Here is a 57671-nt window from a genome sequence, read left to right on the forward strand (position 1 = left end):
CTGCACGGCCAGCAGCCCTGCATAGAGGTAGTTCACCAGATAGTTGGGGTCGTCATACATCAGGCGCTTGCCGATCCAGCCGTTGCACAGCTGCGGATAGCGCTCCGGGTCCTGACCGAAGCGCGCCAGCACCCGGCCGGTCAACGCGTCCAGGTCATCGGCGGTACCCAGCGTGTTGTCCGCCACGCCCTCGTAGATCGACTGCTCCAGCTGCGCCTCTTCGGAAGACGTGAACAGCTGCAGCACCATATCGTCCAGCAGTGACTTCAGGTAATAGGCCTTGGCCCGCGGGTCCCCTGCCTGCTGGTACAGCTGGTCGCGGAAGCGCAGTTCGTTGTAGATGGCAAAGGCCTCGGTCAGCCACTGGCTGCCATTGCGCTGCAGCGGCGAGGCATGGCCGCGCTGCATCCACTCACCGTGCATGGCATGACCGGCTTCATGGGCGATCTCGACATCGCTTTCCAGATCACCACGGCGCACGCCAACGAACAGCATTGCCGGCACGCCGGGAGCGCTTACCGAGAACGCGTCCTGGCTGCGGTCACCACGTTCGGTGGCCAGATCCATGCGCCGGTTGGCCGGATCGAGCAGCGCACGCAGCTCACTGACGTATGCCGGCCCCAGGTGCTGCATGGCATCGGCGGCATTGTCGCGCAGCTGCGCCAGCGTCAGTACCGGCGGCATATAGCCGGCATCGGGCAACGTGGTATCCCAGAGCTGCGGCGCATCGATGCCTGAACGCGCGGCGTGGCGCAGCAGCATGTCCTGGTAGGCGCGACGGTCCCGTGCATGGCGTCCGATCGCCTGCAGCGTAGCATCCACCGCCGATGCATCCAGGCCCATGCGCTGGTAGCCCCGCGCCGGTGCAGAACCATCGCCCTGCAGGCGCGCGGCGGCATCGTTCACCTGCACCAGGCCCAGCAGCACCGAGGCCATCGGCTCGCGGCGCGAGTGCAGGCCCTGCCAGTAACCCTTCCAGCCCGCTTCCCGCAACGCGCGGTCCTGCTGCTGGGCCAGTGCCTGCTTGTCGTGCCCGGTGTCCCAGTGCCGACCATCACGCTCGATCTGCGGGTACTCGGCACTGCGCAGGATCTGCCCACGCAGCCGTGCGAAACTGTCCAGCGCCGGATCGGCCAGGGCCTCCACGGCCTCATCCAGTGCGGTACTGGCCGGTGCTGCAGCGTCCTTCAGCGCACGCGCGCGCAGGAAGGCATACGGTGCTGCCCACGCCGCGTCTGCGGGCGCTTCGCGCAGCGCCGCGCGGCCGGTGTGGGCGATGCGGCTGCACAGCCCCATCACCTGGTCCAGCGCCTGCGTCGGGCGATGGTCACGGGCGTTGCGTGCGGCCTGCAGATGCAGATAGCTGTGATGGCGCAGGCACTGCGCCTGCAGTGCCTCGGCCTGATGGAAGCGTTGCGCAGGGGCAAGCGCGGAAGCCTGCTGCAGGGCCTCGACACGCTTGCCCAGCTCGCCGCGCGCGGCCTGTTCGGCTGCCGCACTGGCGAAGTAGGCGCTATCGTCGGCCGGCAGCGACTGCGCCTGGACGCCGGTGAAGAGTGCCATCGCCAGCATGACAGTCATGGTGGCGGTGATGGTGCACATCCTGCGAGCCTGCATCGGCGTCTCCCTGCCTGGATCAGGCTCCGAGCCTAGCAGCCCCCGCCCGGCCGCGCCTGTGCCGGGACAGGCATCAGATCGACTCATCCTCGCGCTTGACCAGCGTCCAGCAGGGCGACTGCGCGAAGGTGTAGGTCTGCTGGTCGCTGCTGTCCGGCGTGCGGATCTGTACCTGTCGTTGCCCATCGGCCAGCGTGCTGACCTGCATCTCGCGGCCCTGCCCGGCCAACGCGGCGGGATCGGGCATGACCGGCCACTCGACATCGGCCAGCGCCAGGCGGCTTTCCACCTTGCGCGGTTCCGGCTCGGCCTCGGCATCGATGTAGCTGTCCAGCAGCGGATCGGCGGTGGCTTTTTCCTGCAGCGCGATCTCGTTGCCGAAGTGCTTCAGGAACGCATCGAACTGCGAGTAGGGGCATTCACCGCTGGCAGGCACCGGTGCGGGCTGGACCGCTGCCGCCGTGGACGACGGCGCGGGATGTGCAGGCGCCACTTCCGTGGGCGTCACCTGGGGCTCGGGCGTGCAGGCAACCAGGGCCACGCCACAGGCAAGCATCAGCACGGCAGCGGAACGGTTTCGACGCATGGGCTCATCCTGAATCCGGTTGGGTCGTCCCATGCTACCGCGCGCCCTACAATTCCGGCACTCCGCCTGTCCGAGACTCTCCATGCGTCGCCTCCTGCTCATGATCGGCCTGCTGTTGCCCGCCCTGTGGCCAGCGCTGGCGATGGCCGTCGATGTCCACGAAGGCGATCTGCTGTTCGTCACCGCCGGCCGCAGCGGCCTCAGTGCGGCCATCGACGATGCCACCGGCAAGCAGGGCGCGCCCAGCTTCGATCATGTGGCCCTGGTCGCTGTGGCGCCAAACGGCTGGGAGGTACTGCATGCGGACGAGAAGGGATCGCGCCGGCAATCGCTGGTCGAGTTCCGCCAGGACGCCCGGGCCAAGCAGCGGCAGATCGTGGTCTATCGCCTGCGGGCACCGCAGCAGGCGGCGATCAAGGATGCGGTCGCCACCGCGCGCATGATGCTGGGCAAGCCGTACAACACGTCGTATGTGTTGAACGAGGACAGCTACTACTGTTCCGACTTCATCGAGCGTGCGTTCCGTGCGCACCATGTGTTCGCGCTGCAGCCGATGAACTTCCGCAATCCGCAGACCGGGCAGATCGCACAGCATTGGGTCGATCTGTACCGCGGCATGGGCATGGAGGTGCCGCAGGATCAGCCCGGCACCAATCCCAATGACATGTCGGCCGCGCCGGTGCTGCAACGCATCGGCGTGCTGGAATAAGCGAAGCCCCGCGCGCGGCGGGGCTTCGGGGGTTGCCCAGGGTGGGTACCGACGTCACTCTTCCTCGTCCTGCCCACCTTGCTGCTGATTGCGCTGGTTGCGCTGCTGCTGTTCCTGCTGCTGTTGCTGCTGCTGGTCGCGGCCACGGCCCTGCTGCTGATCCTGCTGGTTCTGCTGGCCCTGCTGCTTCTGGTTCGGGTTCTGGTTCTGCTGTGCCATGTCCGATCTCCAAAGCCACGCGCGGAATGCGGTGGACGGGGCCATCGTCTGCAGCGAAGAGTTAATCGCGCGTTGGCGGACGGCTACACCTGTGTGTACGCGCGTGAATGAACACGCGAAAGTCCTTGCGGCACAAGCCGCTGAAGGATTCATGCGGGTTCGGCATGTCCTCATGCCATCCCCAGCGTTGCTCGTATTCATGGCGCTCGCAGCCGGAAACACGCGCTGAACGAGGCTGGTTTCCCGGCGCATGCAGGGAAGCCAGCTCTGCATTCATGGCATCACCGGTGGCACATACGCCAGGGTCATGCCCAGCAGCCACAACAGGCCCAGCACCAGCGGGATGTGCACCAGCAATTGGATGAAGGTGAAGCCCACGATGTCGCGTGCCTTCAGGCCCAGCACGCCCAGCAGCGGCAGCATCCAGAACGGGTTGATCAGGTTGGGCAGGGCTTCGGCCGCGTTGTAGACCTGCACCGCCCAGCCCAGGTGCGCCTTCAGTTCGTTGGCGGCCTGCATCACGTACGGCGCCTCGATGATCCACTTGCCGCCACCGGACGGCACGAAGAAGCCCAGCACGGCCGAATAGACGCCCATCACCAGCGCGAACGAATCGGTGCTGGCCACGTGCACGAACAGGCTCGACAGCCGGTGCGCCAGGGTCTGCCCGTCACCACCAGCGGCGTGGGTGAGGATCATCGCGATGCCGCCGTACAGCGGGAACTGGATCAGCACGCCGGTGGTACTCGGCACCGCCTTGGCCACCGCGTTGAGGAAGCTGCGCGGGCGCCAGTGCAGCAGCAGGCCCAACGAGATGAACAGGAAGTTGTAGGTATTGAGGTTGGCGATGGCGGTGATCACCGGCTTGTTGGCGAACTCGTTGAACAGCCAGCCGAACGCCAGCAGCGAGAGCAGCACGGTCAGCAGCGGGCTGTATTCCAGCCATTCGCCCGGGCGCGTGCGTCGCTGCAGCGGTTCCGGCTCGGCCTGTGCAGCACCGGGGAACGCCTCGGCGGTACGCGCACTACCCGCCGCGGGTGCCGTCAGCCAGGCGATCAGCAGCGAGACCAGGATCAGCACCGAGGTCAGCGCGATCGACTGCCACAGGAAGATGGTTTCGGTGAACGGCAGCACGCCGGTGATCTCCACCAGCCCCGGCGGCATGCTGGCCGGGTTGGCCTGCAGCTGTGCGGCCGAGGAACTGAGCCCCATTGCCCACACCGCACCCAGGCCGAGGTACGCCGAAGCACCGGCGGCGCGGTAGTCCATGCGCAGTTCGGTACGACGGGCCAGCGCACGCACCAGCAGGCCACCGAACACCAGCGAGAACCCCCAGCTGAGCAGCGAGGCGAGCATGCTGACCAGGCCCACGTACACCACCGCACCGCGGCCGGTACGCGGCACCCGGGCCAGGAAGTCGATGAAGCGCGCGACCACCGGCGCGGTGGCCACGGCGTAGCCACCGATGACCACGAAGGCCATCTGCATGGTGAAGGGAATCAGGCTCCAGAAGCCGTCCCCGAAGGCGCTCGCGGTGGCCTGCGGGGTCGAGCCGAAGCCCATCGCGGCCAGCGCGACGATGACCACGCCCAGCACCGCGAACACATACGCATCGGGGAACCACTTTTCCGCCCAGGCGGCCGAACGCAGCGCTGCGCGCGCCATCCAGCCGTCCTGTACTGCTGCCGTCGAGGCCATCGCCTACCCTCCCAGGTTCGATGGATCGATTCTGGGCGGTGGGGTGCAGGCTGTCAGCCACCTATTGGTCGTAGGTGGCGGGGTCGGATCCCTCTCCACAGGAGAGGGCTCTGACCCCGAGCCGGGTATCGGCGCGGCAGAAGGGTCAGAGCCCTTTCCCACAGGAAAAGGGATCCGACCCCGGGCAATCAACGCAGCGCCAGGTCCGCGGCGATGCCGGCAAACAGCGCGGCACCCACCCAGTTGTTGTGCAGGAACGCCTTGAAGCACGGGCCGCGTTCGCGGTTGCGGCAGATCCAGAACTCGTACACCACCAGCGCGGTGGCCACGGCCACGCCGGCCAGGTAGTACCCGCCCAGCCCGCCGCGCACGCCGACCAGCGCCATCGTGGCCAGGAACAGTGCGTACAGCACGCCCTGGATGACCAGGTCGAGATCACCGAACAGGATCGCGGTGGAGTGCGAGCCCATCTTCAGGTCGTCCTCGCGGTCGACCATGGCGTACCAGGTGTCGTAGGCGGTGGACCACAGGATGTTGCCGGCATACAGCAGCCAGCCCAGCATAGGTACCTCGCCCTGCACGGCGGCGAACGCCATCGGGATGCCCCAGCCGAACGACATGCCCAGGTAGACCTGCGGCAGATGGGTGTAGCGCTTCAGGTACGGATAGCTGGCAGCCAGGAACACGCCGATGAAGCTCAGGCCGATGGTCAGCCCGTTCAGGGTCAGCACCAGGCCGAACGCCACCAGCATCAGTACGGCGAACAGCGCCAGCGCGGCGCGGCCGCTGATCGCACCGGTGGCCAGCGGGCGCGCCTTGGTGCGCTCCACATGCGGGTCGAGCCAGCGGTCGGCGTAGTCGTTGATGACGCAACCGGCCGAGCGGGTCAGCCACACGCCGGCGGTGAACACGAACAGCGTCCACAGCGGCGGCAGGCCGCCCGCGGCCAGCCACAACGCCCACCAGGTGGGCCACAGCAGCAGCAGCGTGCCGATCGGGCGATCAGCGCGCATCAGACTCCAGTAATGCCGCCAACGCGGCGTCGCCGGCGACTGCGGCGAAGTGAGGGGGGTATCAGCCATGGCGATAGGATACTCCTGCCCCTCTGGCAGGGCTTTGCCCGTGGGGGGAGATTTGTTCGGCGAAACTGGATAGAATGCCGGTCCCGCACCGCTTCATGGCGCTGCGATGCCCGCCCCGGCACCGGCCGACGGCGCGGCGGTTCTACAACGCGCCCGTAGCTCAGCCGGATAGAGTAGTGGCTTCCGAAGCCATTGGTCGGGGGTTCGAATCCCTCCGGGCGCGCCATCTTCCCCTGTGTTGCCTGCACGCCGCCAGCCCGCGCTGGACGTTGCCACGTGCTTCATCAACACTGCGCGCATGACGCCACCGGATCTGCTGAAGCTGGCCGCGGGTGCTGCGATTCTCGGCCTGGCCACCTTGTCCACCGGCGTGAGCGTCGGTCGCACATCGCGTGGGAACCCGCTGCTCACCGCATTCCTCGCCTGTTTCGCCGCCGCCAATCTGTTCGGATTGGTGCTGCTGGGTGGCCAGGCCTGGCTCTCGCCCGACGCCGTGCGCTGGCTGCGGGTCATCGAAGTGCCTCTGGTCTATCTGCTCGGTCCACTGCTGTATGGCCATGCGCGTGCGCTGCTGACACCCGCGCAGGCCGCTGCAACACCCTTGCCGCTCGCGCATCTGCTGCCGGCTGGCCTCGCGTTCGCCATTTCCCTGTTGAACGCACTCGCGCCTTTCGAGGCCTCACCGCTGGGCGATGTGCTGTTCCAGCTCAGTTTCCACGGCTGGCTGCTGCAAGGGTGCTCCCTACCTGCTGGCCGCGCTGTGGCTCTCGCTGCGTGCGCCGCCCGCCCCGCCCGGAGCCGCCATCCAACGCAGCGGACTGCGCGGGCTGGCGATCGTGATGGCGGGATGCTGGCTTGCCAGCGCAATGAACCGGTGGCCGCCGGACGCTGCTCCACTGCTGGCCAGCATCGGGCTCAGCCTGCTGACCACCATGGGCATGTACCTGCTGGCGTGCCGGGTCGTACGCCAGCAGCTGCGCGTACGTGCGGGCACTGCGGCACCCATCATGGTGGACATGACCGCGTCCGCCGAGGATACGACCCACGCACGCTACGAGCGCTCGGGCATCGACGCAGCACAATGCGCGGCCATCGCCAGCGCGCTGACCGCATTGATGCAGGACGAACGCCTGCATGAAGCGCCCGGGCTGGATCTTCAGACCCTCAGCCAGCGCAGCGGCTGGTCACCCAACCAGGTCTCGCAGGCGCTCAACCAAGGGGTGGGCCAGAGCTTCTCCGAGTTCGTGAACAGCTTCCGCGTCGCTGCCGCGAGGGCGTGCCTGTCCGATCCGTCCGACCTCCGCAGCGTGCTGGACATCGGCCTTGCCGCCGGCTTCGGCAGCAAGTCGACCTTCAACAGCGCGTTCAAGCGCGCCACCGGACAGACGCCGAGCGAGTACCGCCGCCTCACCGCGTCCAACTGAACGTCCAATCCTTCACGCCCGGTCGAATATCCCCGGTCCGGGCGCTGCCATCACCTCCTGACCCAACGAAGGAGGTGAGGCGATGCGTTTGCGATGGATGCTAGGTGGCCTGCTGTGGATGCTGGCGGTTCCGGCACACGCCGCGGGGGTGGATGCTGCCGATGTGCTGGCCAAGGCCCGCGTAGCCAGTGGTGGCGAGCAGTGGCTGTCGGTACAGCGTCTGCAGGCGGTGGGCGAGCAGTCGGTGGGCGGCCTGCACGGGCGCTGGCAGCTCAACCAGGACCTGCGTGCCGGGCGCTATGCCGAACAGGCGCAACTGGGAGACTTCACCGTCGCGCAGGGCTTTGATGGGCAACTGTCCTGGCGGCGCGACTATGGCGGCGAGGTCGGCCTGCTGGATGGCACCGTGCCACGTCGGACCGCGCGCACGCAGTCGTGGCTGGCGACCCGTGCCTATTGGTCCAACGCCTATCCGACCACGCACTTTGCCGCGCCCCGCACCGAGGCTCTGGATGGCCGGCGCTATACCGTCCTGGCCACGAAGCCGGAGGGCGCCGACCCGATCGAGCTCTGGTTCGATAGGGGCAGCGGCCTGCTCGGCCGCGTGGTCATTGCATCCGCTCGCACACCCACCGCCACCGCACTGGAGGACTACCGGGCGGTCGAAGGCCTGTTGCTGCCCCATCGCATCATCACCGACACCCTCGATGCCCGGGGCCGTGCTGATCCGCGACTGCGCAGCGATGTACAGGTGCAGCGCTACCAGGTGGATGGCCCGGTAACAGACACCGTGTATGCACCGCCAATGATGGCCCATGACAGCTATATCGAGGATGCCAGCGGCACCACCCGCATTCCGTTCGACCTGATCAACAACCATGTCTACATCGAGGCCGAAGTGGACGGACAGCCGGCGCGATTCCTGGTGGATACGGGCGCCATCAATCTGCTGACACCGACCGCCGCCAAGCGCCTGGGGCTGACCACCACGGGCCGCCTGAGCGTGCATGGTGCCGGCGACAACGCCAGCGACCTGGGCCTGGCACAGGCCCGCCACCTGCGCATCGGTGGCGCGCACCTTGCAAACCCGGTGTTCCACATCATCGACCTCGGCCAGCAGATCAACTAGATGGGCGTGCCGCATGATGGCTTCATCGGCTACGAGACCTTCCTGCGCTTCGTCACCACCTTCGACTATGGCGCGCGCGTGCTCAGCTTCACCCTGCCGGGCCACTACCAGCCGCCTGCCAACGCGGTGGTGCTGCCGTTCGAACAGGATGACCGCGCGCCGGTACTGAATGGCGAGCTTGACGGCATCCTGCTTCGCCTGTGGCTGGACACCGGCTCACGCAACTCGCTGAGCCTGAGCAGTCCGTTCGTGCGTACCCATGGTCTGTTGGAGAAATACCACGCCAGTGAGGAGGCGGTGCTTGGATGGGGCCTGGGTGGCGCGGGGCGGGCGCGACCTGCCCGGCTCGGTGTGCTGCGCATGGGCGATATCAAGGTCACTGGTCTGGTCGGTGATCTGTCCAGCACTGACAAGGGCGCGCTGGCCCTGGCCGACTACGGCGCGATCCTGGGTGGCGGCGTGCTGCGGCGCTTCTCGATGGGCATCGACTACGGTGCCAAGCGCCTCTATCTGGTACCCAATACCGAAAGCACGCAGGCCGATGCCTTCGATCGCAGCGGGCTGTGGCTGCAGGCTGAACACGATGCACTGCGTGTGGCCGATGTGGCGCCGTCCAGCGCCGGGGCACGCGCTGGGCTGCGCAGGGATGATCGCATTGTCATGGTTTCAGGCGAGCCGATTGCCACGCGGATGCTGGCGAACTGGCGTGCGCTGTTGCGTGAGCGTCCGGTTGGGACGCGCGTGGGCATCCGTTATCTGCGCGATGGCCGGCAGGTGGATACCGATCTGGTACTGGCGGACCGGGTGGCTGCGGGATGGCGTGCCGATTGAGTCAGAACTGGCGCTATCCCTGCGGAGCACCCGCCACTCACGTGGCGGATGCTCACGCACCACAAAGGCAGTTCCAACTATTTGTCTCTTAAGAAGTTCCTCGGCCGAGCACCAAGTCTGATGATTTTTCGCGCTGCACCAAGGTAGAAGTCACTGAATACAAATGAGAAGGCGGCAGCTGTATAGAAGACAAGTAGTGCCCCAGGAATGGGAATCGCGCGAACGAAGCTATCGCATTCGAGGTTGCGGGCGACCAGCAACCCAATCATGAACATCTCGGCCAGGAAAGCCATAGCGAATGCGAATCGCACTCGCCCAACCTCAACCGACAGAATTCCCCTCCCCGCCAGTTCGAACTTGGAATACACAAGCAGCACCAGCAATGCGAAAAAAAGAGCAAACATGACTGCTGGAGAGTACCCAACGACTGGACAGCCCATATTCATCATGGACGCAATCAGCGCGCAGCAGATCGCCAACGCTCCAACTGCAGCTGCGCCCTTCATGCACCTTATGAAAATCAGTTCGCGGGACATTGGCATTTGCTGTAGTTTGACCTCAGATACCGAGCTGGTGCTGGCGGGCCGCGTGGCTGCGGGATGGCGTGCCGATTGAGATCGCGCAGACCGCTGTGGGGCACCCGCTGCGCATGCAGTGGGTGCCGCTGAGCGGGGGTGACCGAGAATCTCGCACAGCGGCGGCAACGTCAGGGAATGAATGACGCGGTGCGATGTTCGCAACCGGCTGCATCCCGTACCACGATGGAGTACTCCGTGTCCGCACTGGATTGGCCGGGCAGGAACACGCCATCACCATCGAACAAAACGCTCTGCTGTTCACCCTGCCCGATCGACAGCCCGATCGCTCCCGGTGTGATTTCCTCAAGGATCACGTTGTAAGGTCGCCAGGCATCCTCGCCTTTACGCCTCATCTCTGCGCGAGCGGTCCTTGAGTTCAACCTGCGTCTCTCATCCACCCACAGCTGAAGCGGCTGATCAGCGTTGTGGGTGATCTGGAAGCGCCCGTAGGTCAGTCCGTCGACTCTCTCGGTGCCGACGTAGGTGAAATGGGCCGGTGGACACTTCGTGGTGCGGTTCGGATGCGCCGCACAGGATGTCAGTGCAACCACGAGGCAAAAGGCAGTCAGGCGCTTCATGGGTTCGAGGCCTGATGTGGGTTGTTGTCGCGGCGGCATGCGACGGTGAGGGCAACCAGCACTACGCCCCAGAGCGGCGTGAGCAGCACGACGCTCATCACCATCAGCGAAACCGCTACCTGCCAGAGCAGCGATGGCCTGAATCCGCTGAATCTATAGGCTTCCAGTACAAGCACCACGACCTGGGCCAGAAGGCCCGCAAGCAGCCCCAAGCCAGCCCCCTTGGCAAGCCGCCTGATCGTCAGGCGGCCAGCGGCGGGAACCCGTGCGCCAATTCCCAGCAACAGAAGGCTGACGGCCCATACAGCCAGAAGAAAACCTGATGTGAGTCGAAGGCGTAAAGCGCCCTGCCCACAAAGTGCAGGAACAGCCAGAGTGCTCCACACGACACCGCGTAGGCCAGCCCGTACCGAAGAATCTGCCTGGCTTTCATCTTGTACCTCTCCGAGGGCGTGCAGGCCGATCGCGTTCTTTGGTGGAGGAGCGCGGGAGCTCATGCACCTTGCATCCCGCTTGGCGCCCTACTCGCGCAACGCATCGCGCAGCGCTCGAGAGTACCTGCCTACCTCCAGCGTTCGCAGCTGGGCCAGTGGAATCCGATACCTCCTGAACAGTGCGGCCAGTTCTCTTGCAAGCCCCTGGAGCGGAGCGCGTCGAACAATATTGATGAGACCTTTTCCAAGGTATCCAAATTCATCTTCATACTAGACGCCGAATTCGAGTTTCTTAAGGCCAGGCTGGCACTGAGAAGAAGATTGCGACTGCCGGCCCACAGCGGGCATCTGCGCCCCCCAACAGTGGAGGTCATACGGAGAATATCTGAAAATCACTATCTGCATATTTCCCGCGCCCTGCCGAGAACTGCCGCGCTTGCCCGTCCGACTTCGAGCTTTCGTATCAATCCAGCACATTCAGGCCGATCCCCAGTTTTCGCTCCATAGATCACGGGCTCACCCTTCCTATCTACTCCGTCCAAATAGAGCACTGCGCAATCACCAGCGATCGTACCAATGCGCACCGCACGAACCTTCTCGATACTGGCGTCTGGACCGGCTGCACCCTCGCACATCCCACCGTAATACGCACTACTCAGTTCCGCGTAGATGGGTTTCAGCTGCAGCTCCCCTAAGCGGTCATTCTCGCATGCGCTCAGGGCGAGCACACAGACGGACGCGACAGACAAAGCGCGCAGGAAGAAGCCTTTGGCATCGAGAGAACTCTTGAGCAACCCCGATTTCCTTTGACTGTTTTCCATTACCTCCCCAGAACGATCTGCTCGAACGCATTGGTCGCGCTGCGCCGATCTCCCTTGCGGTTGCCGAGCGCGCCATTGGTCGCACACCTGGCGTCATCCGCCAGGCAGTAGGCGGAGCTCGGCGCTTCAGCGCACTATAGCGCCGCCGAGCATCGACCGAATACATTGGCGGGCTTCTCCCGAAGGCTCACGGCAACCACCCGTTGCTTCTGCTCACCGCAGCCCCCCATCACCCCATACATGATGAGAAGTCCCTTGTCGTTGACGTAGCCGATGAACTTGCCCCTACTTTCATCCGAAGCGGCCCTGACGAAGTAGACGCTCTCCCCGGGCGCTGGCTTCAGGTCACTCAACGGCATTGGACCGATCTTCCCTTTAACCTCTGATGCCGATACCACGGCCAGCGAATGCTTCAACATCCACTCCGCAATGGCTGCTTCACTATCAGGATCAAGCGTGGAAATGCGGTCAAGCGGCAGAGTCGTTGAATTGCCAGGGAAAATCGCATCGGACGAAACATCTACCCAGTCCGACTTCCATTCCGTATGTTGAAACTGGTGAATGCTGCAGCCCCCTAGCATTGGCAAGAGCAGCACCGCTGCACGCAAGATACCAGCCTTCGGCATAGACATGAAAGCCCCAGAAAGGGCCGGCCAAATGCTAATTATCATCTGCAACCCGTTCTGCAAAATGATCTATGATTTGTACCTCGTGCCCAAGATGGCATGTCATTTCTTGACTTCCCTATCATGGGCTGGCGCTTGGCGTGTCGCTACTCTGCCCCGGGTTTGCGGCAGCGTGCGTAGTCGAAACACCCGGCCTGCGCGCATAACTGTAATCGGGATCCCGGCAAGCGCGCACGATCGGACTTCGTGCGTGCCTGATCGCGCCGGGGAACCAGCACAGCACCAGCACCACCGCACAGATCATTCCCAGCCGCGCCCATTCACCCGCGACACTGGCCCCGATCAGCGGCAATGCTGCCACCAGGATGATGACCTGTGTGTACAGAAGATAGAGCGTGTACGTGCCCAACCGCGGGTCTGAACGAAGCTCGACGCGACACCCCCGGCAGGACGTCTTCGCTTGACGCTTTCCAGCAAATCGCAGGGGGAAGCTCTGTCCGCTAGCGCCACAAAGTGGGCAGATGAAGGTCATCAGGCGCATCGGTAGAACCTCTTTTCGGAAGTTTCCATCACCAGGCTCCATCTGCGGCGTCGACCATACGCACCACATCATCAAACCTTGGGTCCTGGCACATCATCTCCAGTGGTGTCCGATCAAGCTCATTTTCGGCGTGTGGGTCTGCACCGCACCAGAGGAGATAGGCTGCTGCCGCAACGCTGCCATGTGCCACCGCGCTTGCCAGCGGCGTCAGATCAAGATCACCACGCACATCGATGTTGGTCACGAAGGGCATCAATGCGCTGAGGAGGGCCACATCGTTGTAATAGGCCACCACATGCAGGGACGTGTCCTCATAGGCCCCTTGGGTCTCCGGACAAGTCAGCACCGTATCGCCGAAGTCAGTGTCGACACTGAGCCGGGAAAGCAGTTCGCTGAGTACAGGATCGATGATGTTCATCGGGCTGCACGCACGGTAGAGCCCATTGCGTTGGCCCGATGGTGATCCGTCCTGTAATCCATCCCTCCGTCAGCTCCGTGTCGACCTAGATGCCCCGCAGCCCGCACCCACTCAAGCCAGGCGGAGCGTGCGTCGTGGAGCGATACCCTCAACAGATCACTCCGCACCCACGATGGATTCGCGTGGAAATGAAAATTCCGTCCCCATCCGGCGTATCCGTCTGCTGTTGCCCCCGGTGATCGATAGCTCGATCGCCCCGGGAAGCTCTGCTCAGGAATCATGATTTGACAGGAATCAACCGGCCTTCCCAAGTGCCCTCTACTAGAAGTGCAATCTCTGCGCCGACAGAGGCCTCAATGAAGACCAAGGTGTCACCATCGACAATTTCCCGGGCAGCCACTGGGTCTAGACCAAGGAGGAAGCAACACCGCTGGAATTCAAAGGAATCATCCTTTCGATTGAAGACCTTAAGATCGAGCACGACATTCTGGCTAGAGAAACCATCAATGCTCGCCTTCCTGACTCGACCAAAGACCAAATCATAGGATCCCTGCACAGAGTCATCGAACAGAGAAACAGTCACTCCGGACACCGGATCAAGACGAATTCCAGCTAACTGGAGATCATGAATATCAATACTCACAAGTTCCTTCTCTTTGGCCAATGCTACAAGCTGGCTCAACAGCTGCAATCTCTGCCCCGCCCGCAAGCACACCAACAGAACGCTCGCAAATGAAATTCCCACTTCCCTATTCCCGCCTCAGACCCACTCACTTAAGAATCTTCAAAGCGCTCCTGAGCACCCTCCGAAGACCTTGGCAGGCCTCTTATTCAGGCTCACAGCAACCACTTCGATGCACTTGCTCCCCACAACGTCCCATTACCCCGTACAAGATGAGAATTCCATTGTCATTCCCATCTATTGACATACGACCGGTAGCCGAAAGCCCACGCCCATCCTCTGCGCACCATGTGAGCCTGGGGACTTAGTGCGTAGCTGGACGTTGTTAGCCCTCAATCGGCAAGTGACCTCTCTCTCCCTATCGTTTACTACCGCATCGTTGAGCTGCTATGCGGGCCGCTTGCTCAAGTTCAGAGTCCGCGCCTCTCACCCCCTTCAACGCGGCACTCTTGAGCCATGCGTATGCCTCACTTGATGACGCGCAGTCCTTCTTGTCCTTCAACATGAAGAACACGTTGTACTGTGCAATCGGGTGCCCCAGTGCTGCGGCATAGACAAGCCACATGTGGGAGCTGCCAGCCGTGCCTCTGCCCTCAAAGTGGCGTGAGATTCGAAACGCTGCCTCAGCGTCGCCCGCGTCTGCGCGGCCAGTCAACGCAAGTAGCTGCTTATCATCAAGCTCAGCGCCACTATCCGTCGCGATCGAGCCGTCAAGCTCAACCACCGGCCTTTCCGGCTGAGGGGGCACCTGTGCATTTACATACCCTGCACCCACCAGATACAGGAGAAGACCAGTCTTCTTGAACATGCTCATTTGACCCCACCCTCCTTCATGAAATTCACCCACTCTCCAGGATTGCTTTTATCTTTCTTCCCTTCAGGTGTTTTTCCATAGTTTCCTTGATCCGGATACAAAGGATCGTTCTTTGCCCAGGTGTACTCGGTAGGCGCCTGAATCGTCATATTCAGCGCCTTAGATAGCTGCTGAGCTGGGATCGGCCCACCATTTACCGACTTACCTGTTCGACAGGAATAGAGCCTGATATACAGATACTTTGAAAGATCTGCATCGCGTCGAATTGACTGCGCCAGCGATTCAACAGACATGCTTCTACCATCCGGCCCTATGAAGTTATTTCCGTTGTGGTGAATGCTAATGGTAAGCATATTCGGGGGCGACGGAATCATTTTATTGCCCAGATAAGAATCAGGATTGTCGTGGGGTGGAATATAGTTTAGGTCGGTGAGCCCGTGAGGGTCGACCCGCCTTGCCGGGGAAGCGCTAGCGTACCCATAGGTCGAGATCCCCCCCATCAACCCAATCGGATCACTCTGCGAATACCGCCCCACCGCCGGGTCGTATTCCCGCTGATAGTTGTAGAACAACCCACTCGCATCCGTGGCCTGCTGGCCTGGGAAGCGCAGCGCCAGCTCGAACGCCACACCATCCCCGTCCGGGTCTGCACTCGGAATCTGGTTGCCGAACACCTCGCTCTTGTTGCTCCACTCCCAGATCGAGACATTCCGTACCGGATCGATCACCACGCGCGGCGTGCCCAGATGATCCGGCTGCACGTAGGCCAGCTCCGGCACGCCGGTAGCCGGCGTGTTGATCAGTGCCACCGGGTAGTTGTCCAGCCAGATGGCCTGCTGCTGCGCCTGCCCCGTGGCCGAGTAGTTGCCCAGCCACTGCCCCGCCTCGTCGTACAAGGTGATCTGAGCCGCGCCGGCGGCCGCGGAGCGCAACACGCGCTCGCCGCGATGGTTGTAACCGTAGCTTTCCAGCACCGCATTGCCCTGCTTCACCGCGTTCATGCGGTTGGCATCGTTGTAGATGAACGACTTGCCGCCGATGCGGGTGGTGTTGCCCACCGCGTCATGGTCGCGCGCTTCGCCGTCCACGGCGGTCAGCCGGTGGCTGGTTGCGGGATAGGTGTAGCTGGCCGTGCCTGCCGAGGTGGTCAGCGCGGTGCGATTGCCGGTGGCGTCATAGGCATAGGTTTCGATCGGCGTGCCGGTCGTACCGTCCTGGGTCTGGGTCAGGCGACCCACCGTGTCGTAGGCGTACTGGGCCAGCACCGTCGAGCCTGCGCCGTTCTTCAGCTCGGTGACCGAACCGACCGGGTCATAGCCGTAGCCCAGCGACAGGCCGCCTGCGGCTGGGTCATGCACCGCCTGCGGGCGGTAGTCGAGGTCCAACGGACGCTGCAGCTGGCGGCCGTTGCCGTAGGTCCAGCCGGTGGCCGGGCCGAAGGCCGCGTAGGTCACGTTGTTCACCACGATCTGGCGCGCCTGGCCGGGGCGGGTCAGGCCGATCTGACTGATGCGGCCCTGGGCATCACGCACGTAGTCGGCCACGCTGCCGTCGGGGTAGGTCAACGCAGTCAGGCGACCCGACTTGCTGTAGGCGTAGCGCAGCGTGCTGGCGACACCATTGATCGTCTGCACTTTACGGGTGACCTGGCCGAAGCGGTCGTGGCAGTACTGGGTGCTGCCATTGGCATGCAGCACCTGCCCAAGCCGTCCCTTGGCGAAGCGCTCGTCGGCGGCACAGGCGGCAGGCGCCACGTCATAGCTGTAGCCCACGTCCAGATTGGGGTTCGGATAGGCGATGCCGATCAGGCGGTTGAGCCCATCGTAGTGATAGGTGGCGGTGACGCCGCGTGCATCGGTGGCCGTCTTGCGGTTGCCGGCGGCGTCCACGGTGAAGCTGCTGGCGCCACTGTCCGGGCTGACCTGCCCGGTCAGGTCACCGAACCCGTTGTAGGCATAGGTCGTATGCAGGCCCTTCGGGTCGGTGACCTGGGTGACCTGGTCCAGCGCGTCGTACTGGCTGCGGATCTCCGCCGCGACGCCACCAACGTCCTGCAGGATTTGCGCCAGGCGGTTGAGCGGGTCGTACTGCTGGCTGGTCACGCGCTGCAGTGCGTCGGTCACCGTCTGCGGGTTGCCGTTGGCATCGTAGGTAAAGCCGGTAGCGTGATTGCCTGCGTCCTTCAGTGCGGTCAGCTGGCCGAGTGTGTTGAACGTCCGTGCCAGGGTACGGCGCAGCGTGCCGCCTGCATCCAGCGTGTCTTCCTTGAGGCGATTGCCGGCGTTGTCCAGCGCATAGTGAATGGTGTTGCCCGCACTGTCCGCGATATCCGTCAGCCGCTGGGCGGCGTCGTAGACATAGGTGACGCTGCTGCCGTCAGGCTCGGTGACCTGTTGCACCTGGCCGGTCGGCCAGTAGCTGATCTGGGTCACCCGATCCTCGGCTGTGGTGGCACCGCGCACGGTGACCGAGGTCGGCCAGCCGCGCGCATGGTAGGTGTAGTCGGTGACCACGCCGTTGGCATCCTTGACCGACAACGGCCGTCCGAACGCGTCGTAGGCCAGAGTCTCGACCGTCTGGCCCAGCGCATTGGTCACGCTGCGCAGGTCGCCCTTGCGATAACTGCAAGCACCATTGGCCGCGCATCCCGCGTCGTCCGCAGTGTAGTAGGCATAGGTGGACACATCCGCCACATCACTGCGTGGGCCATCCACGCTACGCAGCAGTCCCACCAGCGGGCACTCCGGCCCTTCGGCCTCACAGTAGGTCTGCGTGGTGATGCGGGTATCACCGGTCACCCTGTCGCGCACGGTGATGGTGGTCGGCTGGAGGCGTGCATTGCGCGCGATGCGGATCTCACGGTTACCGACGGTCTGCTGCACCAGCCGATTGCTGTCCATGGCCACGCGCGTTTCGCTGACGCGCTGATCCGGAGTACCGGCCGCTTCGGTGGTGGTGGTCACGCTGACGGTGCCTGCGACAGCGTCGCTGGCCTCCGCATAGGCGTAGTTGGTGACGACACCACGGCGGTCGGTCGCCGACTGCAGCCGACGCCGGAAATCGGTGCCCTCGGGCAGATAGGCGTGTGTGATGCTGCCATTGCTTTCGGTGATGCCATTGACCTTGCGCGGAAGGCCACTGCTGCCGGTGGCAGTCAATGCGTACGTACTCTGCTTGCCCAGCGCGTCGGTGACGATGGTGGTGCCTGCCGGGGTGTACTCCAGGCGCACGCCATCAATGCCCACGTCGGCTTGACTGCAATCACCGGAATGGCGGCTGCAGCTGACCCGCCCCTTGGCGTCATAGCCAAACCAGCTGTAGCGCCGGGTGTCTTCGGCGGTCACGCCGGTCAGGTAGCCCGGGAAGCGTGTGTCCTCATAGTGGTATGTACGGCTGGCGCCGTCTGCATAGGTCGCAGTGGTCAGCTCGCCAGCAGGAGAGTACGTGTAGCTCACCACAGGCTGGCCGGCGACCACCAGGGCCGAGATCAGCGAATCGTCGCCCGGCGCGAGATACTGGACGTCTACGCGCCGACCGGTTGAATGGGTGATGCTGAGCAGGCGACCACGGCTGTCGTGTGCATAGGTCAGCGACGTTCCGTCTTCGAAATCGCGGCGCTGCATCAAGCCATCAGCATCAAAATGAATGCGCTCTCCGGCACGTGAGAGTTGCCAGTTGGTGCCCTGCTGGACCGCGCGATCGCCGCTTCCGTCCATGGCTTCGTAGCTTGCCCCCACTTTCTGGAATGCGGTCTGCCCGCCATCGGCGCCGATCAGCCCAACTTTCAGTTCGGGGCTGGGAGGGAAGGTGGAATCGTCTACGCCTGCGGTAAGCCGCAGGTTGTGGGAATGGGTCCAGCCCGTGCCCAACGCGCCGCCCGCCGTGCTTGTCAGGGAGTGATAGTGGCGTTGGAAGCTCACCCATCCAAGGTTGAGATCCGGCTCAGGCTGGGATTTATCGCCAGTGGTCGGGTCACACGGGTTACCAACAGGACACTGCTGCGGCGGCAGCGGCGCGCTTGTGTAGGAGAGCATGGGCGACATGTGCGGCTCGTCCTGCTGGACCAGTGAGCACATCTGCAGGGCCTCATTCCACGTCAGGGACGGTCGATTCGGACAAAGCGCCGTTCTGGCCCGGCGCACACGCTCCCACCCCACTATCGACGAGCATTCTTGGGTGCTCTGATGATAGAAGTTCAAGGTGTAATGGAAATCCTTCTCCTCGTTGGTGACGCTACCGTCGTCGCCCCTGCCAAGTCCAAGGAGCTCCACCCAAGGATCCTCCGTGAGTGAAGTCGCCGGGCACTGCGGGTCGCTGACGCGGGTAGCGAGGATCACGCTACGAATCTGATCTTCGGAGGAGTACTCCTGCCCTGAGTGGATGTAGACCCAGTCGGTAGTAACGATCTTCTCGGGTCTCACCCGGTAGTCGTAGATGACCTTCTTTCCAAGGACGCGTTGGCGTTTGACATGCCAATCGAAGGGTTTGTCCTTTTCGTACTGGGAAAAGAGCGACTTGATGTCCTTCTGCACCGCCGCTTCGGTGGCTCGCGGCTGGCCCATCGACAGGTAGCTCTCCCACTTCTTCTGCACCTCCTGCGCCTGCGCAGCCCAAGGAGCCAAGCTCCCTAGCGCGATCATCGCCAGTGCGGCACACGAAATGGTCTTCAGTCGTTCCAACATCCCTGTTCTCCTTCCTGGACGAACGCAGCACCGGCAGGAACGAGAACGTGGGGCTAATGCCTCGCCACGTCATGCTTCGGATCGTCCCTAGCCCGGAATGCGGCCTGACCGCACGGGGAACGTTATCTCCGATGTGGTTTACACATTCAAGTCAGAAACTGTGGAGTGGGTCGGATTTCAGAGTTTTCTGATGCAGGAGGGCGTGTCGAAAATGCAGCCGAGCGTGGGCTCGGCTCTACAAGGCGAATGCTTCCAGAAACAGAAACACCGGGCAGTGCCCGGCGTCTCCGTCACAGCGTGGAAGGGTGTAAACCTCAATACTTACCGTCGAACGCGAAGATCGGCTTGCGCGTCTTCCACGCACCAGCAGTAAAGTCCGGGAACTCCAGCGTCTGGAAGCTGTTGGCGATCGACTGCTCGCTCAACGGGGTGATCGCACTCCAGGTCACCGCGTCGTAGATGTCGATCGGCATCGGTGCCTTGGCCTTCAGTGCTTCAACAAATGCATGGATGACGAACCAGTCCATGCCACCGTGGCCGGCGCTGGCGGCGGTGTCGGCATTCTGCTTCCACAGCGGGTGTTCGTACTCATCCTGGTACTTCTTGAACTCCTCCCACTGGTGCGGCGGGCTGCGGCCTTCGATGTGGATCGAATGGTTGACGTCCATCCACAGGCCCTTGGTGCCCTGCACGCGGAAGCCCATCGAGTACGGGCGCGGCAGCGAGGTGTCGTGCTGCAGCAGGATGGTCTCGCCGTTCTCGCAGGCCAGCGTGGTGGTGACGATGTCGCCCAGCTTGAACTTCACCTTGGTGCTGGGGTGGGTGGTGCCGCCACTCTTGGCCACGGTGTATTCGTGCAGGCCACGCGCCTTGGTCGCGAAGGCGTTGATGTGAGTGAAGCGGTTGCCACGGTTGATGCCGGTGTACATCGCGCATGGGCCGATGCCGTGGCTGGGATACAACTCGCCGTTGCGCTCCACCGAATGCTCGGTGCGCCAGCGTGCTTCGCTCCAGCCCTTGGGACCGAACTCCACGCCGCTGTCGTAGGGCTGGTTCGAGTCGCCGGAATTGAACTTCACGCCGCGCAGGTCGTGCTGGTAGCCGGCCTGCAGATGCACCAGTTCGCCGAACAGCCCCTGGCGCACCATCTGCAACGCCGCCATCACGTCGCGACGGTAGCAGACGTTCTCCAGCAGCATGTACGGGGTGCCGGTACTCAGCTGGGTCTTCAGCACGTCCCAGTGGTCCTGCAGGGTGATGCCGGCCACCACTTCGCAGCCGACGGCCACGCCGGCCTGCATCGCGGCTATCGACATCGGTGCGTGGTATTCCCACGGCGTGGCGATGATCACGCCATCGATGCCCTTCTGTTCCAGCAGGCGCTTCCACGCGTTGGTGTCGCGGTCCTGGCCATAGGTCTTCGGCGCGGGCTTGCCGGCCTTCGCCACCATCTCTGTGGCACGGCCCAGCATGATCGGCTCGATGTCGCACAGGGCAACCACTTCGACGTCGTCGCGACGCACCAGCTCCTTCAGCAGCACCAGCCCGCGCATGCCGGTGCCGATCATGGCCAGACGCACCTTGCGTCCGCGTGCCCAGGCGGGGGTCTGCGGCAGCAGGCTGCTGGCGGCAACAGCGGCACTGGCCGCGATGAATTCCCTACGCTTCATGGCAAACATCTCTCCTCTTGGCAGCGTGCCGGCCGCAGCCGGCACGCCAGGTCACGCAAACGGAATTACTTGAACCGGTAGCCGATGGTCACACTGTAACCACGGCCGAAGATGGTTGCGTAGTCACTGGAGTCACCCAGGAAGCTGTTCGGATCGTAGAACGGCAGGCGGTTGAACAGGTTCTTGACGGTGAAGCTCAGGTTCCACGCATCGTCCGGGCGCCAGGTGACGCTCATGTTGGCGGTCCACCACGACGGTGCACCATCGCACTTGCTCTTCTGCAGGGCCAGGTAGCCGCCGGTGCAGGTTTCCTTGTTGTTGCTCTCTTCGTCGATCTGGTCGGTGGCCCACTTGGTGCCGCCCACGTAATTGACGAACATGCTGGTGGTCACCTGCTTGTAGGTCCAGTCGGCATTGAGCGTGGCGCGCAGGCGCGGATTGTTGTAATAACCCACAACGTCGCCGTAGTACCAGCCGTTCTCCGCGTCCATGTAGAAGCGGTTGCGGTTGGCGATGGTGGCGGCCAGGCCGATGTTCAGGTTGCCCCAGTCGCCCAGCGAGAAGCGGCTGCGCGCATCGATGTCGAAGCCGTCGATCAGGGTCTTGCCGCGGTTCTTGTACTGGCCGACCACGCTGGCCACGTTGCCGGCGGAGTAGCCCGGCAGAGTGGCCGGGCAGCTCACGCCGCTGGCCGGATCGGCGCACATTGCCGCCAGCTGGGCCAGGTTGGCACGGTCACTGTCGGTGATCGGCGAGCGCGACATCGAGATGATGTCTTCCATGCGGCGATAGTCCGGCGCGACGATTTCGTTGTTGCGGTAGATGAACCAGTAGTCGGCCGACACCGACAGCCAGCTGGCCGGCTCGTAGACGAAGCCGAGGGTGGCGATCTTCGCCTTCTCCGGCTTCAGGTCCTTGTTCGGCTGGGTCATGCGCGCCACGGTGCGGCTGCAGTCGACGTTCAGCAGGGTCTTGCCGAGGTCGACGTCACCCGGCCGCTGCGACTTCAGCAGCAGGTTGGCGATGGCGTTGGTCTCGCCGCAGCGCAGTTCGTCACGGAAGCCACCGAGCTGGGCGAACACGCCGCCGTTGCCGGACTCGGCCAGGCTCGGTGCGCGGAAGCCGGTGGAATAGGTGCCGCGCAGCATCAGCTGATCGAACGCCTGGTACTTGAAGCCGATCTTCGGCGCGATGTTGGCGCTGAAGTTCGGGTACTTGTCCACGCGCACCGCCGCATCCAGCTCCAGCTTGTCGGTGATCGGCGCCACGGTCTCGGCGAACAGCGCGTAGGTGTTGCGCTTGCCGTCGAACCACGAGCCGCCCTGCTGGGTGATCAGGCCGTTGGCTGCATCGGCGTTGCCCGGGGTGTAGAAAGTTTCGCGGCTGGCGTTGAAGCCGAATGCGGCGCGCATCTCGCCGGCCGGCAGCTGGAACAGCGGGCCTTCGATCTTGCCGTCCAGGGTGTGCAGGCGGGTCCACGACTGGATGTCGAAGGTCGGGAACGCTTCACGGATCAGCGCGGCGTTGGCGTCGCTGATCTCGCCGAACTTGTACGCCGGATGGTCGGAGATGATCACCCGACCGGTACCTGGATCGATCGTGTACGGGCCGAAGGCCTTCTCGAAGCCCTTGGTGTTGACGTTGATCGTCTGGTAGGTGGTGGAGTGGGTACCCGCGCTGGCGAAGGCGGTTTCCCAGTTCCAGTCACCCCGGTTGCCACGCGCACCGGCCAGCACGCGGTAGCTCTTGTCGGTATTGCGCTGGCCGAAGTAGTTCGGACCGGCATCCTGCAGCAGGTAGTTCAGGCCGACCACCCCGCCCATCATCGCCTTCAACTGCGGACTGGCATGGTTGTATTCGTTGTTGGGGCCCAGGAACGGGTACAGGAACTGGTTGACGGTGTTGCCGGTATTGCGCGAGAACCAGCTGGTCGGGTTGCCGGTGGTGGTGCCGTAGGTGCGCGGCGTGCCACCGTTGGCGCGCAGGTCGATGTCGGTGTAGGTCGCCTCGGCGAAGATCTCGGTGCTCTCACCCACCAGGAAGGTGCCGTTGAGGTAGGCGGTGTTGCGCTCGGACTTGGCACCGGCATCGATCTCGTTGTTCATCCAGGTTTCCCAGACGCAACGCGGACCGGCCGCTTCACTGGTCAGCACGTTCCTGCAGCCCGGCGCAGCTTCCTGCACGCGGCGGCCGGTGACCGGATCGAAGGCGAAGTAAGTGCCCGGATTGAATTCACCCGGCTTGCTGCCCACGCCCAGGCGCAGGTTGTTGAGGTAGTTCGGATTGTTGACGTAGTACTGGTCGGGCCGCTTGTCGTAGAAATCGCTCAGCGGAATCGCGTCGCGACGGTACATGTTGACCGCGCCATAGATATTGAAGCGGTTCTCGGCCAGGTCACCGAAGCCGGCGGTGATGCTGGCCTGGCGCTCACCGTAGGAATCGATGCGCGAGGAGGTGTCGTTGGTGAAGCTGATCTCGGCACCCTGGAAGTTGCGCTTGGTGATCACGTTGATCACGCCGGCCACCGCGTCGGTACCGTACACGGCCGACGCGCCGTCGGTCAGCACTTCCATGCGCTCGATGGCCGCCGCCGGGATCGCATCGATGTTGACGAACTGGGTCTGGAAGCCGGCCGGCGCACCGTAGTACGACAGGCGGCGACCGTTCAGCAGCACCAGCGTGCCCTGGGCGCCGAGCCCGCGCAGGTTGGCCTGCGAGGCACCATCGGAACCGGTGAACAGCGAGCGCGCGTCCTGCTGCGCAGGGCGTGCGGCCGGCAGGTTGTCGAGCACCTGCAGCAGCGTGCGCGCACCCATGTTCTGGATGTCCTGCTTGCTGATCACCTGCACCGGCGAGGCGGTTTCAACGTCGGTGCGGCGGATGTTGGAGCCGGTGACCTCGATGCGGGCCAGGTCGGTGGCGTTGTCCTTGCTCTCCTGGGCGAAGGCAGGAGCGGCAAGCGAGAACAGCGCGCCGGCAATGGCCAGCGTCAGCGGAGCGATCGGGCGGCAGGGGGGGCGGTGGTGGCGGGCGGGCAACATCGGGGTTCTCTCCTGGCAAGGGTGCGGCGCAACTGAGTGAGCGCGTGGGCGTTCGGCGGGCAAAACGCTCCCGGGCCACGGCCATGAGGGCCGTAGTCGGGATGGGGCGGGGGAGGAGCGGTGTTACGTGGGGGTCATGGGGCGACGATGCTGGCGGAGTCGCCCTCCTGGCCGATCAGTACGGCGTTGGCCCAGTTGGCACAGACCTGGGCGGGTTGGCTGCCCTGCGCACCCAGCGTGCGCAGGCTCAGGGTGGAAAGGCCACGGATGTCCAGCTCCGGCTTGACCACGCCGGGCGCCTTCACCAGGCCGCTGTCGTACAGCAGGCGGTTGTCGCCCCATACCTGGAACTGCAGGCCGCCGGCGTTGCGGCAGGCGTCGTCGATGCCGAGGTCGGCACGCAGCAGGTGCCAGCCGCCCTGCAGGCGCAGGTCGATGCGGCTGCTGGCGCCGACGCCCAGGCCACGGCGGAACTGCAGGCCGTTCATGCGCATGCCGGCGTCGCCACGGAAGGACTGGTCGGTACGCAGCTGGCTGGCCAGCGCGGCCGGCACCGGCAGCTCGGAGAGATAGCGCTGCCGGGCCGGTCGCTCCGGTTCCTGGTGTTCGAGAATGTGGAAGGTGGACAGGGCGATCGGGCCGACATCGCGCGGCTGCAGTGCATCGAACGCGCGGGCGCTGCCCTGTGCGGCGGTGACCATCGGGTCGGTGCTGCTGGCGCCGTCGCCTTCGGGGTTCTGCACGCTCAGCACGCGGAAGCGCAGCAGGCGGCCGGCGTGGGCCGGGAAGTCGATGCGCTGCACGCCTTCCTTCAACTGCAGGCGGCCACGGGCGATCGGCTCGCCCCACTCACCGTTGCTGTCGCCCAGGTAGACCTCATAGTCACGTACCTGCCCGTGCTTCCAGTTCTTGTCATTGCGTGGCGCGATGTCGATGCCATCGATCATCTTCCGCTCGCCGAAGCCGATCACCCACTCGTGGGCGCCGGTGCGCACGGCCTGGTTGCGCACGCTGCGGAACCAGGTGACCGGATCGTCGTCGAAGGCGTTCTCCAACGCATGGCCAGGCTCTTCGGCCGGGCGGTTGACCACCAGCAGGCTGTCGGCCGGCAGTTCGCGGCCCAGCACCGGTGCGGCCGGATAGGCATCATCGGTGGCTGCGGCAGCGACTGCGAAGTCCAGCTGCAGCTGCAGTGGCTGGCGGATATCCTGGGTGGCAGTGCGCACATGCACGGTGCCGCGGCGGTCCTTGGCATCGAAGTACCAGCCCTCGTTGGCGCTGTTGAAGGCGGCAGCATCGGCCAGCGCCGGCAGCGCGCGGCCACCGGCCTGCACCGCACGTGGTGCCTGCCGGCTGAGTACGCGCAGGCCGTAGCGGCGCTGCGCCAGCTGGCCGTTGTACTGGCCCTGCACGGCGTCGATCTGCACCTGCACCGGGCCACTGCCCTGCGCCGGCGCCTGCACGCGGATTACCTGCGTGCTCGACTCGCCCTGCTGATAGCGGCGCGTGTTGCCATCGTCTTCGTACAACGTGTACTGCGAGTCGCCCTGCGGGTACAGGTCGAAGGTCACTTCATCGAGCGGTTTTTCGCCATCGAACAGCATCGACGGGTACATCGGCAGGATCGCACCGGCACGCACGAACACCGGCAGCGTGGCCAGGTCCACCTGGCGGTCGAGCTGGCGGCCATCGGCGGCGGCCTGCACGCGACGGCCATCCCAGTAGTCGATCCAGCCGCCGGCCGGCAGGTGGATGTCGCGGCGCCAGCCACGGCTGGCGGCCTGGCTGCGGTACACCGGCGCCACCAGCAGGTCGCGGCCGAGCAGGAACTGGTACTTGTAGGTTTCATCCTGCGCATGCGGATCGCGCGGGTTGTCCCACATAAGGCCACGCACCGGCGGTGCACCGGTCTGCGCGGCCTCGTGCACCAGCCCATACATGTATGGCGTCAGGCGCATCTTCAACTTCAGGTAGTCGCGGTTGATGCTGCGGTAGGGCTCGTCGTACCACCACGGGTGCTTGCGCGCGTTCGACGACCAGCCGCTCATGCCCATCAGCACCGGCGTGAACGCCTTCCACTGCAGGTCGCGGGTGAAGGTCTCGGCGCTTCCGCCGAAGATCGCATCCACATCGCCGCTGGCGTAGGCCATGCCGGACAGGCCCGAACCGACCAGGGTCGGCACGTGCCAGCGGATGTAATCCCAGCTGCTGCTCTGGTCGCCGGTCCATGCCACCGCGTAGCGCTGGATGCCGGCCCAGCCCATCACCGTCCACAGGAACGGGCGCGAATCGGAATTGTCGAGGATGCCGTTGAATGCCTGGCGGTTGGCGTCCATCGCGAACTGGTAGCCCTTGCCGGTCCAGGCCACGTCCAGCTTCTGCACGCGGCTGCCGGCCTTGCCCACTTCCCACGCGATCTTGTCGACGCCGTTCTCGGTCCACAGGCCGGTGCGGAAGCCGTACTTGGCCAGGCCCTGCACGGTTTCCGGCAACTGCTTGTAGCCGCAGCCGTAGCCATCGTTGGGCAGGATCCAGCCACCGGGCATGTCGTGGGCGCGGTACTGCTTGGCCACGCTGTCGATCACATCGGGCGTGGTGCCGGTCGGGCCGTCGCTCCAGCCTTCGGGCACGGTGCCGGGCTTCCTGCTGTTGTCGCCGTCGTTGTAGCAATCGGCATCGCCGTAGGACAGCGCCCAGCGCGCGACCATGTTGGGGCGGCCGGTCAGCTGGGTGTAGCGTTCGATCAGCTTGGGCAGGTCGGCGCCCACGAAGTAGTACGCATCGAAGCGGTCTTCGCGATGCAGCAGCGTGGCCTGGTCGCTCTGGCGCAGGTCGTAGCTGCCATCGCTCCATGTATTGCGCAGCATGCCCCAGCCACGGCTGCTCAGCAGCATCGGCGCCGGGCTCGGCCGATCACCTTCTTCCCAGCCGCCGGAATAGGACACCTCCAGCTCGCGGCCCTTGAACTGGTAACGGCCGTTCTGCTGGCCACCACCGAAGTAGCCCTCATCGGCCTGCGAGGACAGCACCTGCACGCTCTGCGTGGCATCCAGGTCCAGCGGTTGCAGTTCCTGCCACAGCGCGGTGGGCTGGCCATTGTCCAGCCGTTCCAGGCGCAGGCGCAGCGGCTGCCGCTGTACATGCAGTACCAGTGCCTCGGTACGCACGCGGATTTCCTGTGCGTCTTCTTCCAGCTGCGCCTGCACGCTCGCCTTGGGCTGCGGCAGCACGATCGGCGCGGCCTTGTCGCCGGCGCCGGTCAACGTGCCGTTGCGGCCGGCCTGCACGCGGATGATGTCGGTCGCCGGCAGTTCAATGCGGATGCGCGCGCCCTTGTCGGTCTGCAGGTCCCAGCCCTGCACGCCGTCGCGGCTGGCGCTGGCGCGGACGGTACGCAGGTTGCCGACCGGCTCGGCGCGGGCCGTCATGGACGCCAGCATCAAGGCCGGCACCAGGGCCAGCATCAGCGGCGAGCGACGAACGCAGTTTTCCACGCGGACTCCCAACCCGTTCACCGGGCGTTTCGAAAGCGGTTGGGCCGACTCTAGGGCAGCGATTCGAAAGATGTCAACAAATTGAAAGGAAAAAGGAAGATATATTCCAATGAAACGAAAGTTGCTGCGCCGCAATACTTTGTGTAAGCGCTTGCAGGCGCCTGTTAAGCATTGTGCGATACGGAATTCCGTCGGTCCTTTCGTTTTTCCCGGCATCGCGGGCAAGGCAAAGCCACCCACCTTTTTTCTTTCTTTTTACTTTCGATGTTTGACATTTCGAAAGAAAACGCAGATGGTGCGCTGGCCCAACTGGAACCTCCGAATGGACGTCACCCTGCTTTCCGATGTGTCCGCCTGGCAGCGCCTTGGCGGAGCCGATACCGCTACCGAAATCGCCCAGCAGCCTGCGCTGTGGGACGCCCTGGCACAGGACCTGTCGCGTGCCCGCGACCGCCTGCAGGCCTTCCTCGGCGACAGCCTCAACGATCCCAACCAGCGCGTGCTGTTCACCGGCGCCGGCAGCTCCGGCTTCATCGCCGAAATGGTGGCCGACGCGATCAACGCGCAATGGCCCGCCGAGGTGCGCGTGGTGCACACCACCAGCCTGCTGACCCACCCGGCGCTGTACCTGCAGCGCGACCGTCCGACCCTGCTGGTCTCGTTCGGCCGCAGTGGCTCCAGCCCGGAGAGCGTGGCGGCGGTGGACCGCGTGCGCAGCGACGTGGATGACGCGCGCTTCCTCGACATCACCTGCAACGCCGATGGCGAGCTGGCCCGCCGTGGCGCCGGCCGTGCCGACACCTGCACCCTGCTGATGCCGTCGGCCAGCTGCGACCGCGCCTTCGCCATGACCAGCAGCCTGACCTGCATGCTGCTGGCCGCGCTGACCGTGTTCGATCGTTCGCCGTGGGATGCGCGCGTGACGCGCCTGAAGCAGATCGCCGCACTGGCCCGCGAAGGCCTGGCGCAGTGGGATGCACCGGTGGCGACACTGGCGCAGCGCCCGTTCAACCGCATCATCTACCTCGGCAGCGGCCCGCTGGAAGCACTGGCACGCGAGTGCGCGCTGAAGGTGCTGGAGCTCACCGCTGGCCGCGTGCTGGCGCTGGCCAACACACCCCTGGGCTTCCGTCATGGCCCGAAGTCGACGCTGGATGGCAACACCCTGGTGGTGGTGCTGCGCAGCGTGCAGCCGCTGGCGCGCCGCTACGAACAGGACCTGCTGGAAGAACTGCGCCGCGACGGCGTGGCCGGCCAGGTGCTGGCGATCGGTCCGCATTCGGACATCGGCGCCGACGACGAATACACCCTCACCGTGCCGGCACTGGACGATCCGTGGCTGGCACCGGTGTGGCTGGGCTTTGCGCAGCTGTTCGCACTACAGCGCTCGGCCGCGCTGGGCCTGACCCCGGACAACCCGTTCCCGGACGGCACCGTCAACCGCGTCGTCAAGGGCGTCACCATCCACCATGGCTGAGCTGATCGCCCACGCCTGCTACGGCATCGACATCGGCGGCACCAAGATCGAGCTGGTGGCGTGCGATGTGGCGATGCAGGTTACCTGGCGCCGCCGCGTGGCCACCCCACAGGGTGACTACGACGGTTTCCTGCAGGCAGTCGTGGCGCTGGTCGCCGAGGCCGATGCCGCACTGGGCCGCAGTGATGCGGCGATCGGCATCGCCCTGCCCGGCGTGCGCGACCGCCGCAGCGGCCGCCAGCTCAGCGCGAACGTGCCTGCGTTGACCGGCCACAGCGTGGCCGCGGACCTGCAGGCGCGGCTGCAACGCCCGCTGCATTTCGGCAACGACCTGCAGTGTTTTGCCCTGTCTGAAGCACACGGCGGTGCCGCCGACGGCTACCCCAGCATGTTCGGCGCCATCCTCGGCACCGGTGCTGGCGGTGGTTTCTGCGTGCAGGGCCGCCTGCTGACCGGTTTCAACGGGCTGGCCGGCGAATGGGGCCACTGGAGCGTGCCCGGTCATCTGCTGCAGCGCCACGGCCTGCCGCTGATCGACTGCGCCTGCGGCCTGCAGGGCTGCGTGGAGCGTTATGTGTCCGGCAGTGGCGTGGCGATGATCGAGCGCCACCTTGGTGGCAGCGCCGCCGACGCCAGCGCGGTGATCGCCCTGGCCGAAGCCGGTGATGCCCGCGCGCGCAAGGCGCTGGACATCCATCGCGACCTGCTCGGCCACAGCCTGGCCGCGCTGGTGCTGGCGCTGGACCCGCACGTGATCGTGCTCGGCGGCGGCCTTTCGCAGTACGCGCCGCTGTACCAGCACCTGCCCGCCGCCATCGCCGCCCACCTGTTCAAGGGTGTGCAGGTGCCACCGATCGTGCCGCCACGCTTCGGCGATGCCGGTGGCGCACGTGGTGCCGCCCTGCTCGCCTGCCAACCCTCGTTTTCCTGATGTCCGGAGCCTGACCATGTCCCCGTTGCAGACCCTGCTTGCTTCCCACCGCGCCGGTGCCAATGTCGGCCTGTACAGCGTCTGCTGCAGCAACGAGCAGGTGCTGCGCGCGGCCATGCACGTGGCACAGGCACATGGCACCGTGCTGCTGGTCGAGGCCACCTCCAACCAGGTCGACCAGTTCGGCGGCTACACCGGCATGACCCCGCCGCAGTACCGCGATTACGTCGGCACCCTGGCCGATGAGGAAGGCTTCCCACGCGAACGGCTGATCCTGGGCGGCGACCATCTCGGCCCGAATGCCTGGCAGAAGCGCCCGGCGGCCGAAGCGATGACCCACGCGCGCGTGCTGATCGAAGCCTACGTCGCCGCCGGTTTCCACAAGATCCACCTCGACTGCAGCATGTCCTGCGCCGATGACCCGGTGCCGCTGCCCGATGCCATCGTCGCTGCGCGTTCGGCCGAGCTTGCCGAGATCGCCGAACGCACCGCCGCCGAACACGGCCTGCCACCGCCGGTCTACGTGATCGGTACCGAGGTGCCGATTCCCGGCGGCGAAGCCTCGCTGGCCGAAGGCCTGCAGGTGACCACGCCGGCTGCCGCCGCGCAGACCCTGGCCATCCACCAGCAGGCGTTCGACACGCCACAGCTGCGCGATGCGTGGCAGCGCGTGATCGCGATGGTGGTGCAGCCGGGCGTGGACTTCGACCACAGCAGCGTGCATGAGTACAACCCGGACGCCGCCCATGCGCTGGCCGACTTCCTCGAGCGGCAGCCGCGCATCGTGTTCGAAGCGCATTCCACCGACTACCAGCGCGAAAGCGGCCTGCATGCGCTGGTACGCGACCACTTCCCCATCCTCAAGGTCGGCCCGGCGGCCACCTTCGCCTACCGCGAGGCGCTGTTCGCGCTGGCCGCGATCGAGGCCGAACTGCTGCCGGCCGCACAGTGCTCGCACCTGCCGCAGGTGCTGGACGAGGTGATGGTGGCGCAGCCGAAGTACTGGCAGTCCTACTACCAGGGCGATGCCGCCGCGCTGCGCCTGCTGCGCCGTTATTCCTTCAGCGACCGCTGCCGCTACTACTGGGGCGAGCCGGCGCTGGTACAGGCGGTGCAGACCCTGTTCGCCAACCTGGAGCAGCATGCGCCGCCGCTGGTGCTGCTCAGCCAGTACCTGCCGGAGCAGTACCGCGCCGTGCGCGAAGGCAGCCTGGCCAACACCCCCACCGCGCTGGTGCAGCACCGCATCGGCCTGTGCCTGGGTGAGTACGCCCGTGCCTGCAGCGCCAACCAGGCCGGACCCCGCACGCAGAACGCAGGTTCGGCTGCCGGCGTTCCTGCGAACGGCTAATCTCTACCTTTTCCCGCAAAACCGAGAATGGCCATGCGCAACACCCGCTCCCGCCGGCAACAGATCCTGCAGCTGCTGATCGAGCACGGCTCGGTGCAGGTGGCCGATCTGGTCGAGCGCTTCGGCGTGTCGGCGGTGACGATCCGTGCCGACCTGACCCACTTCGAATCGCAGGGCCTGGCCAACCGCACCCACGGCGGCGCGACCCTGGTGCGCACGCCGCCGCAGGAACAGGACATCCATGAGAAGGACGCGCTGAACCTGCCACTGAAGGAATCGATCGGTGCGCGCGCTGCGCGCCTGGTGCAGCCGGGCGACAACATCATCATCGATTCCGGCTCGACCACGATGACGCTGGCCCGCCACCTGCGCGCGCATCGCGACGTGACGGTGATGACCAACGGCCTGAACATCGCCTGGGAACTGGCCAATGCCGCGGGCATCACCGTGCTGCTGACCGGTGGCCTGCTGCGCCAGCAGTCGCTGTCGCTGCAGGGCAGCCAGGCCGAAGCCAGCCTCAACTCGTACAGCTTCGACACCCTGTTCCTGGGCGTGGACGGCCTGGACCTGCAGTTCGGCCTGACTACTCACGACGAGGCCGAAGCCCGCCTCAACCACCGCATGGTCGAGCGTGCGCGCCGCATCGTGGTGCTGACCGATGCCTCCAAGTTCGGCCGCGTCAGCCTGCACCGCATCGCCCTGCTGGACCAGATCCACGCCATCATCACCGACGCCGGCATCGACGATGCAACCCGCGAAGGGCTGCAGCGGCTGGGCATCGAAGTGATCATCGCCGAGCCCACCGCATGACCGAGACCCGCACCCTGCATGGCCGCATCCTCACCCCGCTGGGCTGGCGGCGGGGGCACGTCCACTTCGATTCACGCGTGCGCCGGCTGCAGGTGGACGACCACAGCGGCGCCGACGACCTGCAGCTGCCGGTGATCCTGCCCGGCTTCGTCGACCTGCATGTGCATGGCGCGGCCGGCGTGGACCTGATGCAGGGCGGCGACGTGGCACGCACCATCGCCCGCACCCATCTGCGCTTCGGCACCACCACGCTGCTGGCGACCACCATGACCGCCGGGCTGGACGAGATCGAGCACGCGCTGCACGGCGTCGCTGCGGCAATGGCGGCGCCTGATACCGACGCCGCCAGCATCGTCGGCGTGCATCTGGAAGGACCGTTCATCAGCCCGCAGCGGCTGGGCGCACAGCCCAATCGCACGATCGAGGCGACGGTGGCACTGGTGCAGCAGCTGCACGCGCTGGCGCCGATCCGGGTGATGACGCTGGCGCCGGAGATCGGCGAGCACACCGCGTTGATACCCGCGCTTTCGGCGATGGGCATCCGCGTGCAGCTGGGCCACAGCGCCGGCACCTACGAGGAGGGCGTGGCGGCGCTGCAGGCCGGTGCCTCCGGTTTCACCCATCTGTTCAACGGCATGACCGGCGTTGACCACTATCGCCCGGGCATTGCGGCGGCGGCGCTGGCGCATGCGCAGTACGCCGAGATCATCCCCGACCTGCAGCACATCCACCCCGGCGTTATCCGGCTGGCCGCGCGCGCGATCCCGCGCCTGTACGCGGTGACCGACGCGACTGCCGCCACCGGCATGCCCGACGGCGAGTACGCGCTGGGCGAGCAGCGCGTGCACAAGTGCGGCGGCTGCGTGCGCCTGGCGACGGGTTCGCTGGCCGGCAGCGCACTGACCATGGACCAGGCGCTGCGCAACCTGGTGCGCGTCGGCCTGGACCTGGCCGACGCCTCGCAGCGGGTTTCCACCTTCCCGGCCGACTATCTGGGCCTGGGCGATCGCGGCCGCATCGCGCCCGACGCCCGCGCCGACCTGGTGGTGCTGGACGCCGAACTGCGCCTGCAGCAGGTGGTCATTGGTGGGCGCGTGGTCGATCTGACCTGACGCAAGCGATGCGGCCCGGATGCCGCGCGGGCTCCCTGTAGAGCCGAGCCATGCTCGGCTCACCGCGCGAAGCGCGGCATGGGGAACCTCGATATCGGAACGGAAAGCAGCCGAGCATGGCTCGGCTCTACAGAATGCACTCTGCGACGAACCGCCGCCGGGCCTGGCCCGGCGCTACCACAGGAACTGCCGATGACTGCAAGCACCGCCCCGCGCTGGCCCGTACGCTACCTGCTCTTCATCGGCGGCCTCGGCGGCCTGCTGTACGGCATCGACATCGGCATCATCGCCGGTGCCCTGCCCTACCTGGAGGCAACGGCCAGCCACGCCTGGCAGCTCAGCAGCCAGCAACTCGGCTTCGTGGTGGCGGCGGTACTGCTGGGCAGCGTGCTGTCCTCGCTGTTCGCCGGCATGGTCGCCGACCTGATCGGTCGCCGCGGTGCGATGCTGCTGGCCGGCCTGCTGTTCACCGCGTCGATTCCGATCATGGCGCTGGCCTCCGGCTACACGCCGCTGCTGCTCGGGCGGCTGCTGCAGGGCATCAGTGGCGGCCTGATCGGCGTAGTGATCCCGCTGTACCTGGCCGAAGTGCTCAGCCCCGAGCGGCGTGGGCGCGGTGCGGCGATGTTCCAGCTGCTGCTGACCATCGGCCTGGTGTTGGCGGCACTGATCGGGCTGTACCACGCACATGCGGTGGATGCCGCCGCCGAAGCCGTGCGCTCGCTGCCGCTGGCGCAGCAGGCGCAGGAACTGTTCACGGTGAAGGACCAGGCCTGGCGCACCATCTTCTGGAGCTGCCTGGCGCCAGGCCTGCTGTTCTGTGCCGGCATCTTCTGGCTGTCCGAATCGCCGCGCTGGCTGGTGCGCCGCGGCCGCGTCGATGATGCCCGCCGCAGCCTGCAGCGGGTGTTGCCTGCTGCCGACGTGGAACCCACCCTTGCACAGATCCAGGCGCCGGAATCGAGCAGCAGCGACGGCAAGCGCGACCCACTGCTCAGCCGCCGCTACGTGGTGCCGTTCGTGCTGGCCTGCGTGGTGCTGGCCTGCACCCAGGCCACCGGCATCAATTCGGTGCTGGCGTACGCGGTGAACATCCTCAATCAGGCCGGCCTGTCCGGCTCGGTGGCCAACGGTGCCGACGTGGCGATCAAGCTGCTCAACGCGGTGATGACCGTGGTCGCGCTGCTGCTGGTCGACCGCAAGGGCCGCAAGTTCCTGCTGATGCTCGGCAGCGGCGGCATCTGCGTGGCCCTGCTGGCTGCCGCCACGCTGTTCTTCCAGGCCGAGCGTGGCCGCGCCGACGTGCAGCCGCAACTGCAGGCGGCGGTCAGCGGCGACGGCCTGCGGCTGGTGCTGGACGACGCACAGTGGCAGCGCCTGGGCGGTGGCATAAACAGCGAAGGCCGGCCGATGCAGCTGACCGTGTCGTACGCCTACGGTGACTTCACCAATGTGCGCGCCCTGCGCAGCGACAGCCTGACCGACCGCGAGCTGCGCATCGAGCGTGCCGGGACCGTGCAGCCGGACAGTGTGATCGGCGCGTTCTTCCGCAAGCTGCATCTGAACCCGTTCGCCGACCCGGCCAAGGCCGCACAGGCACCGCTGCGCATCGAGCAGGCCCGCATCGGCCCGGTGCCGCCGCCGGCGCATGGCTGGGCGGTAGCCGCCTGCATCCTGGTATTCGTCGCGTTCTTCGCGGTCGGCCCCGGCGTCTGCGTGTGGCTGGCACTGTCGGAACTGATGCCCAATCGCATCCGCTCCAACGGCATGAGCATCGCCCTGCTGATCAACCAGTTCGTGTCGACCACCATCGCGGCGATCTTCCTGCCCACGGTGGGCCACTACGGCTACGCCAGCATGTTCCTGTTCTGGGCGGCGTGCACGTTCGTGTTCTTCCTGGTAGCCGCGTTCTGGCTGCCGGAGACCAAGGGCAAGTCACTGGAGGAGATCGAGGCACGGTTCGCACGGTAGCGGTCGACCTTGGTCGACCTCCGCGCGTAGCGCGGTGGTGTTGGCGCGCCCGTCACTGACCGGTGATGTGCCTGGCCAGCGCCTGCGCCTCGGCAATGCTCGGCAGCCCGCTCAGCATCATCGATTCCCCGAAGGGGCCTTTCACCGTCGCCACCATCAGCACGCGGCCGTCCACGCTGATCGCCGCGCGCTGGCCCACCAGGGCCGAGGTGCCATCGTGGATGCGCTGATGCGCTTCTGGCCGATAGCGGATCTGCAGGCCTGGCTGCTTGGCATCGTCCAGCACGTAGCGCACATCGGCGATGTCCGCACTGCCGGCAATCGGCGGCTCGCGCAGGGCCAGGGTTTCACCTTGCCAGTGCGCCGGAGTGCCGTTGCCAGCCGCATCGACCGCGCTCAGGCGCACGTCCACGCCGGCGCGCGGCGCATGATCCTTGCCTGCCAGCGCACCGGGCGTGGCACCCGGCATGCATCCGGCCAGCACCAGCGCCGCGCCGAGCAGGAGCGGAAGCGCGCCCCTCATTTCAGCTTCCGCAGCTTGAACGCCACCAGCACCTGCAGCAGCCCGTACAGCAGGCTGCCAATGCCGATCCACAGCGTGGTCACCGCCACGCCTGCGTATGGATTGGCCGCGAACAGCAACCCCAGCACCACCGCCAGCACGCCACTGAGGATCAGCAGCCACTCGCCCTGGATCTGCTTGCGCACGCGGATCGCGAAGACGATGCGATAGATGCCGGCTACCAGCAGCCACGCCGCCAGGAACAGCACCAGCACGCTGGCGGTGGCCAGCGGGTTGATCACCGCCAGGATGCCGAAGCCCAGCGAAGCGATGGCATACAGCGCCAGCCAGCCGCGCGAGGCGCCGCTGCCACCACTGATCAGTGCGAACAGGCTGATGACCCCTTCGATGATGGCCATCACGCCCAGCGTCCAGGCCAATGCCATGGCTGCGGACAGCGGCCAACCGATGGCGATGATGCCGAAGCCGAGCGCGACCAGGCCATACAGCAGCAGGATCCACCAGCTGCGGCCAACCGCTGACAACAAGGGAGACAAGGGGGAATTCATGGTCACTCCTTCGATCCGGAACCGGGTTCATCCTAGCCCGTGGCGATGAAGGGAGCGATCACGGCACCCGCGCGCACACCCATACCCGCACCTCTCTGGCGCCCACGCAGCGCAGGGTTTCGGCGATTTCCATCACCGTGCTGCCGGTGGTCATCACGTCGTCGACCACGGTCAGATGCGTGGGCACCGGCCCGTGGACATCGAACGCATCGAACAGGTTTTCCCTGCGCTGTTCGGCCGTGCGTTCGGACTGCGGTGCGGTGTGCCGCCGCCGGTACAGCCCCTGCCAGACCGGCAACGGCAGCAGCCGGCAGAGCTCGGCAGCCTGGTTGTAGCCGCGCTGGCGCAGGCGCCGGCGGTGCAGCGGCACCGGCACCAGCGGCGGGCAGGACCAGGGCGGTGGTGCGCGCTGCATCAACTGCGCCAGCAGGCGACCGGCCGCCAGGTCCTGATGGAACTTGTAGCGCAGCAGCAGCTGGTCCACCGGCGGCAGGTACAGCAGGCTGGCGTGCGTGGCCGTCTGCGGTGGTGCTTCCTCGCGGCAGCTGCCGCAGACGATCAGGCCCTCATCCGGCAACGGCAGTGCACACCGCAGGCAGGCGCGACCGGCCCAGGGCAGTCCGGCGAGGCAGCCGCGGCACAGATCGAGATCATCATGGCCCGGATCGCCGCAGACCAGGCAGCGCAGTGGCAGCAGGACACCCAGCAGTGCGCGGGAGACACGGGTTGCCGAACGCAGGAGATCAATGCGCATTGCCCATGCTTCATCGCGCTGCCCATGTGCGGCCATCGGCGAAGCACCGATCGCAGTGTCGGGACTGCCCGCAACTGCAGAGGGTGCTGCCGATCAGGAAAGGCGTCCGCCCTGCCCAGGCCCGGTTGATGCAACGGCCGACGCCGTCAACACCTCCGCCAACCCACGATAGATCGGCACCCGGCATACCAGACCGGACACGCCCCGCGCGATCAGCACCGTGGCCAGGATCGGCAGGAGCAGATCGCCGCTGTCGGTCAGCTCCAGCGAGATCACCGCCGAGGTCAGCGGTGCCTGGGTAACGCCGGTCAGGTACGCGCACATGCCCAGCAGCACGAACGCGCGCGGATCCACGCCCGGCATCAGCACCGCCAGGTTGTGGCCCAGCCCCGCACCGACCGCCAACGCGGGCGAGAACAGGCCGCCCGGTATGCCGGCCACGTACGATGCCAGGTTGGCCAGCAGCTTCATCAACCCGAACTCGTGGCCGACCAACGCCTGCCCCTGCACCAGGCTGCGCGCCTGCTCGTAGCCGGTGCCGAACGCGCCGTCGCCGAACGTCAAAGCCAGTGCCACCACCGCCAGGCCGCAGCCTGCGGCCAGCAGCACCGGATGCCGCTGGCGCAGCTGGCCCAGCCAACGCGGGCGGCCCGCCGCACTGGCCAGCACCGCGCGCGCGAACAGGCCGCCCAGCAGCCCGGCCACCACGCCGCACAGCAGGATCGCCAGCCAGCCCTGCCCCAGCGGCAGCCGCGCGCTCACATGGCCGAAGTAGGTGTAGTTGCCAAGCAGGCCCAGCGACACCACGCCACCGACGATCACCGCCGTCAGCAGGGTGCCGGAGAAGCGATGCTCGAAACGGCCGCTGAGCTCCTCGATGGCGAATACGATGCCAGCCAGCGGCGTGTTGAACGCCGCGGCAATGCCCGCTGCACCACCGGCCAGCAGGAAGTGCGAGAGCTCGCGAGGATCCTTGAAGCCGAACCAGCGGCCGAACAGGTACATCAGGCTGGCACCCACATGCACCGTGGGACCTTCGCGTCCGACGGACGCGCCGCCGAGCAGCGACAACGAGGTCAGCAGCAGCTTGCCGGCTGAGACCGCAGGCGAAAGATTGGTCTTCCGGAATGGCTCATCGGGCTTGTCCAACGCAGCGATGACCTGCGGAATGCCGCTGCCCCGCGTGGGCTTCAGCACGCCACTGGTCAACCAGGCCAGCAGCGCGAAGATGCCCGGCGTGAGCAGCAGGGCCCACCACGGCGAGTGCGCGGTGATGCGCTGGAACAGATGGAAGGCCGCGTCGCTGGCCTTGGCGAACAGGATGGCCACCAACGCCACGGCCACCGCGCCGCCCCAGAGCGCGGCACGGCGGCGCCAGGCCTCGCTGAGAACCAGCGCGGTGATGCGGCCGCGGAGGCGATGGAGATCGGTCATGGGGCACAGTCTGCGCGCCAGCGCTTGCGTTGGGCAGCGGTTATTGTGGCTGCAGGCCTTGCAGGATGCGGTGAAACGCGCGAGTGCGGGTGCTCGCCGATAGCACCTGCCCTGTGCAGCTACCTATGCGTGCAGGCGCTCCCGCCACCGGCGCTTCTCCACCGCTCGCACGTTGGGCTGCTGCCGCAGCCACTCCAGATACAGCTGCAGATGGGCCAGCTCGTCATCAGCCGGATCACCGGTGAACTCACGCACCGCGACCAGATTTCCGTAGTTTCTGGCGTACTTGCCGGGCGTGTCATCGATACCGATCATCTGCTCCAAACGGAAGCCGTGGCGCTTCAGCTTGCCCAGCCGCTTCTGCGAGGTGTAACCGCCGGTTTCCCAATCACGGGCCGTGCTGCACCGCGGCGCGGACCACAGGAACGCCAGCGGACGCCCCGGCATCAGCCGGTCCACCAGCGGTTCGGCGTACAGTTGCCCGGACGACGTCCACACACCCACCGTGAAATGGGCAAAGGCATAGTCGAGGAATGCCTGCAGATGGGGCCGCAGGTAGACGTGGTAGCCGACGAGGCGGAAATCCGCGGCTCGCTCCAGTTCACGCTCGCTGGCATGCACCAGCGTCTCATCCAGATCGAGTATCAGCAGCTTTCCGCCCTGCGGCATCGTGTCCGGTTCCATGCGCATCCTTCTTTCATTGCCTCGGCTGCCGCCATCTTCTGGATGGACTTCAGCATGTGTCCTTCCAGCAGGTAGATGTAAGCACAGTTCCAGCCAGGTCCTGGTGGGCGCAAGCCTACTGCCGGACGCGCACTTCGCAACAGCCCATCCGCGTGAGGTCGCCCTGCGCCTGCAACATGCCCCGTTCCACCAGCATGCGTACACGCCCTGCATAGAACACATCGGGAATTCCCGATCGGCACTTCGGCTGCAGCGACATGACCATCCCCACAATGTAGGCGATCTTTCGGAACTGCCCGTCGCAGAGGGAGAACAGCTGCTCATCGATCGAGGCGATGTCCTCGCTGGTCAGCGCGGCGATGTTCTGCCGCGCCAGGTCAGTGAGATGGGCATCGTTGTCGGAGCGCTCGTCCGTATCGCGCAGGCAGCCATTGATGGCCAACAGGCGAACCAGCACATAGTGGCCGAAAGCCTCGAGCTCCTCCTTGGGCAACGTCGCCGGATCGAGCTGCCCTGCCGGGTAGTCCTTGAAGGTCACGAAGACGTGGTTCTTCCACTGCCCTGGCGTGTCGGACTGGCGCAGATCATCCAGCACCACGCGCAGGCCGCCGTCGGGCAGCTCGGCAAGGCTGCACAGCACCGCGTCGCGGCGGATCGGGTAAGGCTGGTAGCTGTTCATGGCACGTGCTCGCGCGTCCGTATGCAGCAATGAACTTACACCGTAGCGCCCATTCATGGCGGTCAGTCGATGTAAACCACATGGGAATCAATCAAGTTGACAGGGCTCACCAACCCACCCACACTGCCGCCCTCGCTCCACTCGTACCCAAGGTCCCGCCATGGCTGCTGCCATCCGCCACGACTGGCAACACGACGAACTGCAGGCGCTGTTCGATCTGCCGTTCCCCGCGCTGCTGTTCCGCGCTGCCGCAGTCCATCGCGAGCACTTCGACCCGTCGCGGGTGCAGGTGTCCACGCTGTTGTCGGTGAAGACCGGCGGCTGCCCGGAAGACTGCGCGTACTGCCCGCAGGCACAGCGCTACAGCACCGGGGTGAACGCGCAGAAGCTGATGGACACCGACGCGGTGCTGGCCAAGGCACGCCAGGCCAAGGCTGCCGGCGCATCGCGCTTCTGCATGGGTGCCGCGTGGCGATCGCCGAAGGACCGCGACATCCCGAAGGTGGCGGCGATGATCGCCGGGGTGAAGGCGCTGGGCCTGGAAACCTGCGCCACGCTGGGCATGCTCAGTGGCGAGCAGGCGCGTGCGCTGAAGGACGCCGGCCTGGACTACTACAACCACAATCTCGACACCGCGCCGGACTACTACGATTCGATCATCCACACGCGCCAGTACCAGGACCGCCTGGACACGCTGGCGCACGTGCGCGATGCCGGTCTGAAAACCTGCTGCGGCGGCATTGTCGGCATGGGCGAGACGCGCGCGCAGCGCGTGGGCCTGCTGCTGGCGCTGGCCACGCTGCCGGCGCATCCCGATTCGGTGCCGATCAACAAGCTGGTGCAGGTGGCGGGCACGCCGCTGCATGGCAGTGCCGAACTGGATCCGTTCGAGTTCGTGCGCATGATCGCGGTGGCACGCATCGCCATGCCGCGTTCGATGGTGCGGCTGTCGGCCGGTCGCGAGGCGATGAGCGACGAACTGCAGGCGCTGTGCTTCGTGGCCGGTGCCAACTCGATCTTCTACGGCGACAAGCTGCTGACCACCGGCAACCCGGAGAGCGAGCGCGACCTGGCCCTGTTCGCGCGGCTGGGGTTGCAGCCGATGGCGGTGCAGGTGGATGCCGAGGGCCACGACCACGGCGGCACCGTGCACGCTGATATCAGCGCCGATGCGCCCGCCTGTGGCTGCGCTCACGCGGCCTGAGACGGGCCGCAAGCAGGCGCCGCGGCAACGCGCTACCCTAGCCGCCCCGTCGCCGCATTCAGCCGCCATGGCCCGCCCCGACCTGACCGCCCGCCTCCACGCCCAACGCGCCCTGCGCGATGCCCAAGGCCGTCGCCGCACGCGGCGCACGGTCAGCCGTCGTGATGGCGTCCGCCTGGAGGTGGACGGCCAGTGGCTGACCGGCTTCTGCAGCAACGATTACCTGGGCCTGGCCCAGCAGTTCAGCGTGGTCAACGCATTGCAGGATGCGGCCGCACGCGAAGGCTCCGGCGCGGGCGCCTCGCATCTGGTCTGCGGCCACCACGCCCTGCATGAGGCGCTGGAGCGCGAAGTGGCGGAGTGGCTGGGCTACCCGCGGGCGCTGCTGTTCGGCAGTGGCTTCGCCGCCAACCTGGCCGTGCAGCAGGCGCTGCTGAGCGAAGAGAACGATGTGTGCGTGCAGGACAAGCTCAACCACGCCAGCCTGCTCGATGCGACGCGGCTGGCGGGTGCGCGCCTGCGCCGTTATCCGCACCTCGACGCCGAAGGCGCGATGCGCCAGCTCAAGCACGCGCCCGACGGCGCGGCGATGCTGGCCACCGACGGCGTGTTCAGCATGGATGGCGACATCGCACCGCTGCGTGCATTGTCGCTGGTGGCACGCCTGCAGCAGGCGCTGTTCTATGTGGACGATGCGCACGGCGTGGGCGTGGTCGGTGATGGTCGTGGTGCCGTGGCCGCCGCCGGGCTGGGCGTGGACGATGTGCCGCTGCAGCTGGTCACGCTGGGCAAGGCACTGGGCGGTTCCGGCGCGCTGGTGCTGGGCCGCGACGACCTGGTCGAGCACCTGGCCGAAACCGCACGCCCGTACATCTACACCACTGCGATGCCGCCGGCGCTGGCCGCCGCAGCACTGGAAGCGGTGCGCCTGGCGCGCCGTGACAACTGGCGGCGCTCGAAACTGACCGATCTGATCGCGCTGTTCCGCGGCGAAGCCCGCCGCCATGGCCTGGACCTGATGGCCTCGGAAACGCCGATCCAGCCGCTGCTGTGTGGCGATGACCATCGCGCCGTGGCGATGTCCCAGGCGTTGGAACAGGCCGGTTGGCTGGTCGGCGCGATCCGCCCGCCCACGGTTCCCGAAGGCAAGGCGCGCCTGCGCGTCACGCTGTCCGCGCTGCACACCCCCGAGCAGGTGCGTGGCCTGGTCGAAGCCATTGCCAGCGCGCGCGATCGCGTCGACCTGGCCGCGCGTGAGGCCGCGCCACCGCCGCTGCCTGTCTTCGCCTGAGCCTGTTGCCGTTTCCCCATGCATATCGACGTCACCGGCCAGGGGCCGGACCTGGTACTGATCCATGGCTGGGCCCTGCAGGGCGGCGTGTTCGCGCCGTTGGTGCAACGCCTGGCCGATCACTTCACCCTGCATCTGGTTGATCTGCCGGGCCATGGCCACAGCCGCGATGACACCACGCCGCTGCGCCTGCCGTTCGTGGTCAATGCCATTGCCGCGGCCACGCCGCCTGCGGTGTGGTGCGGCTGGTCGCTGGGCGGCCTGTTCGCGCTGCACGCCGCCGCGACACTGCCGAAGGTGCGCGGGCTGGCGATGATCGCGGCCACGCCGCGCTTCGTGCGTGGCGACGACTGGCCGCATGCGGTGGAGCCGGCGGTGTTCGAGCAGTTCGGGGGCGAGCTGGCCACCGACTTCGGTGGCACCCTGGAACGCTTCCTGGCGCTGGATGTCATGGGCTCGGCACACGCCCGCGAGGAGCTGCGCACGCTGCGCCAGCGCCTGGTCGAGCGCGGTGCACCCACCGAACGCGCCCTGCTGGAAGGCCTGCGCCTGCTGGAAAGCACCGACCTGCGTGGCGCACTGCCGACGCTGGCCAAGCCCAGCCTGTGGATCGCCGGCCAGCGTGACCGGCTGGTGTCTCCGGCGGCAATGCAGGCCGCCGCGGCACTGGCCCCCGGTGCGCAGGCGCTGACCATCGCCCACGGCGGCCATGCGCCCTTCCTCGGCCATGCCGACGAGGTGGCCGCCGCCCTGCAACACTTCGTTGCCGGCCTGTCACCGGCCGATGGCGGACAATGAGCGCCTTCCTCATTCCGCAGGATTGATGCATGGATCTGGGTATCAACGGCCGCTGGGCACTGGTCTGCGGCGCAAGCAAGGGGCTGGGCCTGGGCTGCGCGCGTGCGCTGGTGCGCGAGGGCGTCAACGTAGTGATCGTGGCCCGTGGTGAGGCTGCGCTGCAGGCCGCCGCCGAAGCGCTGCGCGCCCTGCCCGGCGCCGCCGAAGTCCGCGTGGTCGCCGCCGACGTGACCACCGAGGCCGGTCGCTCCGCAGCGCTCGCCGCGTGCCCGCAGGTGGACATCCTGGTCACCAATGCCGGTGGCCCGCCGCCGGGCGACTTCCGCAGTTTCGAGCGCGACGACTGGATCGCCGCACTGGACGCCAACATGCTGGCGCCGATCGCGCTGATCCGCGCCACCGTGGACGCGATGATCGCGCGTGGCTTCGGCCGCATCGTCAACATCACGTCCTCGGCGGTGAAGGCCCCGATCGACATCCTGGCGCTGTCCAACGGCGCGCGCAGCGGCCTGACCGGCTTCGTCGCCGGCCTGTCGCGCCGCACCGTGGCACACAATGTCACCATCAACAACCTGCTGCCCGGCCAGTTCGACACCGACCGCCTGCGCGCCAACTTCGCCCACAGTGCGGGCAAGGACGGCAATGCTGCCGAAGTGGCCGAACGCCGCCGCCAGCAGATCCCGGCCGGCCGCTTCGGCACGGCGGATGAATTCGGCGCGGCCTGCGCCTTCCTGTGCAGCGCACAGGCCGGTTACCTCACCGGGCAGAACCTGCTGATCGACGGCGGCGCCTACCCCGGTACGTTCTAAGAGACTTTCGCAATGCCGTCCCACTTCGATGCCCGCCATGTCCGCCGCGCGTTCGCCCGCGCCGCCAACAGCTACGACGCCGCCGCCGCCCTGCAGCGCGAGGTGCAGGCGCGGCTGGTGGAATCGCTGGACTACCTGGAGGCACGCAAGCCCGAGGTAGTGCTGGACATCGGCGCGGGTACCGGCCACGCCAGTGCGCTGATGAAGAAGCGCTGGCCGAAGGCGCAGGTGATCGCGCTGGACGTGGCGCTGCCGATGCTGGATCAGGCCAAGCGCCAGGCCGGCTGGTGGAAGCCGTTCCAGCGCCTGTGCGGCGACGCCGCCGCGCTGCCGCTGGCCGACAACAGCGTGGACGTGATCTTCAGCAACCTGTGCCTGCAGTGGGTGGACGACCTGCCGGCGGTGTTTGCCGGCTTCCGCCGCGTGCTCAAGCCCGGCGGCCTGCTGCTGTGCTCCACCTTCGGCCCGGACACGCTGGTCGAACTCAACGAAGCGTTCGCGGCCGCCGATGACCGCCCGCACGTGAGCCGCTTCGCGCAGATCGCCCAGTTCGGCGATGCGCTGATGATGGCCGGTTTCCGCGACCCGGTGCTGGACCGCGACCTGTTCACCCTGACCTACGACGACCTGCCCTCGTTGATGCGGGAGCTGCGCGCGATGGGCGCGACCAATGCGCGGGTGGACCGCCGCCACACGCTGACCGGGCGTGGCCGCTTCGCCGCGGCGGCAGCGGCGTATGAACCGATGCGACGCGCCGACGGCAAGCTGCCCAGCAGCTGGGAAGTAATCTACGCCCACGCCTGGGCACCGGACCCGGGCGCACCGATCCGCGAAGGCGGGCATGACGTGGCCTCGGTGCCGGTGTCGGCGATTCCGATCCGGCGCAAGCAGACCTGATCGTCTGGTCGTGCCGGCCGCTGGCCGGCAACCTCACGATTCCACGATGGGCGTCTGCCCAAATCAGGTTTCCGCCTCAGGTGTTGGCCGGCGAACTCAGCGGCGGCCGCACCAGGTCGCGGTGGAAGAAATAGATTTCCTGCACCAGGAAGCGCCAGCTGGTGTGGAAGCTGCGGAAGCGCGTGCTGGGCGTGGACGAGGCCAGCGCATCGATGCCCAGCGCCTTGCTCAGGCGCAGCGCGCGCGCCATGTGCAACGGGTCGCTTACGATGATCACCCGGTGCAGGTCGCGCTGGTCCATCAGCCGCTTGGCCTCGACCAGGTTCTGCACGGTGTTGCGCGAGGCGGTCTCGATCAGGATCGCATCGTCCGGCACGCCATGCTTGAGCGCATAGCGCCGCGCCACCTGCGATTCGGAAAAGCGCGCGCCGGTGCCACCGTAGCCGCCGGTGAAGATCAGCAGTGGCGCGTACTGGGCTTCATAGAGATCCAGGCCATGACGGATGCGTTCTTCAAAGACCGGCGACGGCTTGGCGTCATAGGCCGCCGCACCGAGCACGATGATGGCGTCGGCCTTGGCTGCCTGGTCGCGCTCCCCCACCCAGACGATCCAGGCGGTCACGCCCAGCAGCCAGACCACCAGCAGCACGAACAGCCGCCACAGCCAGCCCAGCAGGCCGGTGCGGGGCCGGTGCCCGTCGCGGCTCAAGGCGCCCCCCAACGCAGCGCGGGCAGGTCGACATTGCCACCGGACAGCACCAGGCCCACCCGCAGGCCGGCGAACCGCTGCGGCTGTGCCAGTACCGCGGCCAGCACGGTGGCCGAGGACGGCTCGACCACCTGCTTGAGCACCTCCCACAGCAGGCGCATCGCGGCCATGGTGGCGGCGTCGTCGACCACGATCACCTCGACGCCGGCCGCGCGCAGCAGCGCGAAGTTGGGGGCGCCGATCAGGGTACGCAGGCCGTCGCAGATGGTGTCAGGGGTGAACGCGCCCTGGCGCTCGCCTGCGGCCAGCGAGCGCGCGGTGTCGTCGGCACCGGCCGGTTCGGCCAGCACCAGCCGGGTCTGGGGACTGGCGAACTGCAGGGCCCGGGCGGTACCGCTGGCCAGGCCGCCCCCTCCGACTGGGACTACCAGCACGTCGAACGGACCGTCGCTGTGCAGCAGCTCCAGGGCCGCGGTGCCCTGCCCGGCCATCACCGCCGGGTCCGCATAGGGATGGACCAGGGTCGCGCCGGTATCGGCCTGTACTTTGGCGCAGGCGGCCTCGCGGTCGGCGATGGTCGGCGGGCAGCGCCAGAGCGTGGCACCGTGGCGGGCGATGTTGGCCAGCTTGGCCGCCACCGCACCTTCGGGCACCACCACGTGGCAGGGAATGCCACGGGTGCGCGCGGCCAGGGCCAGGGCAGCGCCGTGGTTGCCGGACGAATGGGTGACCACGCCGGCACGGGCGCGATCGGCATCCAGCGACCACACCGCGTTGCAGGCCCCGCGGAACTTGAATGCGCCGCCGCGCTGCAGGTGCTCGGCCTTGAACGCCAGCTGCGCGCCGGCCAGCGCATCAAGCGTGCGCGAGCGCAGCACCGGGGTCACGCTGGCGTGCGGCGCGATCCGCGCAGCGGCAGCCAGGACATCGTCGGCACGGGGCAACAGTGAATCGCTCATGACGCAAGATTAACGTATGGCCCCACGCTGGCGACCCCGGCACAGGTCATGCCAGCATGAGGGCCTTCACCTCCATTCATCCTGGGCAGTGAAGTTAAGGGCCGATTCAACGCCTGCGCACGAAGCTGACTGCACAACCCGTCCTCTGGGGGGACCCACCATGAAAACGCGCCTGATGCTTGCCGGTGGCCTGTTGCTGGCCCTGACCGGCTGCACCACCTACGACTATGTCGGCGGTGGCCGCAGCGGCAGCTACTACCACGGTGCGCCGTCGGTGGAGTACCGCTACCCGGCCGGCTATCCCTACAACTACGGCTACCCTTACTACGGCGGCTATGGCGGCTACTACGGCGGCTATGGCAATCCGTACTACTCGCGCCCGATCTACCGCCCGCCGCACAACCACCGTCCGCCACCGCGCCCGCCCGGCAACGGTGGCGAGAACCGTCCGCCGCCGCCGCCGCGGCCGTCGTACAACGGCGGTTCGCCGTGGCGGAACATGGACTCGATGCGTCGCCCGCCGCAGTCGAACATCCAGCCGTCGGCGCCGCCACCGCCGGCCCGTCCGACCCCGGCGCCGAGCGCGCCGAGGATGAACGGTTCCCCGTGGCGCAACATGGATCGTGGGACGCAGCGCACAGTTGAGCGCTGAACCGTCTTGCATTTCACCCGGTCCAGGTTGCACTCTACGGAACCGGTGACGGCCCGCGTCACAAAGTGACAAAAAGCGAGACGGGCCGCCGCAAAAATCTCTACGTCGATATCCGACAGGAACATCTGGATCCCCCCTGTTCCGGCCCTGTCGGATGTCGGCACCTCTGAAGACAGACGGCCCCGCACTGCGGGGCCGTCTGTTTTGCCGGGTCGCCAACCGGAGAGAGCCCCAGCGTCGGTAGATCCACGCCATGCGTGGTCGGGCCTTTCCCGGCAATCCCAAAAAAACAGGGCCGGACAGTCCCCCGACTGCCGGCCCTCTGCTCCCCCACCGTGCGCCTGTACCGGCCCCTGTTCCAATTCCGGTCACGGGCGCCTGCGGCGCCAGCCACGGTGGGTGCTATTGGGTTATCTGCAATAATCCTGCCAACTTTAGGGCTGATTTCGACGCCGGCCGGCCGGCACCGACGCCGCGGCCCCGAATGGCGCTAAAATCGCCACCCCGGCGCCGCCCCGGCCGCGCCTGCCCCCAGCTGAACAGCCCCATGAACCCGTCCTTCCATCGTTACGACGTCATCGTCATCGGCGGTGGCCACGCCGGCACCGAAGCCGCGCTGGCCGCGGCCCGTACCGGCGTGCGCACCCTGCTGCTGACCCACAACATCGAAACGGTGGGCGCGATGAGCTGCAACCCGGCCATCGGAGGCATCGGCAAGGGCCACCTGGTCAAGGAAATCGACGCCCTGGGCGGTGCGATGGCGCATGCCGCCGACCGTGCCGGCATCCAGTGGCGCACCCTCAATGCCTCCAAGGGCCCGGCCGTGCGCGCCACCCGCTGCCAGGCCGACCGCAACCTGTACCGCATGGCGATCCGCGCCATCGTTGAAGGCCAGGCCAACCTGACCGTGTTCCAGGCGGCCGTCGATGACCTGGTCATCGACGGCGACGCCGTGCGCGGGGTCATCACCCAGACCGGCCTGCGCTTCGATGCCGAGGCCGTGGTGCTGACCGCCGGCACCTTCCTGGCCGGCAAGATCCATGTCGGCCCGACCCAGTACGCCGCCGGCCGCATGGGCGACCCGCCGGCCACCACGCTGGCGGCGCGCCTGCGCGAGCGCCCGTTCCAGGTGGACCGCCTGAAGACCGGCACGCCACCGCGCATCGACGGCCGCTCGCTGGACTACAGCGTGATGGACGAGCAGCCCGGCGATTCGCCGCGCCCGGTGATGTCCTTCCTGGGTTCGGTGGACGAGCATCCGCAGCAGGTCAGCTGCTGGATCACCCACACCACCGAACAGACCCACCAGATCATCCGCGACGCGCTGCACCGCTCGCCGCTGTACAGCGGCCAGATCGAAGGCATCGGCCCGCGCTACTGCCCGTCCATCGAGGACAAGGTGGTGCGCTTCGCCGAGAAGGCCAGCCACCAGATCTTCGTCGAACCCGAAGGCCTGGGCATCGTCGAGATCTACCCCAACGGCATCTCCACCTCGCTGCCGTTCGACGTGCAGCTGGAGATGGTGCGCAGCATCCGCGGCTTCGGCAACGCGCACATCACCCGCCCCGGCTACGCGATCGAGTACGACTTCTTCGATCCACGCGGGTTGAAGGCTTCGCTGGAAACCAAGCTGGTCAACGGCCTGTTCTTCGCCGGCCAGATCAACGGCACCACCGGCTATGAAGAAGCCGCCGCGCAGGGCCTGCTGGCCGGCCTCAACGCCGCACGCCAGGTGCGTGGGCTGGACGGCTGGTGCCCGCGTCGCGACGAGGCCTACCTGGGCGTGCTGGTGGATGACCTGATCACCCACGGTACCAACGAGCCGTACCGCATGTTCACCAGCCGCGCCGAATACCGCCTGCAGCTGCGCGAGGACAACGCCGACCAGCGCCTGACCCCGGCCGGCCGCGAGATGGGCCTGGTGGATGACCAGCGCTGGAGCGCGTTCGAGACCAAGCAGGCCGCCGTCGCCGCCGAGCGCGCGCGCCTGGGCGCGCTGTGGGCGACCCCGGCCAATGCGCTGGGCCGCGAAGTGCAGGACACGCTGGGCGTGGCGGTCAGCCGCGAAACCAACGTGCTGGACCTGATCAAGCGCCCCGAGCTGGATTACGCGCAGCTGATGCAGGTGCCGTCGCTGGGCCCGGCCGTGGCCGACGCCAAGGTGGCCGAGCAGGTGGAGATCGGCGTGAAGTACGCCGGCTACCTGGACCGCCAGCGCGAGGAGATCGAGCGCCAGCAGCGGCATGAAGCCACGCCGATCGCTGAAGCCTTCGACTACGCCACGGTGCGCGGGCTGTCGGCCGAAGCCCTGCAGAAGCTGGAGCGCGTGCGCCCACAGACCATCGGCCAGGCGCAGCGCATCCCGGGCATGACCCCGGCGGCAATCTCGCTGCTGCTGGTGCACCTGGAGCGTGCACGCCGGGGCCGCGTGGCGTAGGCAGCACCGTCCGCTTCTGGTGGGTGCCGACTTGAGTCGGCACATGAATCTGCCTTGGTGGGTGCCGACCTTGGTCGGCACGAATCATCAGATCGCGACACTCCATGCTTCCGTGCCGACCAAGGTCGGCACCTACCAGAGCAGGGCGCGTTACCGTGCGTCTGCGCCACCGCCCAGCACCTTGAACAGCGTCACCCGGTTTCCCGCTTCCTGCTGCTGCAGCGCGATCAGGTCCTGCTGCGCGGCAAACAGGCTGCGCTGCGCATCCAGCGCCTGCAGATAGCCGTCCAGCCCGGTGCGATAGCGCGCCTCGGCCAGCGTGTAGCTGCGCTGGCTGGCGGCGACCAGTGCCCGTTGTGCCTCCATCTGCGCGCCCAGGTCATCGCGCGTGGCCAGGGCATCGGCCACTTCACTGAAGGCCTGCTGGATCGCCTTCTCGTACTGCGCGATGCCGATGTCCTTGCCAATCTTCGAGGCATCCAGTGAGGCCTTCAACGCACCGGCGTGGAAGATCGGCGCCGTGATGCTGGGCGCGAACGACCAGCCGCGGGTGCCGGCCGAGAACAGCGTCGACAACGCGGTGGAGCTGTGGCCGTAGTTGGCAGTCAGCGTCAGCGTCGGGAAGAACGCGGCGCGCGCGGCGCCGATATCGGCGTTGGCCGCCTGCAACGCGTGTTCGGCGGACAGCACGTCCGGACGCTGCAGCAGCACGCTCGAGGGCAGGTTGGAAGGCAACGGCGCCAGCGCCACGGTGCCGTCCAGTGCCTGTGCGCTGGGCAGCAATGCCGCGTCCAGCGGAGCACCCACCAGTAACTGCAGCGCATCACGATCCTGCGCCTGCTGGGTCTGCAGCCTGGCCAGCGCAGCGCGCGCGGCGTCCACACTGGTCTGCACCTGCGACAGGTCCAGGCCCGAGGCCAGGCCTTGTGCATGGCGGGCCTCGGTGCGCTGCAGGGTCTGCTGCTGACTGTCCAGCGTCTGCCGGGTGAACGCCAGCGACTGCTCGTCGGCCGCCAGCGCCAGCCAAGCCTTGGCCACTTCGGCGACCAGGCTGGTGCGCGCCGCACGCTGGTTCTCGGCACTGGCCAGCCAGTTCTGCAGCGCCTCGTTCTTCAGGCTGCGGATGCGCCCGAACAGGTCCAGTTCCCAGCTGCTGAAGCCCACCTGCACGGCATCGGATTCGGTCACCTGGCTGACGCCGATCTCGCTGTTGGCATCACTCACCCGCGAACGGGTCACGCTGCCGCTGGCATCCACCGACGGCAGCAGCGCCGCGCGCTGGATGCGGTACTGCGCGCGTTCCTTCTCCACCTGCAGCACCGCCACGCGCAGGTCGCGGTTGTTCTGCAGTGCCAGCGCGATGACCTGCTGCAGGCGCGGCTCCAGGAACACCTCGCGCCAGGCCGGCATCGCCAGTGCTGGCCCGGTCTCGCCGGTGGCGGCATTGGCGAACTGTGCCGGCACCGGCGCCTCGGGGCGCTGGTAGTGCGGGGCCATGCTCACGCAGCCGCCCAGCACGGTGGTCATCGTTGCGGCCGCCAGGGCGCGCAGCAGCATCGGCTTCATGGGCGTGCCTCCGGGGCAGTGGCGTCGGCCGGCGCGCGGCCCGGGAACAGGCGGCGCACCAGCAGGTAGAACAACGGCACGAAGAACATGCCCAGCACCATCGAGGCGACCGTACCGCCGGCCACGCCGGTACCCAGCGAACGGCGCGCGGCCGAACCGGCGCCGGTGGCGAACACCAGCGGCAGCACACCCATCAGGAATGCCAGCGAGGTCATCACGATCGGGCGCAGCCGCAGGTAGACCGCCTGCAGGATCGCGTCGCGGGTGCTCCTGCCCTGCTGCTCGAGGATGCGCGCGAACTCGACGATCAGGATGCCGTTCTTCGCTGCCAGGCCAATCGTGGTCAGCAGGCCGACCTGGAAGTACACGTCGTTGTTGAGGCCACGCAGGTTCATCATCAGCACGGCGCCGAACACGCCCACCGGCACTGCCAGCATCACCGCGAACGGTACCGCCCAGCTTTCATACAGCGCGGCCAGGCACAGGAACACGAACAGCAGCGAGATGGCATACAGCATCGGCGCCTGGTTCCCCGACAGCTGTTCCTGGTAGGCCATGTCCGACCAGGCATGGCTGAAGCCTTCCGGCAGCGTGCCGGCCAGACGTGCGATCTCGGCCATCGCCTCGCCGGAACTGACGCCCGGTGCCGGCTGGCCGGTGATCTCCATCGCCGAGACGCCGTTGTAGCGCTGCAGCGCGGCCGGCGCACTGGTCCAGTGCGCGCTGACCAGCGACGACAGCGGTACCATCTGCCCGGCCTGGTTGCGCACGCTCCAGCGCTCGATGTCCTGCGGCTGCATGCGGGCTTCGGCCGTGCCCTGGATGAACACCTTCTTGATGCGGCCCTTGTAGATGAAGTTGTTGACGAAGTCGCCACCCAGCGCGGCGTTCAAGGTGTCATTGATGTCCTGCGGATTGACGCCCATCGCCTGCGCCTTGGCGTCGTCCACCTTCACCGCGTACACCGGCGCGTCTTCCAGGCTGGCGTAGCGCACGTTGACCAGCTTCGGATCCTTGGCAGCGTCCTTCAGCAGCGTGTTGCGCGCGGCCACGGCGGCGGCATGGCCGGCACCGCCTTCGTCCTGCAGTTCCAGGGTGAAGCCACCGGCATCGCCGAGGCCGAGGATGGCCGGTGGCGAGGTGATGAACACCTGCGCATCGGGCACGCTGGCCATGGCCGCGGTCAAGCGCGCGGCGATGGTATCGGCATCGTCCTTGCGGTCGTCCCAATCCTTGAGCCGGATGAAGGCCTGGCCGACGTTCTGGCCACTGCCGCTGACACTGAAACCTGCGGTGGCCTGGATTGACAGTACGCTGTCGTCCTTCACCGCGGCGGCGCTCAGGCGATCCATCACGGCACGGGTCTGCTCCAGGGTGGACCCGGCGGGCAGCTTCACCAGCGCGTTGAGCATGCCCTGGTCTTCATCGGGCAGGAACGCGCCCGGCAGGTGCCACAACAACAGGCCGGTGGCCACGCTCAGCACCAGGTAGAACAGTACGCCCAGCGTGCGCCGGCCGAGGAAGCGGTCGACGCGATGGCGCAGTCGGTTGGAGGTGCGCTCGAAGCGATGGTTGAACCAGATGAAGAACTTGCCCAGCAGGCCCGGCTCGCCAGCGTGGTCGCCATGCGGATGGCCGCCCTTGGGAATCTGGTGCAGGATGCTGCCGCACAGCGCCGGGGTGATGGTCATCGCCACCAGCACCGACAGGATCATCGCAGCGGCGATCGTCACCGAGAACTGGCGATAGATCACGCCGGTGACACCGCTGAAGAACGCCATCGGCAGGAACACCGCGGTCAGCACCAGCACGATGCCGACCAGCGCGCCGGTGATCTGGCCCATCGCCTTCAACGTGGCTGGCTTCGGTGCCAGCCCTTCGAAGGTCATCACCCGCTCCACGTTCTCCACCACCACGATGGCGTCGTCCACCAGCAGGCCGATGGCCAGCACCAGCGCGAACATGGTCAGCGTATTGATCGAATAGCCGAAGGCGGCCAGCACGCCGAAGGTGCCCAGCAGCACCACCGGCACCGCGATGGTCGGGACCAGCGTGGCCCGCCAGTTCTGCAGGAACAGGTACATCACCAGCACGACCAGCGCGATCGCCTCGATCAGGGTGATCACCACTTCCTTCAGCGAGATGGTCACGAACGGCGTGGTGGTGAACGCCACGTGGTAGGTGTAGCCATGCGGCCAGTACTTCTGCAGCTGCTGCAGCCGTGCCTCGACGGCCTTGGAGACGGCGATGGCGTTGGCACCGGCGTTGAGCTCGATGCCCAGCGAGGCCGACGGCTTGCCGTTGAACGTGCTGATGCTGTCATAGCTTTCCGGGCCCAGGCCGATCGTCGCCACGTCGCCCAGGTGCACCACGCTGCCATTGGCATCGGCCTTGAGCACCACCTGCGCGAACTGCTCGGGCGTGTGCAGGCGGCTGCGCGCGGTCACGGTCGCGTCCAGCTGCTGGCCCTTCAGCGCCGGCTGGCCACCGAGTTCACCGGCCGACACGTCGGTGTTCTGCGCCTGCAGTGCGGTCTCGATGTCCGACGGCATCAGCGCGTACTGGCGCATCTTTTCCGGGTCCAGCCAGATCCGCATGGCGTATTCCTGGCCGATCGGCTGGATGTTGCCGACACCGCTGACGCGGCTGATCTGGTCGTCGATGCGCGCTTCCATGAAGTTGGCGACATCGAAGTTGTCCATGCTGCCGTCTTCGCTGGTGAACGACAGCACCTCGAAGATCGAACCGCTGGACTTGGTGATGGTCAGGCCGTTCTGCTGCACCGCCTGCGGCAGCGTCGCCATCGCGGCCTGCAGCTGGTTCTGCACCTGCACCTGCGCGGTGTCCGGGTTGGTGCCGGTGGCGAACACCAGGTTGACCTGCGCCGAGCCATCGGAAGCACTGGTCGAGGTCATGTACATCAGGTGGTCCAGGCTCTGCTGGGACTGCTCGATGACCTGGGTGACCGCGTTTTCCACGGTCTGCGACGAGGCGCCGGTGTAGGTGGCGCGGATGGTGATGGTGGGCGGGGCGATCTGCGGGTAGCGGTCCACCGGCAGGATCAGGATCGCGAGCAGGCCGAGCAGGCTGACCGCGATGGCGATCACCCAGGCAAAGATCGGCCGGTCGATGAAGAAACGAACCATGCGCGGCAGGCCTCAGTGCGACTTTTCGTCGGTGTTGCCGTTCGGGTCGACCGCCGGCATCGCCGCCAGCTGCGCCGTGGTGGCCGCCACCGCCTTCACCTGCTGGCCCAGCGCTACCGCACTGCCGTTGCTGACGATCACCCGCTCGCCAGCCTTCAGGCCCTGCGTGATCTGCCACTGGTTGCCCACCACCTGGCCGGTACTGACCCGCCGCTCGACCACGCGATCCTTTGCGTCGAGCAGGCGCAGCAGCGGCTCGCCACGTTCATTGCGCAGCACCGCCTTCTGCGGCACCAGCAGGGCACGCGCATCGGTGGCCATCGGCAACACCGCCTTCAGGTACATGCCCGGCAGAAGCAGGCCCTCCGGGTTCGGAATGACCGCGCGCAGCACCACGTTGCCGGTGCCTGGATCGACTGCGCTGCCGACGAACTCCAGCGTGCCCTCATGGGCATAGGTGCTGCCGTCCTCCAGCAGCACCTTCACCTGGGCCTTGCCATCGATGGCTTTCACCAGGCCGGCGTCGAGCTGCTTGCGCAGCGCCAGCATCTGCGTGCTGGACTGGGTCACATCCAGATAGACCGGGTCCAGCCGTTGAATGGTCGCCAGCGCCGCATCCTGGCCGGCGGCGACCAGCGCGCCGGCGGTGACGCTGGAGGTACCGATGCGGCCGTCGATCGGTGCGGTCACCCGGGTGTAGTCCAGGTTGATGCGGGCGGCCTGCAATGCCGCGCGCGCGGCAATCACGTTGGCCTGGGCCTGCTTCAGTGCCGAGGTGGCATCGTCGGCGTCCTGCTTGCTGGCCGCGTCCATGCCCAGCAGCGTGCGGGTGCGCTCGGCCTTCGGCTGCGCCGACAGCACAGCGGCCTCGGCCTGCGCCAGCTGGCCACGCGCGGTATCGAAGGCGGCCTGGTACGGCGCCGGATCGACCTGGTACAGCAGCTGGCCGGCCTTGACCTGCTGGCCTTCGGTGAACAACCGCTGGCGGATAAGCCCACCGATCTGCGGCCGCACCTCGGACACCTCGAACGGCGCCGCCCGGCCGGGCAGGGTCTGCTGCAGTGCCAGCGGTTGCGCGCGGGCGGTGATGACGCCGACTTCGGGGGTGGCCGGGGCCTCGGTCCTGCCCGCCGAGCAGGCCGCCAGGGCCAGCAGCAGGGGCAACATCAACGCACGGGGGGAGCGGAACAGCGGACGCAGGAGTGACATGGGGGGCGTGGGGCCTTTCGTTGACCCGTGCACGCTGCCGTGAAAGTGTGCAGAGAATATGGAGATTGTGCGACCGGCTCAGCGGGCGCTTGCTTTCGGCGCCGCATGCGCCGCTAATGGCCCGGCGATGGCGAAGATTCGATTCAAATTCGGCCTGACCGCGAAGACCTTCCTCGCGATCTTCACCGCCTGCCTGCTGGTGCTGGCAGTAAACGGCATTGCCAGCCGCGTGGCGTTCCAGACCGGCTTCCTGGACTACCTCAACGACCAGGGCGACCTGCGCATGCAGCGCGTGATGCCACACCTGCAGCGCGAGTACCGCACGCACGGCGGCTGGGAGCATCTGCGCGGTGACAGTGACCGCTGGGCGCGGCTGCTGCGCCCGGACCTGGGCCATGGGCACGAGGGGCCCGTGCCGCCGCTGTCCGACCAGACCGGCGTTCCCTCGCGGCTGGGCCTGTTCGATGCGCAGCATCGGTTCGTGGCCGGCAACCCGGACGCGATCAGCGACGACGAGCCGCACAGTGTGCAGGTGGACGGACACACCGTCGGCTGGCTGGGCATGGTGCCGTTCCAGACCGTCATCGCCACCAACGACCTGAATTTCTACAACACCCAGATGCGCGCATGGTGGGTGATCGGCATCTCGCTGCTGCTGGTGACCGTAGTGCTGGCCTGGCTGGTGTCGCGCGCGCTGCGCCAGCGCCTGGCCAAGCTGGCCGCCGCCACCCACCGGCTCGCCGCCGGCGACTACGCCACCCGCATCGAGCGCACCAGCGATGACGAGCTGGATGCACTGGTCAACGACTTCAACCGGATGGCGCAGGCGCTGGACGACACCGAGCGCAACCGCCGCGCCTTCATTGCCGACATCTCGCACGAACTGCGCACGCCGCTGGCGGTGGTGCGCGCCGAACTGGAGGCGATCGAGGATGGTATCCGCCCGCTGGACCGCGCCAACCTGGGTGCCCTGCAGGGCGAGATCCGCCAGCTGGGCAAGCTGATCGACGACCTGCACGACCTGTCGATGACCCAGTCCGGCGGTCTGGCCTACCGCTTCGCCCCGCTGGACCTGGTGGCGCTGGTGCGTAGCGAGCTCAATGGCATGCGCGTGCGCTTCTCCACGGCGGGGCTGGCACTGGAAGAAGCGCTGCCCGCCACACCGCTGCAGGTGTCCGGTGACGAGCGCCGCCTGCAGCAGGTGCTGGCCAACCTGCTGGAAAACGCGCTGCGCTATACCCATGGCGGCGGCCGCGTGCGCGTGCAGGCTGCGCGCGTGCCTGCCGGCGTGCAGCTGATCGTGGAAGACACCGCGCCGGGCGTACCGGCCGACAAGTGTGCGCTGCTGTTCGAGCGCTTCTACCGGGTGGAGAGTTCGCGCAACCGCGCCAGCGGCGGCAGCGGGCTGGGCCTGGCCATCAGCCACAACATCATCCTCGCCCACCACGGCCATATCCACGCCGAGCCCTCGCCGCTGGGCGGGCTGCGCGTGGTCGTCACCCTGCCGGAGTCCGCATGAGCCTGTCCCCCGCCGCGTCCGCGAAGATCCTGATCGTCGAGGATGAGCCACGCCTGGCCTCGGTGCTGCGCGACTACCTGGCCGCCGCCGGCATGACCAGCGAATGGGTGGACGATGGCGGCCAGGTGATCGACGCGTTCGCCCGCTACCAGCCCGACCTGGTGCTGCTGGACCTGATGCTGCCGCAACGCGATGGCGTGGACCTGTGCCGCGAACTGCGCGCCGGCAGCGACGTACCGGTGATCATGGTCACCGCGCGGGCGGAAGAGATCGACCGCCTGCTGGGCCTGGACATCGGTGCCGACGACTACATCTGCAAGCCGTTCAGTCCGCGCGAAGTGGTCGCGCGGGTGGTGGCGGTGCTGCGCCGTTACCGCCCGGACCCCGCTGCACGCGCCAACAGCGGCCTGCATATCGACGAACCGGCGGCACGCGCCACCTGGAACGGCAAGGGCCTGGACCTGACGCCGGTGGAATACCGCCTGCTGCGCACCCTGCTGGCCACGCCCGGCCGGATCTGGGCGCGC

Annotated in this window: 46 protein-coding genes and 1 tRNA gene (2 of these 47 only partly in view); 20 read left to right on the plus strand and 27 right to left on the minus strand. The window is 66.7% G+C overall.

Annotation, left to right across the window (positions count from 1 at the left end; translation table 11 throughout):
* Both AC5P56_RS02875 and AC5P56_RS02880 read right to left on the minus strand, forming a co-directional pair.
* Positions 1 to 1617 carry the 5' portion of a M3 family metallopeptidase gene (locus AC5P56_RS02875; protein ID WP_495231453.1) on the minus strand. It extends 222 nt beyond the left edge of the window, so the window shows 1617 of its 1839 coding nt (coding positions 1-1617); it begins with the start codon at positions 1615 to 1617; its stop codon lies off the left edge, out of view.
* A 73-nt stretch (positions 1618 to 1690) separates the two neighbouring features.
* Positions 1691 to 2203, minus strand: coding sequence for a hypothetical protein (locus AC5P56_RS02880; RefSeq protein ID WP_032958753.1), 513 nt, complete (start codon positions 2201 to 2203; stop codon positions 1691 to 1693).
* Positions 2204 to 2285: 82 nt separating this feature from the next.
* Here AC5P56_RS02880 and AC5P56_RS02885 point away from each other — a divergent pair, with 82 nt between their 5' ends.
* Positions 2286 to 2912, plus strand: a complete 627-nt coding sequence (locus tag AC5P56_RS02885) for a YiiX/YebB-like N1pC/P60 family cysteine hydrolase (RefSeq protein ID WP_049408871.1) — start codon at positions 2286 to 2288, stop codon at positions 2910 to 2912.
* A gap of 54 nt (positions 2913 to 2966) precedes the next feature.
* Here AC5P56_RS02885 and AC5P56_RS02890 read toward each other — a convergent pair whose 3' ends face one another.
* From AC5P56_RS02890 to ubiA, 3 genes are all read right to left on the minus strand, one after another.
* The gene (locus AC5P56_RS02890; protein ID WP_005414774.1) at positions 2967 to 3131 is read right to left on the minus strand and encodes a hypothetical protein; all 165 of its coding nucleotides are present in this window, start codon (positions 3129 to 3131) and stop codon (positions 2967 to 2969) included.
* A gap of 273 nt (positions 3132 to 3404) precedes the next feature.
* Positions 3405 to 4829 (minus strand): short-chain fatty acid transporter, encoded by a 1425-nt coding sequence (locus AC5P56_RS02895; RefSeq protein WP_181454184.1) that lies wholly within the window; start codon positions 4827 to 4829, stop codon positions 3405 to 3407.
* Positions 4830 to 5017: 188 nt separating this feature from the next.
* Positions 5018 to 5911 carry a 4-hydroxybenzoate octaprenyltransferase gene (gene ubiA, locus AC5P56_RS02900; RefSeq protein WP_014648747.1) on the minus strand — a complete coding sequence of 298 codons (894 nt, stop codon included), beginning with the start codon at positions 5909 to 5911 and terminating at the stop codon, positions 5018 to 5020.
* Between the two features lie 149 nt (positions 5912 to 6060).
* Here ubiA and AC5P56_RS02905 point away from each other — a divergent pair.
* The 4 genes from AC5P56_RS02905 (at position 6061) to AC5P56_RS02920 (ending at position 9295) form a co-directional block, all read left to right on the plus strand.
* Positions 6061 to 6137, plus strand: a tRNA-Arg gene (locus AC5P56_RS02905).
* A 640-nt stretch (positions 6138 to 6777) separates the two neighbouring features.
* Positions 6778 to 7335: a helix-turn-helix domain-containing protein gene (locus AC5P56_RS02910; protein ID WP_288496586.1), complete on the plus strand. Its 558-nt coding sequence runs from the start codon at positions 6778 to 6780 to the stop codon at positions 7333 to 7335.
* Between the two features lie 82 nt (positions 7336 to 7417).
* Positions 7418 to 8464 carry a retropepsin-like aspartic protease gene (locus AC5P56_RS02915; RefSeq protein WP_495231454.1) on the plus strand — a complete coding sequence of 349 codons (1047 nt, stop codon included), beginning with the start codon at positions 7418 to 7420 and terminating at the stop codon, positions 8462 to 8464.
* Positions 8465 to 9295, plus strand: a complete 831-nt coding sequence (locus AC5P56_RS02920; RefSeq protein WP_495231455.1) for a PDZ domain-containing protein — start codon at positions 8465 to 8467, stop codon at positions 9293 to 9295. It begins immediately after the preceding gene.
* 77 nt (positions 9296 to 9372) lie between these two features.
* Here AC5P56_RS02920 and AC5P56_RS02925 read toward each other — a convergent pair whose 3' ends face one another.
* The 11 genes from AC5P56_RS02925 to AC5P56_RS02975 all read right to left on the minus strand — a co-directional run bounded on the left by AC5P56_RS02925 (position 9373) and on the right by AC5P56_RS02975 (position 27674).
* Positions 9373 to 9831, minus strand: coding sequence for a hypothetical protein (locus AC5P56_RS02925; RefSeq protein ID WP_100450744.1), 459 nt, complete (start codon positions 9829 to 9831; stop codon positions 9373 to 9375).
* A 170-nt stretch (positions 9832 to 10001) separates the two neighbouring features.
* A complete protein-coding gene (locus AC5P56_RS02930) occupies positions 10002 to 10451 on the minus strand; it encodes an adhesin (RefSeq protein ID WP_100450745.1) in 450 nt (149 codons plus the stop codon).
* On the minus strand, positions 10448 to 10948 hold the full coding sequence (locus AC5P56_RS02935; protein ID WP_229653722.1) for a hypothetical protein: 501 nt from the start codon (positions 10946 to 10948) through the stop codon (positions 10448 to 10450). Before AC5P56_RS02935 ends, AC5P56_RS02930 begins: the two co-directional genes overlap by 4 nt.
* A gap of 892 nt (positions 10949 to 11840) precedes the next feature.
* Positions 11841 to 12338 (minus strand): hypothetical protein, encoded by a 498-nt coding sequence (locus AC5P56_RS02940; protein WP_241887295.1) that lies wholly within the window; start codon positions 12336 to 12338, stop codon positions 11841 to 11843.
* A 563-nt stretch (positions 12339 to 12901) separates the two neighbouring features.
* Positions 12902 to 13291 carry an ankyrin repeat domain-containing protein gene (locus AC5P56_RS02945; RefSeq protein WP_241887294.1) on the minus strand — a complete coding sequence of 130 codons (390 nt, stop codon included), beginning with the start codon at positions 13289 to 13291 and terminating at the stop codon, positions 12902 to 12904.
* 277 nt (positions 13292 to 13568) lie between these two features.
* Complete coding sequence (locus AC5P56_RS02950; protein ID WP_141098646.1) at positions 13569 to 13973, minus strand: hypothetical protein; 405 nt, start codon at positions 13971 to 13973, stop codon at positions 13569 to 13571.
* A 358-nt stretch (positions 13974 to 14331) separates the two neighbouring features.
* A complete protein-coding gene (locus AC5P56_RS02955) occupies positions 14332 to 14787 on the minus strand; it encodes an SEL1-like repeat protein (RefSeq protein WP_049420889.1) in 456 nt (151 codons plus the stop codon).
* A complete protein-coding gene (locus AC5P56_RS02960; RefSeq protein ID WP_288496585.1) occupies positions 14784 to 19469 on the minus strand; it encodes a DUF8616 domain-containing protein in 4686 nt (1561 codons plus the stop codon). The genes AC5P56_RS02955 and AC5P56_RS02960 overlap by 4 nt, the downstream gene beginning before the upstream one ends.
* 314 nt (positions 19470 to 19783) lie before the next feature.
* Entirely contained in the window at positions 19784 to 21139 is a 1356-nt protein-coding gene (locus AC5P56_RS02965) for a Gfo/Idh/MocA family protein (protein WP_288496584.1), read from the minus strand.
* 65 nt (positions 21140 to 21204) lie between these two features.
* Entirely contained in the window at positions 21205 to 24180 is a 2976-nt protein-coding gene (locus tag AC5P56_RS02970; protein WP_288496583.1) for a TonB-dependent receptor domain-containing protein, read from the minus strand.
* 134 nt (positions 24181 to 24314) lie between these two features.
* A complete protein-coding gene (locus AC5P56_RS02975; protein ID WP_288496582.1) occupies positions 24315 to 27674 on the minus strand; it encodes a TIM-barrel domain-containing protein in 3360 nt (1119 codons plus the stop codon).
* A gap of 322 nt (positions 27675 to 27996) precedes the next feature.
* On the opposite strand from AC5P56_RS02975, the gene AC5P56_RS02980 reads away from it, so the two are divergent.
* The 6 genes from AC5P56_RS02980 (at position 27997) to AC5P56_RS03005 (ending at position 35326) form a co-directional block, all read left to right on the plus strand.
* A complete protein-coding gene (locus AC5P56_RS02980; protein WP_046433031.1) occupies positions 27997 to 29151 on the plus strand; it encodes an SIS domain-containing protein in 1155 nt (384 codons plus the stop codon).
* Positions 29144 to 30082: an ROK family protein gene (locus AC5P56_RS02985; protein ID WP_046433033.1), complete on the plus strand. Its 939-nt coding sequence runs from the start codon at positions 29144 to 29146 to the stop codon at positions 30080 to 30082. Before AC5P56_RS02980 ends, AC5P56_RS02985 begins: the two co-directional genes overlap by 8 nt.
* Before the next feature lie 16 nt (positions 30083 to 30098).
* Entirely contained in the window at positions 30099 to 31433 is a 1335-nt protein-coding gene (locus tag AC5P56_RS02990) for a D-tagatose-bisphosphate aldolase, class II, non-catalytic subunit (RefSeq protein WP_288496581.1), read from the plus strand.
* Between the two features lie 33 nt (positions 31434 to 31466).
* Positions 31467 to 32243 (plus strand): DeoR family transcriptional regulator, encoded by a 777-nt coding sequence (locus AC5P56_RS02995; protein WP_014038836.1) that lies wholly within the window; start codon positions 31467 to 31469, stop codon positions 32241 to 32243.
* Positions 32240 to 33355, plus strand: a complete 1116-nt coding sequence (gene nagA / locus AC5P56_RS03000) for an N-acetylglucosamine-6-phosphate deacetylase (protein ID WP_288496580.1) — start codon at positions 32240 to 32242, stop codon at positions 33353 to 33355. The genes AC5P56_RS02995 and nagA overlap by 4 nt, the downstream gene beginning before the upstream one ends.
* 192 nt (positions 33356 to 33547) lie before the next feature.
* Complete coding sequence (locus AC5P56_RS03005; protein WP_014648756.1) at positions 33548 to 35326, plus strand: MFS transporter; 1779 nt, start codon at positions 33548 to 33550, stop codon at positions 35324 to 35326.
* Positions 35327 to 35378: 52 nt separating this feature from the next.
* On the opposite strand, the gene AC5P56_RS03010 is transcribed toward AC5P56_RS03005, so the two are convergent.
* From AC5P56_RS03010 to AC5P56_RS03035, 6 genes are all read right to left on the minus strand, one after another.
* Positions 35379 to 35849, minus strand: coding sequence for a SecDF P1 head subdomain-containing protein (locus tag AC5P56_RS03010; RefSeq protein WP_046433045.1), 471 nt, complete (start codon positions 35847 to 35849; stop codon positions 35379 to 35381).
* Entirely contained in the window at positions 35846 to 36397 is a 552-nt protein-coding gene (locus tag AC5P56_RS03015) for an HdeD family acid-resistance protein (RefSeq protein ID WP_014648758.1), read from the minus strand. The genes AC5P56_RS03010 and AC5P56_RS03015 overlap by 4 nt, the downstream gene beginning before the upstream one ends.
* Positions 36398 to 36455: 58 nt before the next feature.
* On the minus strand, positions 36456 to 37151 hold the full coding sequence (locus tag AC5P56_RS03020) for a ComF family protein (RefSeq protein ID WP_126411480.1): 696 nt from the start codon (positions 37149 to 37151) through the stop codon (positions 36456 to 36458).
* Between the two features lie 93 nt (positions 37152 to 37244).
* Positions 37245 to 38585 (minus strand): chloride channel protein, encoded by a 1341-nt coding sequence (locus AC5P56_RS03025; protein ID WP_014648760.1) that lies wholly within the window; start codon positions 38583 to 38585, stop codon positions 37245 to 37247.
* A 123-nt stretch (positions 38586 to 38708) separates the two neighbouring features.
* Positions 38709 to 39269 carry an HAD family hydrolase gene (locus tag AC5P56_RS03030; RefSeq protein WP_197574976.1) on the minus strand — a complete coding sequence of 187 codons (561 nt, stop codon included), beginning with the start codon at positions 39267 to 39269 and terminating at the stop codon, positions 38709 to 38711.
* A gap of 115 nt (positions 39270 to 39384) precedes the next feature.
* The gene (locus AC5P56_RS03035; RefSeq protein WP_241887289.1) at positions 39385 to 39948 is read right to left on the minus strand and encodes a DUF3658 domain-containing protein; all 564 of its coding nucleotides are present in this window, start codon (positions 39946 to 39948) and stop codon (positions 39385 to 39387) included.
* Positions 39949 to 40108: 160 nt separating this feature from the next.
* Here AC5P56_RS03035 and bioB point away from each other — a divergent pair, with 160 nt between their 5' ends.
* From bioB to bioC, 5 genes are all read left to right on the plus strand, one after another.
* On the plus strand, positions 40109 to 41152 hold the full coding sequence (bioB, locus tag AC5P56_RS03040; protein WP_241887288.1) for a biotin synthase BioB: 1044 nt from the start codon (positions 40109 to 40111) through the stop codon (positions 41150 to 41152).
* A 67-nt stretch (positions 41153 to 41219) separates the two neighbouring features.
* The gene (gene bioF, locus AC5P56_RS03045) at positions 41220 to 42443 is read left to right on the plus strand and encodes an 8-amino-7-oxononanoate synthase (RefSeq protein WP_014648763.1); all 1224 of its coding nucleotides are present in this window, start codon (positions 41220 to 41222) and stop codon (positions 42441 to 42443) included.
* A gap of 18 nt (positions 42444 to 42461) precedes the next feature.
* Positions 42462 to 43241 carry a pimeloyl-ACP methyl ester esterase BioH gene (gene bioH / locus AC5P56_RS03050; protein WP_288496579.1) on the plus strand — a complete coding sequence of 260 codons (780 nt, stop codon included), beginning with the start codon at positions 42462 to 42464 and terminating at the stop codon, positions 43239 to 43241.
* Between the two features lie 29 nt (positions 43242 to 43270).
* A complete protein-coding gene (locus tag AC5P56_RS03055) occupies positions 43271 to 44050 on the plus strand; it encodes an SDR family oxidoreductase (RefSeq protein ID WP_014648765.1) in 780 nt (259 codons plus the stop codon).
* Positions 44051 to 44062: 12 nt separating this feature from the next.
* Entirely contained in the window at positions 44063 to 44947 is an 885-nt protein-coding gene (gene bioC / locus AC5P56_RS03060; protein WP_014648766.1) for a malonyl-ACP O-methyltransferase BioC, read from the plus strand.
* A 76-nt stretch (positions 44948 to 45023) separates the two neighbouring features.
* Here the strand turns inward: bioC and AC5P56_RS03065 are convergent, their stop codons facing one another.
* Complete coding sequence (locus AC5P56_RS03065) at positions 45024 to 45668, minus strand: YdcF family protein (protein ID WP_049442020.1); 645 nt, start codon at positions 45666 to 45668, stop codon at positions 45024 to 45026.
* Positions 45653 to 46615: a pyridoxal-phosphate dependent enzyme gene (locus AC5P56_RS03070; protein ID WP_014648768.1), complete on the minus strand. Its 963-nt coding sequence runs from the start codon at positions 46613 to 46615 to the stop codon at positions 45653 to 45655. Before AC5P56_RS03070 ends, AC5P56_RS03065 begins: the two co-directional genes overlap by 16 nt.
* A 160-nt stretch (positions 46616 to 46775) precedes the next feature.
* Between AC5P56_RS03070 and AC5P56_RS03075 the strand changes: the two genes are divergently transcribed.
* Both AC5P56_RS03075 and mnmG read left to right on the plus strand, forming a co-directional pair.
* Positions 46776 to 47267 (plus strand): hypothetical protein, encoded by a 492-nt coding sequence (locus tag AC5P56_RS03075; RefSeq protein ID WP_032957537.1) that lies wholly within the window; start codon positions 46776 to 46778, stop codon positions 47265 to 47267.
* 547 nt (positions 47268 to 47814) lie between these two features.
* On the plus strand, positions 47815 to 49704 hold the full coding sequence (mnmG, locus tag AC5P56_RS03080; RefSeq protein ID WP_069117673.1) for a tRNA uridine-5-carboxymethylaminomethyl(34) synthesis enzyme MnmG: 1890 nt from the start codon (positions 47815 to 47817) through the stop codon (positions 49702 to 49704).
* A 150-nt stretch (positions 49705 to 49854) separates the two neighbouring features.
* Here the strand turns inward: mnmG and smeC are convergent, their stop codons facing one another.
* From smeC to smeA, 3 genes are read right to left on the minus strand one after another with little or no spacing between them, the layout of a single operon-like run.
* A complete protein-coding gene (gene smeC / locus AC5P56_RS03085) occupies positions 49855 to 51270 on the minus strand; it encodes a multidrug efflux transporter outer membrane subunit SmeC (RefSeq protein ID WP_288496578.1) in 1416 nt (471 codons plus the stop codon).
* Positions 51267 to 54416: a multidrug efflux RND transporter permease subunit SmeB gene (gene smeB / locus AC5P56_RS03090; RefSeq protein ID WP_262093696.1), complete on the minus strand. Its 3150-nt coding sequence runs from the start codon at positions 54414 to 54416 to the stop codon at positions 51267 to 51269. Before smeB ends, smeC begins: the two co-directional genes overlap by 4 nt.
* A gap of 12 nt (positions 54417 to 54428) precedes the next feature.
* Positions 54429 to 55625 (minus strand): multidrug efflux RND transporter periplasmic adaptor subunit SmeA, encoded by a 1197-nt coding sequence (gene smeA, locus AC5P56_RS03095; protein WP_288496576.1) that lies wholly within the window; start codon positions 55623 to 55625, stop codon positions 54429 to 54431.
* A gap of 127 nt (positions 55626 to 55752) precedes the next feature.
* Here smeA and baeS point away from each other — a divergent pair, with 127 nt between their 5' ends.
* Complete coding sequence (baeS, locus tag AC5P56_RS03100) at positions 55753 to 57144, plus strand: sensor histidine kinase efflux regulator BaeS (protein ID WP_111206556.1); 1392 nt, start codon at positions 55753 to 55755, stop codon at positions 57142 to 57144.
* Positions 57141 to 57671, plus strand: partial view of a response regulator gene (locus AC5P56_RS03105; protein ID WP_053495844.1) — the 5' portion only. It continues 159 nt past the right edge of the window; 531 of the gene's 690 nt are visible here — the first part of the coding sequence; it begins with the start codon at positions 57141 to 57143; the stop codon falls past the right edge of the window. Before baeS ends, AC5P56_RS03105 begins: the two co-directional genes overlap by 4 nt.

This window comes from Stenotrophomonas sp. YJH_SMC_131 (genome assembly GCF_059367975.1).

What these genes read in the sequence shown, in the direction of transcription:
- AC5P56_RS03020 (WP_126411480.1), bottom strand. Translation starts at nt 37,151, where the DNA reads ATGCGCATTGATCTCCTGCGTTCGGCAACCCGTGTCTCCCGCGCACTG.
- AC5P56_RS02985 (WP_046433033.1), top strand. Translation starts at nt 29,144, where the DNA reads ATGGCTGAGCTGATCGCCCACGCCTGCTACGGCATCGACATCGGCGGC.
- AC5P56_RS02885 (WP_049408871.1), top strand. Translation starts at nt 2,286, where the DNA reads ATGCGTCGCCTCCTGCTCATGATCGGCCTGCTGTTGCCCGCCCTGTGG.
- AC5P56_RS02965 (WP_288496584.1), bottom strand. Translation starts at nt 21,139, where the DNA reads ATGAAGCGTAGGGAATTCATCGCGGCCAGTGCCGCTGTTGCCGCCAGC.
- AC5P56_RS03015 (WP_014648758.1), bottom strand. Translation starts at nt 36,397, where the DNA reads ATGAATTCCCCCTTGTCTCCCTTGTTGTCAGCGGTTGGCCGCAGCTGG.
- nagA (WP_288496580.1), top strand. Translation starts at nt 32,240, where the DNA reads ATGACCGAGACCCGCACCCTGCATGGCCGCATCCTCACCCCGCTGGGC.
- AC5P56_RS02955 (WP_049420889.1), bottom strand. Translation starts at nt 14,787, where the DNA reads ATGAGCATGTTCAAGAAGACTGGTCTTCTCCTGTATCTGGTGGGTGCA.
- AC5P56_RS02930 (WP_100450745.1), bottom strand. Translation starts at nt 10,451, where the DNA reads ATGAAGCGCCTGACTGCCTTTTGCCTCGTGGTTGCACTGACATCCTGT.
- AC5P56_RS02925 (WP_100450744.1), bottom strand. Translation starts at nt 9,831, where the DNA reads ATGTCCCGCGAACTGATTTTCATAAGGTGCATGAAGGGCGCAGCTGCA.
- mnmG (WP_069117673.1), top strand. Translation starts at nt 47,815, where the DNA reads ATGAACCCGTCCTTCCATCGTTACGACGTCATCGTCATCGGCGGTGGC.
- AC5P56_RS03075 (WP_032957537.1), top strand. Translation starts at nt 46,776, where the DNA reads ATGAAAACGCGCCTGATGCTTGCCGGTGGCCTGTTGCTGGCCCTGACC.
- AC5P56_RS02995 (WP_014038836.1), top strand. Translation starts at nt 31,467, where the DNA reads ATGCGCAACACCCGCTCCCGCCGGCAACAGATCCTGCAGCTGCTGATC.
- AC5P56_RS02890 (WP_005414774.1), bottom strand. Translation starts at nt 3,131, where the DNA reads ATGGCACAGCAGAACCAGAACCCGAACCAGAAGCAGCAGGGCCAGCAG.
- ubiA (WP_014648747.1), bottom strand. Translation starts at nt 5,911, where the DNA reads ATGGCTGATACCCCCCTCACTTCGCCGCAGTCGCCGGCGACGCCGCGT.
- AC5P56_RS02920 (WP_495231455.1), top strand. Translation starts at nt 8,465, where the DNA reads ATGGGCGTGCCGCATGATGGCTTCATCGGCTACGAGACCTTCCTGCGC.
- bioF (WP_014648763.1), top strand. Translation starts at nt 41,220, where the DNA reads ATGGCCCGCCCCGACCTGACCGCCCGCCTCCACGCCCAACGCGCCCTG.
- AC5P56_RS02910 (WP_288496586.1), top strand. Translation starts at nt 6,778, where the DNA reads ATGAACCGGTGGCCGCCGGACGCTGCTCCACTGCTGGCCAGCATCGGG.
- AC5P56_RS03055 (WP_014648765.1), top strand. Translation starts at nt 43,271, where the DNA reads ATGGATCTGGGTATCAACGGCCGCTGGGCACTGGTCTGCGGCGCAAGC.
- AC5P56_RS03010 (WP_046433045.1), bottom strand. Translation starts at nt 35,849, where the DNA reads ATGAGGGGCGCGCTTCCGCTCCTGCTCGGCGCGGCGCTGGTGCTGGCC.
- smeC (WP_288496578.1), bottom strand. Translation starts at nt 51,270, where the DNA reads ATGAAGCCGATGCTGCTGCGCGCCCTGGCGGCCGCAACGATGACCACC.
- AC5P56_RS02960 (WP_288496585.1), bottom strand. Translation starts at nt 19,469, where the DNA reads ATGTTGGAACGACTGAAGACCATTTCGTGTGCCGCACTGGCGATGATC.
- AC5P56_RS03070 (WP_014648768.1), bottom strand. Translation starts at nt 46,615, where the DNA reads ATGAGCGATTCACTGTTGCCCCGTGCCGACGATGTCCTGGCTGCCGCT.
- AC5P56_RS02945 (WP_241887294.1), bottom strand. Translation starts at nt 13,291, where the DNA reads ATGAACATCATCGATCCTGTACTCAGCGAACTGCTTTCCCGGCTCAGT.
- AC5P56_RS02980 (WP_046433031.1), top strand. Translation starts at nt 27,997, where the DNA reads ATGGACGTCACCCTGCTTTCCGATGTGTCCGCCTGGCAGCGCCTTGGC.
- bioB (WP_241887288.1), top strand. Translation starts at nt 40,109, where the DNA reads ATGGCTGCTGCCATCCGCCACGACTGGCAACACGACGAACTGCAGGCG.
- AC5P56_RS02940 (WP_241887295.1), bottom strand. Translation starts at nt 12,338, where the DNA reads ATGTCTATGCCGAAGGCTGGTATCTTGCGTGCAGCGGTGCTGCTCTTG.
- AC5P56_RS03005 (WP_014648756.1), top strand. Translation starts at nt 33,548, where the DNA reads ATGACTGCAAGCACCGCCCCGCGCTGGCCCGTACGCTACCTGCTCTTC.
- AC5P56_RS02970 (WP_288496583.1), bottom strand. Translation starts at nt 24,180, where the DNA reads ATGTTGCCCGCCCGCCACCACCGCCCCCCCTGCCGCCCGATCGCTCCG.
- smeB (WP_262093696.1), bottom strand. Translation starts at nt 54,416, where the DNA reads ATGGTTCGTTTCTTCATCGACCGGCCGATCTTTGCCTGGGTGATCGCC.
- AC5P56_RS03035 (WP_241887289.1), bottom strand. Translation starts at nt 39,948, where the DNA reads ATGAACAGCTACCAGCCTTACCCGATCCGCCGCGACGCGGTGCTGTGC.
- bioC (WP_014648766.1), top strand. Translation starts at nt 44,063, where the DNA reads ATGCCGTCCCACTTCGATGCCCGCCATGTCCGCCGCGCGTTCGCCCGC.
- AC5P56_RS02915 (WP_495231454.1), top strand. Translation starts at nt 7,418, where the DNA reads ATGCGTTTGCGATGGATGCTAGGTGGCCTGCTGTGGATGCTGGCGGTT.
- AC5P56_RS02880 (WP_032958753.1), bottom strand. Translation starts at nt 2,203, where the DNA reads ATGCGTCGAAACCGTTCCGCTGCCGTGCTGATGCTTGCCTGTGGCGTG.
- smeA (WP_288496576.1), bottom strand. Translation starts at nt 55,625, where the DNA reads ATGTCACTCCTGCGTCCGCTGTTCCGCTCCCCCCGTGCGTTGATGTTG.
- AC5P56_RS03025 (WP_014648760.1), bottom strand. Translation starts at nt 38,585, where the DNA reads ATGACCGATCTCCATCGCCTCCGCGGCCGCATCACCGCGCTGGTTCTC.
- AC5P56_RS03030 (WP_197574976.1), bottom strand. Translation starts at nt 39,269, where the DNA reads ATGGAACCGGACACGATGCCGCAGGGCGGAAAGCTGCTGATACTCGAT.
- AC5P56_RS02935 (WP_229653722.1), bottom strand. Translation starts at nt 10,948, where the DNA reads ATGAGCTCCCGCGCTCCTCCACCAAAGAACGCGATCGGCCTGCACGCC.
- AC5P56_RS02895 (WP_181454184.1), bottom strand. Translation starts at nt 4,829, where the DNA reads ATGGCCTCGACGGCAGCAGTACAGGACGGCTGGATGGCGCGCGCAGCG.
- baeS (WP_111206556.1), top strand. Translation starts at nt 55,753, where the DNA reads ATGGCGAAGATTCGATTCAAATTCGGCCTGACCGCGAAGACCTTCCTC.
- AC5P56_RS02990 (WP_288496581.1), top strand. Translation starts at nt 30,099, where the DNA reads ATGTCCCCGTTGCAGACCCTGCTTGCTTCCCACCGCGCCGGTGCCAAT.
- bioH (WP_288496579.1), top strand. Translation starts at nt 42,462, where the DNA reads ATGCATATCGACGTCACCGGCCAGGGGCCGGACCTGGTACTGATCCAT.